This window comes from Sphingomonas sp. PL20 (assembly GCF_017875905.1).
Classification (GTDB): Bacteria; Pseudomonadota; Alphaproteobacteria; order Sphingomonadales; family Sphingomonadaceae; genus Sphingomonas; species Sphingomonas echinoides.
Map to the genome: position 1 here is coordinate 4,304,150 of NZ_JAGINH010000002.1, position 56,850 is coordinate 4,360,999.

At 63.8% G+C, this 56,850-nt stretch carries 50 protein-coding genes and 1 tRNA gene (2 of these 51 only partly in view); 23 read left to right on the forward strand and 28 right to left on the reverse strand.

The window, feature by feature from the left end; all coding sequences use genetic code 11:
* From H4W01_RS20360 to H4W01_RS20370, 3 genes are all read left to right on the forward strand, one after another.
* Positions 1 to 365, forward strand: partial view of a hypothetical protein gene (locus tag H4W01_RS20360; protein ID WP_334685381.1) — the 3' end only. 1,843 nt of this gene lie to the left of the window's left edge; 365 of the gene's 2,208 nt are visible here — the last part of the coding sequence; the start codon falls outside the window, past its left edge; it ends in the stop codon at positions 363 to 365.
* A 428-nt stretch (positions 366 to 793) separates the two neighbouring features.
* Positions 794 to 1,699: a tyrosine-type recombinase/integrase gene (locus H4W01_RS20365; RefSeq protein ID WP_209609416.1), complete on the forward strand. Its 906-nt coding sequence runs from the start codon at positions 794 to 796 to the stop codon at positions 1,697 to 1,699.
* Positions 1,700 to 1,703: 4 nt separating this feature from the next.
* Positions 1,704 to 2,897, forward strand: coding sequence for an IS91 family transposase (locus tag H4W01_RS20370; RefSeq protein WP_209609414.1), 1,194 nt, complete (start codon positions 1,704 to 1,706; stop codon positions 2,895 to 2,897).
* Positions 2,898 to 3,575: 678 nt separating this feature from the next.
* Here H4W01_RS20370 and H4W01_RS20375 read toward each other — a convergent pair.
* Complete coding sequence (locus H4W01_RS20375; RefSeq protein WP_209612942.1) at positions 3,576 to 4,631, reverse strand: LacI family DNA-binding transcriptional regulator; 1,056 nt, start codon at positions 4,629 to 4,631, stop codon at positions 3,576 to 3,578.
* A 349-nt stretch (positions 4,632 to 4,980) separates the two neighbouring features.
* Here H4W01_RS20375 and H4W01_RS20380 point away from each other — a divergent pair, with 349 nt between their 5' ends.
* Positions 4,981 to 6,123, forward strand: coding sequence for an endo-1,4-beta-xylanase (locus H4W01_RS20380; protein ID WP_209612943.1), 1,143 nt, complete (start codon positions 4,981 to 4,983; stop codon positions 6,121 to 6,123).
* Between the two features lie 94 nt (positions 6,124 to 6,217).
* Here the strand turns inward: H4W01_RS20380 and H4W01_RS20385 are convergent, their stop codons facing one another.
* Positions 6,218 to 9,616 carry a TonB-dependent receptor gene (locus H4W01_RS20385; RefSeq protein ID WP_209612944.1) on the reverse strand — a complete coding sequence of 1,133 codons (3,399 nt, stop codon included), beginning with the start codon at positions 9,614 to 9,616 and terminating at the stop codon, positions 6,218 to 6,220.
* A gap of 255 nt (positions 9,617 to 9,871) precedes the next feature.
* Here H4W01_RS20385 and H4W01_RS20390 point away from each other — a divergent pair, with 255 nt between their 5' ends.
* Genes H4W01_RS20390 through H4W01_RS20405 form a run of 4 tightly spaced genes read left to right on the forward strand, consistent with a single transcriptional unit; the run spans position 9,872 to position 15,478 of the window.
* Positions 9,872 to 11,368 carry a tryptophan halogenase family protein gene (locus H4W01_RS20390; protein WP_209612945.1) on the forward strand — a complete coding sequence of 499 codons (1,497 nt, stop codon included), beginning with the start codon at positions 9,872 to 9,874 and terminating at the stop codon, positions 11,366 to 11,368.
* Entirely contained in the window at positions 11,365 to 12,843 is a 1,479-nt protein-coding gene (locus tag H4W01_RS20395) for a tryptophan halogenase family protein (RefSeq protein ID WP_209612946.1), read from the forward strand. The genes H4W01_RS20390 and H4W01_RS20395 overlap by 4 nt, the downstream gene beginning before the upstream one ends.
* Positions 12,840 to 14,468, forward strand: a complete 1,629-nt coding sequence (locus H4W01_RS20400; RefSeq protein WP_209612947.1) for a tryptophan halogenase family protein — start codon at positions 12,840 to 12,842, stop codon at positions 14,466 to 14,468. Before H4W01_RS20395 ends, H4W01_RS20400 begins: the two co-directional genes overlap by 4 nt.
* A complete protein-coding gene (locus tag H4W01_RS20405) occupies positions 14,465 to 15,478 on the forward strand; it encodes a cupin-like domain-containing protein (protein WP_334685382.1) in 1,014 nt (337 codons plus the stop codon). Before H4W01_RS20400 ends, H4W01_RS20405 begins: the two co-directional genes overlap by 4 nt.
* Here H4W01_RS20405 and H4W01_RS20410 read toward each other — a convergent pair.
* Entirely contained in the window at positions 15,475 to 16,560 is a 1,086-nt protein-coding gene (locus H4W01_RS20410; protein WP_334685383.1) for a cupin-like domain-containing protein, read from the reverse strand. The genes H4W01_RS20405 and H4W01_RS20410 overlap by 4 nt on opposite strands.
* 83 nt (positions 16,561 to 16,643) lie before the next feature.
* On the opposite strand from H4W01_RS20410, the gene H4W01_RS20415 reads away from it, so the two are divergent.
* The 6 genes from H4W01_RS20415 to H4W01_RS20440 all read left to right on the forward strand — a co-directional run bounded on the left by H4W01_RS20415 (position 16,644) and on the right by H4W01_RS20440 (position 25,700).
* Entirely contained in the window at positions 16,644 to 17,543 is a 900-nt protein-coding gene (locus tag H4W01_RS20415) for a polysaccharide deacetylase family protein (protein WP_334685384.1), read from the forward strand.
* 25 nt (positions 17,544 to 17,568) lie between these two features.
* On the forward strand, positions 17,569 to 18,573 hold the full coding sequence (locus H4W01_RS20420) for a glycoside hydrolase family 5 protein (protein WP_209612949.1): 1,005 nt from the start codon (positions 17,569 to 17,571) through the stop codon (positions 18,571 to 18,573).
* Between the two features lie 815 nt (positions 18,574 to 19,388).
* The gene (locus H4W01_RS20425; RefSeq protein WP_209612950.1) at positions 19,389 to 19,868 is read left to right on the forward strand and encodes an RNA polymerase sigma factor; all 480 of its coding nucleotides are present in this window, start codon (positions 19,389 to 19,391) and stop codon (positions 19,866 to 19,868) included.
* Complete coding sequence (locus H4W01_RS20430; RefSeq protein ID WP_334685385.1) at positions 19,861 to 20,904, forward strand: FecR family protein; 1,044 nt, start codon at positions 19,861 to 19,863, stop codon at positions 20,902 to 20,904. The genes H4W01_RS20425 and H4W01_RS20430 overlap by 8 nt, the downstream gene beginning before the upstream one ends.
* A gap of 76 nt (positions 20,905 to 20,980) precedes the next feature.
* Positions 20,981 to 23,515: a TonB-dependent receptor gene (locus tag H4W01_RS20435; RefSeq protein ID WP_334685386.1), complete on the forward strand. Its 2,535-nt coding sequence runs from the start codon at positions 20,981 to 20,983 to the stop codon at positions 23,513 to 23,515.
* Between the two features lies 1 nt (position 23,516).
* Positions 23,517 to 25,700 (forward strand): prolyl oligopeptidase family serine peptidase, encoded by a 2,184-nt coding sequence (locus tag H4W01_RS20440; protein ID WP_209612952.1) that lies wholly within the window; start codon positions 23,517 to 23,519, stop codon positions 25,698 to 25,700.
* Here the strand turns inward: H4W01_RS20440 and H4W01_RS20445 are convergent.
* The 18 genes from H4W01_RS20445 to H4W01_RS20530 all read right to left on the reverse strand — a co-directional run bounded on the left by H4W01_RS20445 (position 25,689) and on the right by H4W01_RS20530 (position 40,874).
* Positions 25,689 to 27,422, reverse strand: a complete 1,734-nt coding sequence (locus H4W01_RS20445) for an asparagine synthase-related protein (protein ID WP_209612953.1) — start codon at positions 27,420 to 27,422, stop codon at positions 25,689 to 25,691. The two genes, H4W01_RS20440 and H4W01_RS20445, sit on opposite strands and share 12 nt — an antisense overlap.
* The gene (locus H4W01_RS20450; RefSeq protein ID WP_209612954.1) at positions 27,419 to 27,868 is read right to left on the reverse strand and encodes a lasso peptide biosynthesis B2 protein; all 450 of its coding nucleotides are present in this window, start codon (positions 27,866 to 27,868) and stop codon (positions 27,419 to 27,421) included. The genes H4W01_RS20445 and H4W01_RS20450 overlap by 4 nt, the downstream gene beginning before the upstream one ends.
* A 254-nt stretch (positions 27,869 to 28,122) precedes the next feature.
* A complete protein-coding gene (locus tag H4W01_RS20455; RefSeq protein ID WP_140851516.1) occupies positions 28,123 to 28,263 on the reverse strand; it encodes a benenodin family lasso peptide in 141 nt (46 codons plus the stop codon).
* A 312-nt stretch (positions 28,264 to 28,575) separates the two neighbouring features.
* Complete coding sequence (locus tag H4W01_RS20460; protein WP_209612955.1) at positions 28,576 to 28,803, reverse strand: DUF2274 domain-containing protein; 228 nt, start codon at positions 28,801 to 28,803, stop codon at positions 28,576 to 28,578.
* Positions 28,800 to 30,053, reverse strand: coding sequence for a TrbI/VirB10 family protein (locus H4W01_RS20465; RefSeq protein WP_209612956.1), 1,254 nt, complete (start codon positions 30,051 to 30,053; stop codon positions 28,800 to 28,802). The genes H4W01_RS20460 and H4W01_RS20465 overlap by 4 nt, the downstream gene beginning before the upstream one ends.
* Positions 30,050 to 31,045: a P-type conjugative transfer protein TrbG gene (trbG, locus tag H4W01_RS20470; protein WP_209612957.1), complete on the reverse strand. Its 996-nt coding sequence runs from the start codon at positions 31,043 to 31,045 to the stop codon at positions 30,050 to 30,052. Before trbG ends, H4W01_RS20465 begins: the two co-directional genes overlap by 4 nt.
* Positions 31,042 to 31,725: a conjugal transfer protein TrbF gene (gene trbF / locus H4W01_RS20475; protein ID WP_209612958.1), complete on the reverse strand. Its 684-nt coding sequence runs from the start codon at positions 31,723 to 31,725 to the stop codon at positions 31,042 to 31,044. The genes trbG and trbF overlap by 4 nt, the downstream gene beginning before the upstream one ends.
* A gap of 4 nt (positions 31,726 to 31,729) precedes the next feature.
* Positions 31,730 to 33,007, reverse strand: coding sequence for a P-type conjugative transfer protein TrbL (gene trbL, locus H4W01_RS20480; RefSeq protein WP_209612959.1), 1,278 nt, complete (start codon positions 33,005 to 33,007; stop codon positions 31,730 to 31,732).
* The gene (gene trbK-alt / locus H4W01_RS23005; RefSeq protein ID WP_443024806.1) at positions 33,004 to 33,306 is read right to left on the reverse strand and encodes a putative entry exclusion protein TrbK-alt; all 303 of its coding nucleotides are present in this window, start codon (positions 33,304 to 33,306) and stop codon (positions 33,004 to 33,006) included. Before trbK-alt ends, trbL begins: the two co-directional genes overlap by 4 nt.
* Complete coding sequence (trbJ, locus tag H4W01_RS20490) at positions 33,251 to 33,967, reverse strand: P-type conjugative transfer protein TrbJ (protein ID WP_209612961.1); 717 nt, start codon at positions 33,965 to 33,967, stop codon at positions 33,251 to 33,253. The genes trbK-alt and trbJ overlap by 56 nt, the downstream gene beginning before the upstream one ends.
* Positions 33,964 to 36,441, reverse strand: coding sequence for a conjugal transfer protein TrbE (gene trbE, locus H4W01_RS20495; RefSeq protein ID WP_209612962.1), 2,478 nt, complete (start codon positions 36,439 to 36,441; stop codon positions 33,964 to 33,966). The genes trbJ and trbE overlap by 4 nt, the downstream gene beginning before the upstream one ends.
* Entirely contained in the window at positions 36,438 to 36,710 is a 273-nt protein-coding gene (locus tag H4W01_RS20500; RefSeq protein ID WP_209612963.1) for a VirB3 family type IV secretion system protein, read from the reverse strand. The genes trbE and H4W01_RS20500 overlap by 4 nt, the downstream gene beginning before the upstream one ends.
* A complete protein-coding gene (locus H4W01_RS20505) occupies positions 36,710 to 37,045 on the reverse strand; it encodes a TrbC/VirB2 family protein (RefSeq protein ID WP_209612964.1) in 336 nt (111 codons plus the stop codon). Before H4W01_RS20505 ends, H4W01_RS20500 begins: the two co-directional genes overlap by 1 nt.
* A complete protein-coding gene (gene trbB / locus H4W01_RS20510; protein WP_209612965.1) occupies positions 37,042 to 38,028 on the reverse strand; it encodes a P-type conjugative transfer ATPase TrbB in 987 nt (328 codons plus the stop codon). Before trbB ends, H4W01_RS20505 begins: the two co-directional genes overlap by 4 nt.
* A gap of 241 nt (positions 38,029 to 38,269) precedes the next feature.
* Entirely contained in the window at positions 38,270 to 38,578 is a 309-nt protein-coding gene (locus H4W01_RS20515; protein WP_209612966.1) for a hypothetical protein, read from the reverse strand.
* Between the two features lie 621 nt (positions 38,579 to 39,199).
* The gene (locus H4W01_RS20520; protein ID WP_209612967.1) at positions 39,200 to 39,550 is read right to left on the reverse strand and encodes a DUF3147 family protein; all 351 of its coding nucleotides are present in this window, start codon (positions 39,548 to 39,550) and stop codon (positions 39,200 to 39,202) included.
* A complete protein-coding gene (locus tag H4W01_RS20525; RefSeq protein WP_209612968.1) occupies positions 39,550 to 39,741 on the reverse strand; it encodes a DUF1289 domain-containing protein in 192 nt (63 codons plus the stop codon). The genes H4W01_RS20520 and H4W01_RS20525 overlap by 1 nt, the downstream gene beginning before the upstream one ends.
* Positions 39,741 to 40,874: a nickel/cobalt efflux transporter gene (locus tag H4W01_RS20530; RefSeq protein ID WP_209612969.1), complete on the reverse strand. Its 1,134-nt coding sequence runs from the start codon at positions 40,872 to 40,874 to the stop codon at positions 39,741 to 39,743. Before H4W01_RS20530 ends, H4W01_RS20525 begins: the two co-directional genes overlap by 1 nt.
* A 143-nt stretch (positions 40,875 to 41,017) precedes the next feature.
* Between H4W01_RS20530 and H4W01_RS20535 the strand changes: the two genes are divergently transcribed.
* Positions 41,018 to 41,287 (forward strand): metal-sensing transcriptional repressor, encoded by a 270-nt coding sequence (locus tag H4W01_RS20535; RefSeq protein ID WP_334685388.1) that lies wholly within the window; start codon positions 41,018 to 41,020, stop codon positions 41,285 to 41,287.
* 126 nt (positions 41,288 to 41,413) lie between these two features.
* Here the strand turns inward: H4W01_RS20535 and H4W01_RS20540 are convergent, their stop codons facing one another.
* Genes H4W01_RS20540 through H4W01_RS20550 form a run of 3 tightly spaced genes read right to left on the reverse strand, consistent with a single transcriptional unit; the run spans position 41,414 to position 45,433 of the window.
* Positions 41,414 to 41,755 (reverse strand): DUF3088 domain-containing protein, encoded by a 342-nt coding sequence (locus H4W01_RS20540; protein ID WP_209612970.1) that lies wholly within the window; start codon positions 41,753 to 41,755, stop codon positions 41,414 to 41,416.
* Between the two features lie 14 nt (positions 41,756 to 41,769).
* Positions 41,770 to 43,230: a PepSY domain-containing protein gene (locus H4W01_RS20545; protein WP_334685389.1), complete on the reverse strand. Its 1,461-nt coding sequence runs from the start codon at positions 43,228 to 43,230 to the stop codon at positions 41,770 to 41,772.
* Positions 43,217 to 45,433: a TonB-dependent receptor gene (locus H4W01_RS20550; protein WP_209612972.1), complete on the reverse strand. Its 2,217-nt coding sequence runs from the start codon at positions 45,431 to 45,433 to the stop codon at positions 43,217 to 43,219. The genes H4W01_RS20545 and H4W01_RS20550 overlap by 14 nt, the downstream gene beginning before the upstream one ends.
* A gap of 213 nt (positions 45,434 to 45,646) precedes the next feature.
* Here H4W01_RS20550 and H4W01_RS20555 point away from each other — a divergent pair, with 213 nt between their 5' ends.
* Entirely contained in the window at positions 45,647 to 46,426 is a 780-nt protein-coding gene (locus H4W01_RS20555) for a UTRA domain-containing protein (RefSeq protein ID WP_209612973.1), read from the forward strand.
* Between the two features lies 1 nt (position 46,427).
* Here the strand turns inward: H4W01_RS20555 and H4W01_RS20560 are convergent, their stop codons facing one another.
* Entirely contained in the window at positions 46,428 to 47,456 is a 1,029-nt protein-coding gene (locus H4W01_RS20560) for a YeiH family protein (protein ID WP_209612974.1), read from the reverse strand.
* Complete coding sequence (locus H4W01_RS20565) at positions 47,453 to 47,713, reverse strand: DUF6356 family protein (RefSeq protein ID WP_209612975.1); 261 nt, start codon at positions 47,711 to 47,713, stop codon at positions 47,453 to 47,455. Before H4W01_RS20565 ends, H4W01_RS20560 begins: the two co-directional genes overlap by 4 nt.
* Positions 47,714 to 47,829: 116 nt before the next feature.
* On the opposite strand from H4W01_RS20565, the gene H4W01_RS20570 reads away from it, so the two are divergent.
* Positions 47,830 to 48,300: an Lrp/AsnC family transcriptional regulator gene (locus H4W01_RS20570; RefSeq protein ID WP_209612976.1), complete on the forward strand. Its 471-nt coding sequence runs from the start codon at positions 47,830 to 47,832 to the stop codon at positions 48,298 to 48,300.
* Here the strand turns inward: H4W01_RS20570 and H4W01_RS20575 are convergent.
* The gene (locus tag H4W01_RS20575; protein ID WP_209612977.1) at positions 48,297 to 49,634 is read right to left on the reverse strand and encodes a formimidoylglutamate deiminase; all 1,338 of its coding nucleotides are present in this window, start codon (positions 49,632 to 49,634) and stop codon (positions 48,297 to 48,299) included. The two genes, H4W01_RS20570 and H4W01_RS20575, sit on opposite strands and share 4 nt — an antisense overlap.
* A gap of 73 nt (positions 49,635 to 49,707) precedes the next feature.
* On the opposite strand from H4W01_RS20575, the gene hutI reads away from it, so the two are divergent.
* Genes hutI through H4W01_RS20600 form a run of 5 tightly spaced genes read left to right on the forward strand, consistent with a single transcriptional unit; the run spans position 49,708 to position 55,436 of the window.
* A complete protein-coding gene (gene hutI / locus H4W01_RS20580; protein ID WP_209612978.1) occupies positions 49,708 to 50,904 on the forward strand; it encodes an imidazolonepropionase in 1,197 nt (398 codons plus the stop codon).
* On the forward strand, positions 50,901 to 52,421 hold the full coding sequence (gene hutH / locus H4W01_RS20585; RefSeq protein ID WP_209612979.1) for a histidine ammonia-lyase: 1,521 nt from the start codon (positions 50,901 to 50,903) through the stop codon (positions 52,419 to 52,421). The genes hutI and hutH overlap by 4 nt, the downstream gene beginning before the upstream one ends.
* The gene (hutG, locus tag H4W01_RS20590) at positions 52,421 to 53,227 is read left to right on the forward strand and encodes an N-formylglutamate deformylase (protein ID WP_443024812.1); all 807 of its coding nucleotides are present in this window, start codon (positions 52,421 to 52,423) and stop codon (positions 53,225 to 53,227) included. The genes hutH and hutG overlap by 1 nt, the downstream gene beginning before the upstream one ends.
* Positions 53,224 to 54,879, forward strand: coding sequence for a urocanate hydratase (gene hutU, locus H4W01_RS20595; RefSeq protein ID WP_209612981.1), 1,656 nt, complete (start codon positions 53,224 to 53,226; stop codon positions 54,877 to 54,879). Before hutG ends, hutU begins: the two co-directional genes overlap by 4 nt.
* The gene (locus tag H4W01_RS20600) at positions 54,879 to 55,436 is read left to right on the forward strand and encodes a HutD/Ves family protein (protein WP_209612982.1); all 558 of its coding nucleotides are present in this window, start codon (positions 54,879 to 54,881) and stop codon (positions 55,434 to 55,436) included. Before hutU ends, H4W01_RS20600 begins: the two co-directional genes overlap by 1 nt.
* Positions 55,437 to 56,182: 746 nt before the next feature.
* Here the strand turns inward: H4W01_RS20600 and H4W01_RS20605 are convergent.
* Positions 56,183 to 56,257, reverse strand: a tRNA-Gly gene (locus H4W01_RS20605).
* A gap of 200 nt (positions 56,258 to 56,457) precedes the next feature.
* Between H4W01_RS20605 and H4W01_RS20610 the strand changes: the two genes are divergently transcribed.
* A protein-coding gene (locus H4W01_RS20610; protein ID WP_010405919.1) for a tetratricopeptide repeat protein crosses the window boundary here: on the forward strand, positions 56,458 to 56,850 show its start. It continues 504 nt past the right edge of the window; only the first 393 of its 897 coding nucleotides appear in the window; its start codon is at positions 56,458 to 56,460; the stop codon falls past the right edge of the window.

Genomic DNA, 56,850 nt, shown 5'->3' on the forward strand with positions numbered 1-56,850 from the left:
CCGCGACCATGGCGCGTACGCTGGATGCGACTGCTGCCGACTGGGACTGGCGCCAGGTCTGGGGCTGGGACTTCCCCATGATCGCGATGACTGCTGCCCGGCTAGGCGACCCGGACGCTGCGGTCGACTGGCTTTTGCGCGACGCGCCGAACAACCGCTGGGGGGCAACGGGAATGACCCCGCGCTTCGATCTGGCATCGGATGGAAGCCTCGTCCGCCGCGCTGACACGTATTTCCCCTCGGACGGCGCGCTGTTGCTTGCGACCGGGATGATGGCGGGTGGCTGGGCCGGAACGCACGGGCATACCCCTGGTTTTCCCCGAACATGGCAGGTGAAGGCAGAAGGGTTTCGACCTATTGAGTGACGACCCGAACGAGTCCTTGAGGCCACAATCAGCCGAAAGTGGTAGGAGTGACTTAGCCCGCCTTAGGCGCTCATAACGGCTCTGTCAGACCACTGCGGCTTTCGCTACCAAACGTCGATGCTCCGCAATAGGGAGCTTTCTCATAGGGTCAGGACCGATAAACGGGATTTTCTTAGCGGCACCGATGTGATTCAAGCTCTGCGCAAGCAGAATGGCGGGTTCGAGCAAAAGCTGTCAGTCACATCAACAACGCCGAATGGCGTAAGTTGGGTCGACACCCGCCGATGACTTCGTAGCCGTGAAGACCCAATGCACGAAGCCGCTGCGCGGCAGTGGTGTTGGCGGTGAGGTAGCGCGCCGGCGCTGAGGTTTGGCCGCGCGGGAGCGGTGGCGGACGATGGAGTTCCTTCAACAAGAGGAACTTCGCTATGACGCCTCAACCGACCAAGCGACCCTTCACCCCGCTGCGTCAGCGCATGCTCGACGATATGGCGATGCGTGCCATGCGCGCGCGGACCCAGCACGACTATGTCCGTCACGTCCGCGCCTTCGCGGCCTTCCTCGGACGTTCGCCCGACACCGCGACCGCCGAGGATGTACGCCGCTTCCAGCTTCACCAGCGCGAGCATGGTGTCGGGGAAGGCTCGATCAACGGCTCGGTGTCGGCGCTGCGCTTCCTGTTCGAGGTGACACTCGAGCGACCTGATCTGTCGCGGCGGCTGGTGCTGGCGCGTCGTCCCAGGAAGCTCCCCGACGTGCTGAGCGTTGATGAGGTGGCCAAGCTGCTCGAGGCGGCACCGGGCATCAAGTACCGCGCGGCGCTGGGCGTTGCCTATGGCGCCGGCCTGCGCGTGTCGGAAGTCGCGCATCTCAAGGCCGACGATATCGACAGCAAGCGGATGCTGATCCGGATCGAGGAGGGCAAGGGGCGCAAGGACCGCAACGCGATGCTGTCGCCGCAACTGCTCGAGCTGCTGCGGCTGTGGTGGCGCGAGGGCAAGCGGCGCAGCGTCCTGCTGCCGCACGGCTGGCTGTTCCCCGGGCGCAGCTACACCGATCCGATCTCGACGCGGCAGCTCCACCGCGCCGTCTGCGAGGCAGCTGAGGCGGCCGGGATCCGCAAGCGCGTGAGCCCGCACACGCTGAGGCACAGCTTCGCCACCCACCTGCTCGAACAGGATGTCGATATCCGCGTGATCCAGGTGTTGCTCGGGCACAGCAAGCTCGAGACGACCGCGCTCTACACCAAGGTCGCCACCCGCACGATCCGCGCGGTCACCAGTCCGCTCGATCGGCTGATGGCGCTGATGGAGGGCAAGACACCGGCCGGTTGAACCGGTGCGCGCCTCGCTCGAGGTCGCCGACATCTTCCGTGCTGCCGGGCCTGCGTACCGGGCAACCCATGCCGGGCATCTGAGCCTGCACCAGCTCAAGGTCATGTCGGCGATCGAGCATTGTCGCACCGCCGTCATGGGCGGGCACGTCGAGGCCTGCACCGACTGCGGGCATTGGCGGGTTGCCTATAACAGTTGTCGTAACCGGCATTGTCCCAGGTGCCAGGGTGCCGCCGCGCGCGCCTGGCTCGCAGAGCGCGAGGCCGACCTGCTGCCGGTCGGATACTTCCATGTCGTGTTCACGCTGCCCGCCGAGGTCGCTGACATCGCGTTCCACAACAAGGCGCTGGTCTACGACCTGCTGTTCAAGGCCGCGTCCGAGACGATGCTGACGATCGCCGCCGACCCGAAGCATCTCGGCGCCCGCATCGGCATCACCGCGGTGCTGCACACCTGGGGGTCCGCGATGACCCACCATCCGCATGTCCACATGATCGTGCCCGGCGGCGGCATCGCGCGGGACGGCACGCGCTGGATATCCTCACGGCCGGCGTTCCTGCTGCCGGTCAAGGTGTTGGGCAAGCTGTTCCGCCGCCTGTTCCTGACCCGGCTGATGGCGCTGCACGCGGCGGGGCGGCTCGCGTTCTACGGCACCCTCGCGCAGCTGGCCGATAGGCGTGCGTTCCTTCGCCACCTGTCTCCGATCCGCAAAAAGAACTGGGTGGTCTACGCCAAGCCGCCGTTCGCTGGGCCGCAAGCAGTGCTCGCCTATCTGTCGCGCTACACCCACCGGGTCGCGATCTCGAACAGTCGGCTGCTCGCCTTCGACGGGGCCGGCGTCACCATGCGCTACAAAGACTATCGCCGCGACGGTGCCGATCGGCAGCAGGTGATGACGCTGGCGACGGACGAGTTCATCCGCCGCTTCCTGCTCCATGTCCTGCCGCGCGGGTTCCACCGCATCCGCCATTACGGCCTGCTCGCCGGCGCCACCCGCAAGGCGCATCTCGAACACGCCCGCCAGTTGCTCGGCGTCGCGCCGCCGCTCGATAACGAGACGCCCGACGAGCCGACCGATGTCCGCCCACCATGCCCCTGCTGTGGCGGGCACATGGTCATCATCGAGACCTTCGAGCGCTGGCGCCAGCCGCGCGCACCGCCACACTCCACCGCATCGACCGGGACCACCGCGCCATGACCCGGCATGGCTCAGCCCAACCGTGCTCCGAAAGTCCCGTGCTTCCGGCGGCGATGTCGCTCGCGCTGGCAACAACGCCAGCCGAGCCGGCGCCGATCTCAAGCCCCAACCCTGGTTACCAGCTACGCGGTACATCGCCCCTGCACCCTACGTTCCGACCGCCGATGCGAGTCCCGCACGCCGATGCGACCACCGCACGACAGGGCGAAAACCGAAATCCCCATAGGTAAGCGCTCGTGGTCCGCGGCTTCCTGCTTTGGAGGATATCGTTCGCCTGCCGGCATCCGATATCCTTCACATAAGTCGTCATTTAGGCGGTCCTCGCCACTCCCCTAAACCCGACGTTCGTTCACCATCTGATTCCGGCTTAGACCGACCGAGTTTGACCGGCAGCCTTTTCAAGACAGCTGACGCCTGAGTTGTCGCGTCACCTCCTATTTGCGCATGCGCTTAACGCTGTGCGTCAGCGGCGAAAACCGAACATGGACATGCCCGACAGGATCTGTCTCCCGCCTCCACATCCGATTTACGATCTTTTGCTCAGGGAGCACTGCTTGTTGCCATCGGCTCGGGGGCTTATCAGTGCGGTGGATGCCACTGCCGCCTAAACATGCCGGTTCAAATTAAACGGAAATGCGTCTCGCGAACTGTCGTGCCAAGTCCGGCGTCAAAAGCCTTTCAACAAGCAAAGGTTGCTTTTGGGGCGCCATCAGAATCGCGCTTAACTAAAAAGACATCCAGCGTAATATGCGGATTGGTGCTGGGACTGCCGGCCCGCCGCGACCGTATCTCCCGCGCCAGTAGGGTAAGGCCAGCACGCGCCATCTCAGCGATCGGCTGATGAATGGTCGTGAGCTCTGGCCAAATCGCGGTCGCAAGCGTGGTGTTGTCGAAGCCGCAGACGGTCAGCTCGGCTGGTACGACCAAGCCGCGGCGGTGGGCGGCGGTTATGACGCCTGCAGCCATGTCGTCATTGCTCGCAAAGATCGCCGTCGGGGGATCGGTGGCGTCGAGCAGTCGATCGCCGGCATCGAGACCAGAGCGAAAGGTGAACTGCCCCGGAGCGATTAGCGCCACGTCCGCCGCAATGGCGGCCGAGGCCAGTGCGGCACGATATCCCGCCAGCCGCAACACACTCTCGCTTTGCGTCGCATCGCCCGTGACGAAACCGATTCGACGATGCCCAAGGCCGATGATGTGCCGCGTCATCGTCTCGGCCGCGGCGAACTCGTCGATGCTCACCGCCAGCGGATTAGGCGACGGGATGCCGCTGCCGAGCGCGACCGCGGGAACGTTCGCGGCAGCAATTGTGCGGATGAGCGCCGCCGAATCGCACAGGGGCGACGACAGCACCAGTCCATCGATCCCGTTTTGGAGCAGGCGCGTAGCGACCGCCGCTTCCTCGCCGAGGGGGCACCGTTCGACGACTAACTGAACATCGGCATGGCTGGCTGAATCGAGCGTACCGACGAGCAATTCGCTCAAATAGTTTGCGCTCGGATTAGCGTAGAGCAGCCCGATCCGGATCACCTGCGCGCCAGCCAGGCTGCGCGCCGCAAGATTGGGTGAATAGTTGAGCCGGCGGATCGCCGCATCGACCAAAGCGCGTGTCGCCACACTGACCCGCGTATCGTTGTTGACGACGCGCGACACAGTCATTGCCGACACGGCCGCCTCGCGCGCGACGTCGGCAATCGTTGTCGCTCTCGGCCCGCGTTTGACCGGCGTGCTCATCGCGAGAACGCGGCCGCGGGTGCGATAGTAAAGCCTCCCGGCGCGAGCGAATCGGGTATCATGCTCCGGCGCTTATACACCACGGGAGGCCGTAACGAACCGGCTCGGTAACAAAGTCCAGTCGCCGATGTCACTGCCATTGCAACATTTCCTATGCTCGCCGCCGAAACTTGCGTCGTTGCGACGCTAAGCGCGCTACCTTTCGCAATGATCTGTTTCCCCGTGCATCGGTGAATGCCAATTTTCTTTAGTGCAAGCCTGCGCCCTTCCGGACTGCCGACTAATGCTTGACCCTGCAAGTCACACGCGGAATGTTAACGATAACAAACCGCTGAGTGAGGAGTGAAATATGAGCGCAACGACGCGACGCGATATGATGATCGGGGCGACAGGGGTATTTGCCGCGCCACTGCTCCTTGGCACCGCCGCCGCCCCGGCGCGCTCGCTTAATGCGATAGCAGAGCGCAACGGTTTGCGCTTCGGCGCCGCGATCGCCTGGAGCAGGCGCGACGCCGATCGCGGATCGTTTGGCAACCCGGCCTATGCGCGACTGGTCGAAGTGGAATGCGGTCTGATCGTCCCCGAAAACGAAATGAAGTGGCAGTGGCTGCGGCCGACCTCGACCAGCTTTGCGTTCGAGCGAATTGACGCGATCATCGATTGGGCCGAGCGGAATGGCCTAGCCGTGCGCGGACACAATCTGCTCTGGCATCAGCCCAAATGGTTCCCAAAATGGCTGAACGAATATCGGTTCGGCGCTGCCCCTCACGGCGAGGCAGAACGCCTGTTGACCACCCATATCCGCACCGTGCTGAACCATTTCGGCGCGCGAATCGGAAGCTATGATGTCGTGAACGAAGCCGTCCGCCCCGTCGATGGGATGCTGTACGAAACGGTCCTGTCACGCGCGCTCGGCGGTGCCGAGCCAACGCTGGATCTCGCCTTCCACACTGCGCGGGCCGCCGCGCCGCACGCCCAATTGGTGTATAACGATTATATGAGCTGGGAGCCGGGTAATGGCGCGCACCGCAGCGGCGTGCTCGCGCTGCTTGAGGGGTTCCGTCGACGAGGCACGCCGGTCGATGCGCTCGGCATCCAGTCGCATCTCGTCACTCAGAGCACGAATGTTGGCGCCGATGTCTCGCGGTTGCAGGGCGAGTGGCGTCACTTTCTGGATGCCGTGACGCAGATGGGCTATCGCTTGCTCGTCACCGAACTCGACGTGCGCGATAATAGCCTGCCGGCCGATATCACGCTTCGCGACCGAGCAGTGGCGGACTATGCGCGTGGCTATCTCGACGTGACCCTCAGCTATCGTGAAGTGCGCGACGTGCTGAGCTGGGGCCTGGTCGATCGGTACAATTGGATCGAGGGGTTCGAGCCGCGCAAGGACGGCGTCAAGCGGCGTCCGAGCCTGTACGACGAACAGTTCCGCGCCAAGCCGCTCCGCACCGCGCTCGCGGCGGCCTTCGCCGCAGCGCCCCGACGCTGATCGGGGCGGGCGGATCCGTCAAAAGAGGGCGTGCCGCTAGGCACGCCCTCCTGTCTAACCCGTCCAACGGGACCGAGAGACTTACAATTCGGCGTTAGAAGTTACCGCGCAGGATGAACGAAAAGCGCCGGTCATTGACGAAATACGAACGTGGCGCGAGCTTGCTCGGGTCACCGGTATAGGCCTGCAGTGTTTTGGTCACCGAGTTGTTCAAGTTCACGCCTTGCACGCCGATCTTGACGTATTTGTTGATGCTGAGGAACGCCGATGCATCGAGCTGGCCGGCCGCATCCTGGAAGATCGACGTGTACGGATAGATCACGTCCGCCGCGGTCAGCAGATATTTCGACCGCCAGTTATACGCTGCTCGGATCGATACCGGCCCCTTTTCGTAGAACAGCGTCGCGTTGACGTTGTGCTTGGACAATCCCTCGAGGGGCAGACTGCCGGTCTGGGTCTGCGCCGCGACATTCGTGACCGGCGCGCCCGCATTCAGGAACGAGTTCGGCAAACCGCTGCTCTGGATGAAGGTATAGTTGCCGGTGAAGCCGAACCCGCTCAGCAGGCCGGGGAGGAAGGTGAAGGTCTGCTGATAGGCGATTTCCGCCCCCTTGACCTTGCCGTGGCCCTGATAGTTCGCGGGTCCGCGCGTCAACAGGTCGAACGTTTGCCCGTTATTCGTCAGCGGGAGGCTGACAAGCGACTGGTAGAAGAAGCCGGTAATGTCCTTGTAGAACACGTCCGCCGTCAATGAACCGACACGCGAGAAATACCATTCGACCGTAGCGTCGAACTGCCAAGCCCGTGCAGGCTTCAGATACGGGTTGCCGACTTGGCTTTGGAAGTTGCCGTTTCCATCGATCGAGATCTGCTGGAAATTGCGGACGAGATTCGTGTCAGGACGCGTCAGCACCTTGGATCCGGCGAGGCGGAACAGCAACTGCGGGGTCAACCCAACCTTGAGATTGAAGCTCGGCAACCAGTAGGTGTAGTCATTGTGCGCTTGGCCGAGCACGATTGTTGGATCCGGCGCCGCAAATTGTTGCAACCGCGCATAGCCCCCCGCGCCAAGCAGACAGACGCCGCCCGGTGCGGCCGGCGTATAACCCGCTGGCAAATTGGTGGGCGTCGCTGGAACGCAGCGGCTCTGATAGGTGTCAGCGATGCCGAGCGTGGCGCGGCTCGGAATGATGCTGCCACCGAAATTGTCCATCCCGGTATGGACGTAGCGGACACCAACGTTTCCGGCGATGTCGAGACCGTCGATCAGCGTCTTCGTCTTGAAGGTCGCCATCACATAAGCGGAGCTGTCGCGCTCATGCACCCGCGTTACTTCGTTGGGCAGATACGGCGAGTTCGCACCCACGCCTGCTCGCAGCGCCGCAGGAGTCCAGCGCGTCGAGGGCGTTCCACCGTTCGCCGTTTGGGTCGCCGCAGCGGCGGTTTCGACCTGGTTGATGAAGCCGACCGCCTTGTTATAGCCGTCGATCATGTTGCCGTTATAATAATAGGCGCCGCTGGGGCCAGGCGTGGCGCCCCGGAAGAAGTTGTTGAAATCGTAGAAGCTGGCATTGCCGCCGTTCACTTGCGCGACCGAGACCGGATAGCCGGCCCAGACTTCGCTCAGCATCCCCCAATTGTACGCGGAATATTTGACCGTCTGGTCGCGGTCGGCATAGCGCGCGCCAAAACGGATCTTGTCGAGAAAACCGCCGTCGACGTCATAGGTGGTGTCGGCCTTGAACTGGAATTCCTTGCCACGGCTGTCTTCGAAATGATCCATCGCCGCGCGGTAGAATTCGACGTTCGGGTCGGCGAAATATTGCGCATCGGTCTCGCCCGCAAGGACCGGATTGGCGGGGCCGGCCCAACCCGCGGCGAGCGTCGCCGGCTTATGCGCGACGACGGTGGGCAAGTTGCCGGTGAGATTGAGTTCCTGGTCCGCAAAGGTCTCGCCATAGATATTGAGCTGGCTGACCTGATGGCGCGACTCGGTGTAATCGGCATCGAGCGCGATGTGCAGCCGTTCGATCGGGTGGATCAGGGCGTTGAGGCCATAATCGCTGACAGTCGTCTGTTCATAGACCTGACCACGCGACAGCGAGATCGGCGCACCACCCGTGGGGATGAAGGTCTGGCTCGGCGTGCCGCTGAGGTTGCTGCGATAGCCGGTGCCGGGGGTGGTGATGTAACCGCTCTGAAACAGCCCGTTCTGATCGTATTTGTAGTTGGTGAACTGGCCCACCGGGCATTGCGCGCGCACCGTGCCCGAATTGGGATCAGCTGGGTTGGTCAGCGGGCCCGCATTGTTCTGCTGGCATCCGATCGGATAGGTGCTGTATTCGGACAGATCAGGCGCCGCCTCGAACGTATGCTCGTCGGACAGATTGGTGGTGTGCGAGCGGATATACTGGCCGGTCAGCAGGAACGAGTGATCCTTCGATTCGAACTGCGCCGCGACGGCGATGCCGTTGCGCTTGCGGTCGAACTCCTGCGTCCGGTATTGGCCGCCGAGCGGCGCGTAATAGCCCGTGGTCGGATCGGCAAAACCGTCAGCGCCCGCGCTCGATGCCGCGCCGCACGGCGCGTTCGAGGCCGGAAGCGTGGTGGTATCACTATTGCCGGGCAACGGGTTGCGACAGATCGTCGTTCCGCCCTGGCTTTGATAGGTGACCAGCGTGTTGTCGCGCTGCTGGAAGTTGGTGATCTGGAGCCCATCGGCGCGGCTGCGAACGCGCGAATAGGACACGTCGCCGAGCAGCCCGAACGTGCCAAGGCCGGTTTCCCACGTATCGCTGATCAGGATCGAGCCGGTCGGCGCCCATTTCTTCTGCAGGTCACCATAGCTGCCCTCGAGATCGACGCCGGCGTGGAGCCCCTTATTGTCGAACGGCTTGCGCGTGTTGAGGTTGACCGTACCGGCCAGACCGCCTTCGATCGCGGCGGCGGTGACGTTTTTGAATACCTCGACCGAGCCGAGCAATTCGGCGGGAACGTCAGAGAAGTTGAGCGCCTGGCCACCGATACCCGCCGAAAAGGCATCGCGACCGTTGAACTCCGAGCGCACGAAATTGAGGCCACGGATCACCACGCCCGAGCCTTCGACCGAGAAGTGGTCGGGATCGTTCGACGCGGCGAAGCGGCTGATCGACACGCCGGGCACGCGCTGCAGCGCCTCGGTGACCGACCGATCGGGGAGTGCGCCGATATCCTGCGCGGTAATTGCATCGACCACGGTGTCGGAATTGCGCTTGATGTTCTGCGCGTTGGCCAAGCTCGCGCGGATGCCGGTGACGACGATATCGTCGGGGCCGCCATTGGCGCTATCGGGCGTGGCGCTGGCTTGCGCATCAGCGGTCGGCGTCGATTGCGCCGCGGCGGTCTGCGCATGCGCGGCCCCGGCCATCGCCACGCACAAGGCGCTCGCCGATGCGCCCTGCAAGAAACGTACGAAATGACTGACCATAACGGTCGACGGCGCTGCTGGGCGCATCTCAATCCTCCCCATTATCGGCGCTGTGATCGCGCCTGAACCTGAAACCGACCATCCCACACGGCCGATCCGGCAGTATGTTTGCGCTAACATTTTCGTCAAATCAATCCATCGGAATCAGAATTGTGTGACACTCCTGCAACGCTCGCCAAGGAGATTGACGCGACAATCGGAATGCGCGACGTCACGAATGTGAGCGCAACCATAAGGCGCGAAACGGGAGAGTTGGCGGTGCGCGCCACGGGTGAGCCAAGGATGCGGATAGTGGTGGTCGGCGGCGGTACCGCCGGCTGGATGACCGCGGCAGCGTTTGCGCGACTGCTGCCGGAGACGTGCTCGGTGCGACTGATCGAATCCGAGGCGATCGGCGTCGTCGGCGTCGGCGAAGCCACTTTGCCGCATATTCGCGCCTTCAACGTCCGGCTCGGTATCAACGAAGCCGAGTTCATGGCGCGCACGCGGGCGACGTTCAAGCTCGGCATCGAATTTCGCGATTGGGGCAAGATTGGCGACAGCTACATTCATCCGTTCGGTACGTTCGGCCGCGGCAGCGGCGCGATCGACTTCCATCACTATTGGACAAGGTTGCTCCGCAAAGGTGCCGAACTGCCATCGCTCGACACCGTCTCCTACGCCTGCGCGCTGGCGCGCGCCGGTCGCTTCGCACACCCCGACCCGGACGGGCGGCAACTCGCCGGGACCTTCGGCTATGCGTATCAATTCGACGCCTTGCTGTTTGCGCCGTACCTGCGCGGCATCGCCGAGGAAATGGGGGCACGGCGCACCGAGGGAAAGGTAACGCGGGTCGAACGCGATGGCGAAAGCGGGGACATCGCCGCGATCGTGCTCGACGATGACGAGCGGATCGAAGGCGACCTGTTCATCGATTGCTCGGGGTTCCGCGCGCTGCTGCTTGGCAGAGCGCTCGAAGAACCGTTCGAGGATTGGTCGCGCTGGCTGCCGACCGACCGTGCGGTGGCAATGCCGTGCCGCACCCGCACGGCGATGACGCCCTATACCAGCGCGATCGCGATGCCCGCCGGGTGGCGTTGGCGGATCCCGCTGCAGCACCGCACCGGCAACGGCTATGTCTATGCCAGCAGCTTCGTCTCGGACGATCAGGCGCAGGCTGCGCTCGAGGCGGCGGTCGAGGGCGAGGCGATCGCCTCGCCACGCCTGCTGCACTTCAAGGCCGGACGGCGGCGGCGCAGCTGGGTCGGCAATTGCGTCGCGATCGGCCTTGCCAGCGGATTCCTCGAGCCGCTCGAGTCGACCAGCATCTATCTCGTCCAGCAGGCGATCACGACGCTGATCGAGCTGTTCCCCGAGCGCCACATCGCGGAATCAGACCGCGACGAATTTAACCGTATCATCGATCTGGAATATGACCGGATCCGCGATTTTCTGATTCTGCACTACCATGCCACCACACGCAGCGATTCCGCCTTCTGGGACTATGTCCGCACGATGCCGATCCCCGATAGCTTGGCCGAGAAGCTGGCGCTGTGGCGTGAACGCGCGCGCGTGGTTAAATATCGCGAGGGCGTGTTCCTCGAGGCGAGCTGGATCGCGGTCTATCTCGGACAAGGCATCGTGCCGAACGGATGGGATCCGCGCGCTGACACGGCCTCGGCCGAAACGCTCGCGCACAGCCTCGAGATATTGCGCGCCGCGATCGCCAGCGACGTCGCGGGACGGCCAGACCACCGCGCTTTCATCGAGCGCTATTGCGCGATCGCGCAGGCCGCATGACGGGGTCGGCGCCGCTCCGCCGCGTGCTCGTCGCCGGAGGCGGTATAACCGCCTGGTGCGCTGCTGCCGCGCTCAAGCGTCGTGCGCCGTTTCTCGAGGTGACGCTGCTGGCCGTCGCCCCGTCGCCCGACGCGCTGGCTGACCGAATTGCGTGCACCCTGCCATCGCTGCTCGGCTTCCATGGCGATCTCGGCATCGGGGCGGAGGACGGCATCGTCCGCACCGGGGCGGGTTATCGGCTTGGCACGCTGTTCTCCGGCTGGGCAACCGGGCTGCCCGATTACGTCCATGCCTATGGCGGTTATGGGCGTGCGTTCGGAGCGACCGCTTTCCATCTGCACTGGCTGCGTGCGCTGCGAGACGGTCAAAGCGACGCGTTCGACCGCTATTCCCCGGCGGCGATGCTCGCGCGCGCCGGCCGATTCATGCCGGCGACGCCCGAAACGCCGTTCGCCAACCACGAATATGGCCTGACGCTCGACATGCGGCGCCACGCGACGATGCTGCGCGCCTTCGCGCTGCATGTCGGCGTGCGGGAGATGTGCGGCGATATCGCGCGCGTCGACGTGGATTCGCGCGGGATCGTCGAGCGGGTGAGCTGTACCGACGGCACCGCCTTGACCGCCGATCTGTACATCGACGCGACCGGTCCGGAAGCACGGCTGCGCGGCGCGATCGACGCCGCGCGAGACGCGTGGAGCGCCTGGCTTCCGTGCGACCGCGTTCTGCTGGCGGAATCCGTGATGCCGGTCGAACCGACAGTGCTCACCACGGTCACCGCGCATACGGCCGGGTGGCGCTGGACCAGCGGCGTGCAAAGCGGCCTGACCTATGCTGCGAGCCATCTTAGCGATGCCAAGGCCGAGCGCATCCTGCGGAACGCGAGCGGCGCGACCCCTGAGGCACCGATTCGAGTGCGCCCGGGAACGCGCCGCACACCGTGGCGCGGCAATTGCGTCGCGATCGGCGACGCCGCGACCGAGGTCGAACCCCTCGAATGGTGCAATCTGCATCTCGCGCTGAGCGCGATCGACCGGCTGGTCGCGATGCTCCCCGGCGCCGCCCCGACCCCGGTAGAAACCGCCGACTATAATCGCCAGGCGCTCGCCGAGGCCGAGCGCGTGCGCGACTTCCTCGCGGCGCATTATCGCACCGCGAAACGCGACGATCCGCTGTGGCGCGCCGTCGCCGCCAGTGACCCACCGACGAGCCTGGCACACACGCTTGCCCAGTTCGCCGAGCGAGGCCGGCTCCCGTTCTACGAAGAAGAGACCTTTGCCCGCGACAGCTGGGCGGCGGTGCTGCTCGGCCAGGGTTTCCTGCCGCGACGGATCGACCCGCTGGTCGCCGCCGTTCCCGCAGCCGCCGCCCAGGCTGCGATGGCGCGCCATCATGCCGAAATCGCCGCGGCCGTGCCGCGCGCGCCGACTCACGCCGCGTTTCGCGCGGCCCAGACAAGACAGATTTGCACATGAACGAGCATTCGATCCGCCGTGTCGTTATCGTCGGGGGTGGTACGGCCGGCTGGATGGCCGCTGCCGCCTTCGCGCGGCTGCTCAACAATGGCTATACCGAAGTCACATTGGTCGAATCCGAGGAGATCGGCACCGTCGGCGTCGGCGAGGCGACGATCCCGCCCCTGATCAATTTCAACCAGATGCTCGGGCTCGACGAGAACGCCTTCCTCGCGGCGACCGCCGGGACCTATAAGCTCGGCATCGAATTCGTCGACTGGGGCGCGCGCGGCGAACGCTATTTCCACCCGTTCGGTACCTATGGACACGATCTGCAGGGGGTGCACTTCCACCAACTGTGGTTGCGCGAGAAAGCGCGGCGGTCGATTCCCGACATCGCGGCCTGGTCGATGAGCTCGGTTGCCGCCGCGCACGGCAAGTTCGGTCGACCCAAGGACGATGCCCGATCGCCGATTCGCGAGCTGTTCTACGCCTTCCATTTCGACGCCTCGCTCTACGCGCGGCACCTGCGCGACTATGCCGAGCAGCGTGGGGTGACGCGGACCGAGGGCAAGATCGCCACCGTCGACCTGAGACCTACCGACGGCTTTGTCGAAGCGGTAACCCTTGACGACGGTCGGCGCGTCGCCGGCGACCTGTTCATCGATTGCTCGGGATTCCGGGGGTTGTTGATCGAGGAAGCGCTCGAGACCGGATACGAAAGCTACCAGCACTGGCTGCCGTGCGACCGCGCGGTCGCGGTGCCGTGCTCCCTGCCCAATCAGGCCGAGCCCGACCCGTTCACGCGCTCGACCGCCCGCGCCGCCGGATGGCAATGGCGCATCCCGCTGCAGCATCGCATGGGCAACGGGCTTGTCTATTGCAGCGATTTCTTGAGCGATGACGAAGCCGAAGCGCAGCTGCTCGCCAACCTCGAGGGCGAGGCGCTCGCGCCGGTGCGGCGGTTGCGTTTCACCGCCGGGCGGCGGCGCGAAAGCTGGAACCGCAACGTGGTCGCGCTCGGGCTGGCGGGCGGCTTTATCGAACCGCTCGAATCGACCAGCATCCATCTCGTCCAGGCGGCGCTCCAACGGCTGATCGCCTTGTTTCCTGACAAGCGCTTCGATCCCGTCGAATGCAGCGAGTTCAACCGCCAGATGCGCGATCTCTACGAGGACATTCGCGACTTTATCATCCTCCATTACAAGGCGACGCGTCGCGACGACTCACCATTCTGGGACCGGGTGCGGACGATGCCGATCCCCGACAGCCTGCAGCGCAAGATCGACCTGTTCGCCGGCAAGGGTCGCCTGTTCCGCGAAGGGTACGACCTGTTCAGCAACCCGAGCTGGGTCGCGGTCTGTCTGGGACAGGGGGTGGTGCCGCAGTCGTGGGAGCCCGCAGCCGATGCGCTCGACGAGAACAAGGTCGCCGCCGCGCTCGAGCAGATGCGCCGTGGCTATCTCGACACGGCGCAGCGCATGCCGACACATGGCGATTTCCTGCGCATGACCGCGCCGTCGCCGTTGGCGGCGCGCGTAGCGGCACCACCGCCGCCCGCGCCTGCCACGGACGTACCGTATTTCTCCTTTACCGCTGACTCCCCGTTCGATGTCGGGGGCAGCGGCGGAGGCTCGCCGCTGTGACACCCGCCCCGATTGCCGAACGACACGGCATCGACCGCGCACGCTTTGACGCCGAGATCCGCCCGGCGGCGCAACCGGTGGTCCTGCGCGGACTCGCCGCCGACTGGCCCGCAGTGCGGGCAGCGCGCGAGTCGGACGAAGCACTGGTCGGCTATCTGAAGCGTTTCAGCCACGACGAAGCGGTCGGCGCGATCGTCGGCACGCCCGAGATTGCGGGGCGGTTCTTCTATACCGACGACCTGACCGCGCTCAATTTCACCCGCGGGCGCTCGCCGCTCGCGCCGTTTCTCGACCGGCTGCTGCGCGACCGCGCGGCATCCGCGCCCTATGCGATGGCGGTACAGTCGATTCCCGCACCCGACTTGCTGCCGGGATTCGCCGCGGACAACGCGATTGACCTGGTTGATCGCGCCGTCGTGCCGCGGCTGTGGCTCGGCAATGCGATCCGCGTCGCGACGCATTACGATCTGATGGAGAATATCGGCGTGGTCGTTGCCGGGCGGCGGCGCTTCACGCTGTTCCCGCCCGACCAGGTCGCAAACCTCTACATGGGCCCATACGAGCTGACCCCGGCCGGCACACCGATCAGCATGGTCGATCCCGACGCGCCCGATCTTGCGCGCTATCCCCGCTTCGCCGACGCGCTGGCGCATGCGCAAAGCGCAACGCTCGAGCCTGGGGACGCGCTCTACATCCCGTTTCATTGGTGGCACGCGGTCGCCTCGCTCGCGCCGGTCAACGTGCTTTGCAATTACTGGTGGAATCCCGCGCCCGCGCTGGCGAGCCCGTACGACGCACTTCTGCTCTCGCTTTACGCGCTGCGCGCGCTGCCCGACGACCAGCGCGCGGCATGGCGGACGATGTTCGATCATTTCGTCTTCCAGACGCAGGGCGATCCGGTGGCGCATCTCCCGCCCGAGATCCGCGGCGTATTGGGCGAGGCGGATCCCGCGGGGTTTGAGCGGATGCGCGCGACGTTGCTGCAAAGTCTGGGACGGCCCGGCGGCTAGGCGCGCGTTAGCATGCCGATCAGGAACTGCCGGATCTTTCCGGTGCGCGCGCCGCTGGGCGCGCCGAGGATGCCGCGCGCCGCCTCGGGCAGATGGTCGCCCGCGCGCGCCGCGTCGGGCGCGAAGACGAGATGCTCGTACCAGCTCCGCCACGCCGTCTTCTCCGCCGGCGGGAGATCGCGCACCGCGCCGATTGCGTGGACCAAGGCGAGGAACGCCGCGCTGGAGCGATGCTCCCACCAATAATTGACCAGCACATTGAGCCGATCGAACGCCCGAACATGATGCCACCACAAAGGCGGGATGAAGATCGCGTCGCCCGGCTCCAGATCGGCGACACTCGCGTGCGCCAGCGCTTCGGCGAAGCGCGGATAGCGCTGCAGATCCGGCGCGTCGGGATCGACCAGGCTCGACGGCGGACCGGCCAGCGTATGATCAAGCGGGCCGACATAGAGATTCTCGAATTGCTCGGGCGGGAACAGCGTGAAGCGCCGACGTCCGGCCACGACGCAGGCGATGTTGATCGACGCGTCGTAATGCGTCGCGATCCGCGTCGCATTGCCGATCCACAGGCGCGCCGGGGCGTCGATACCGAGGCCGAGCGGATTGTCGGTTTCCCACCCCGGCAGATGCTCGGGCGCGGTCGCGGCATTGGCATAGAGCGCGTGCGGCCGGGGCGTTTCCGCTTCCGAAAAGCGCAGCAATTCCGCGACGAGCGCGCCGATCGGCACCTGTTGCCGATGGAAGTTGAAGCCGGTCAGCGTGTCGTCGGCGTAGAAGAAGCGGCCCTCAATCTCGGGCGCGCCGATCAGCACTTCGAGCGGTTTGGCAGCCGCGCCCGCGCTCTGGCCAAACGCGGCGAGATATTCTGCCATTGCGCGGTCGCCGCCGCGCCCCGCAGCCACCGCGCGCCACCGCGCGACCTGCCCGCGCAGGATCACCGGGCGGTAGTCGGTCGCGATCTCGCGTCCGAATGTCTCGGCATCGACCGCCGGACGTTCGACGACGCGGCGCGCGGTAGCGGCGGGGGGAAGCGCTGGCCTCATCGCGCCACGATAGCGGGCATCGACGGATTTCGACACCCCGCGGTTGCTTGACACCGAGGACCAAAACTATTGATACCGCTATCAAAGACAGAGCAGAGGATGCCATGCGGATGTGGAGGATGGCGACGGCCGGCGTTTTGGCGCTTGCCCTGACAGGCACGTCGGGCGGCGCCGCGGCACCGCGCCCGCAAATCGCGCTGACATTCGACGATCTGCGGGCGCACGGGCCGCTTCCCGCTGGCGGTGACCGGGCGGCGATCGCCGCCGAGATCATCGCCGCGCTTGCGACGCATCACGCACCAGCCTTCGGTTTCCTGAACGGCGGGTTCGGCGCGGGCGACCCTGCCTCGCCCAAGGTCCTGGCGGCATGGCATGCCGCGCGCCTGCCGATCGGCAACCACACCTTCAGCCATCTTAACCTCGAGACGGTCGGCGCCGCCGCTTTCCTTGCGGACGCTAAGCGCAATGAAGGGCCGCTCGCCGCCGCGGCTGGCGCGCAGGATTGGCGCTGGTTCCGCTACCCCTTCCTATCCGAGGGCAGCGATCCGGCGGCGCGCGATACTGTGCGCGCCGCGCTGCGCCGCGAGGGCTACCGCATCGCCGCGGTGACGATGAGCTTTGGCGACTATGCGTGGAACGACGCTTATGCGCGCTGTGTCGGCAAGCGCGACGAAGCCGCGATCGGCGCGCTCGAGACCAGCTATCTCGCCGCGGCGCGCGCGCAGGCGCTTCGGTCGCGCGCGTTGGCGCAGCGCGCACTCGGGCGGGACATCCCGTACGTGCTGTTGATGCATCTTGGCGCCTTCGACGCGCGAATGCTGCCGCGCCTGCTGACGCTGTACGAGACGATGGGGTTCGGCTTCACCGCCCTGCCCTCGGCCGAAACCGACCCCTTCTATGCCGCCGCGCGCGATCTGTCGCTACCCGGACCAAGCCCGACGCTCGAGGCCGCGGCGCGCGCCAAAGGCCTGCCGATCCCGGTCAACGCCGCGCTGCCCGCAGCGACAATCTGCGCGTGACGATCGTAGTGGAGAGGAGTGTCGAATGAGGCATTTTTGGAGATCAGCGCTGGCCGCGTGTTGCGCGCTGTTCCCGGCGGCAGCAGGCGCGGCGCCGGCGCACGACGCGTTCGGCGCCGCCGCGCACCTGCATCGCGGCGTGAATGTGCTCGGCTATGATCCGGTATGGAAGGACCCGTCGCATGCCCGTTTTCAACCACGCCACTTCGCAATCATCCGCAAAGGCGGGTTCGACTTCATCCGCCTCGTGTTGCAAGCCTTCAGCCATATGGACGCCGAAAACCGGCTCGATCCGCAATGGCTCGCGACGCTCGACCGCGTCGTGCGCCAAGCGCACGCCGCTGGGCTTTCGGTGATCATCGACGAACATGATTTCAACGCTTGTTCGGACGATCCCGCCGCCTGTCTGCCCAAGCTCACGGCCTTTTGGCAGCAGATCGGCACACGCTTCAAGGATGCGCCGGACAGCGTGCTGTTCGAGCTGCTCAACGAACCCCACGGCAAGCTCGACGCGGCGCAGTGGAACCTGCTGCTCACCCAAATCATCCCGGTGGTGCGCGCCACCAATCCCAGGCGCACACTGGTGGTCGGCCCGACCAACTGGAACAGTCTGGCCAAACTCGGCGAGCTCAGGCTCCCTGCCGACGATCGCAACATTCTCGTGACGTTCCATTATTACGAGCCGTTCCGATTCACGCATCAGGGCGCATCCTGGACCGACAACCGCACGCTCCACGACATTCCGCTGACGGCTGCCGACGAAACGCGGATCGGGACCGATCTCGACAGCGTCGCAGCGTGGAGCAAGGCCAATGCGCGGCCGGTACTGCTCGGCGAATTCGGCGCGTTCGACAAAAGCGGCACACCGATCGCCGACCGTTCGCGCTACACCGCGACCGTCCGCCGCGACGCCGAGGCGCATGGCTTTCCTTGGGCCTATTGGCAGTTCGACAGTGATTTCATCGTCTATGACATCGATCATGATCGCTGGGTCGAGCCGATCCGCCAGGCGCTGACCGGCGCGCTTTGAGCATCGGGGCCGTGATGGCCGGCTCATCAATCCCCGGCCACATAGGATCCTTCGGCATGACTTTGAAGCTGCCGAGCCTCGCCCGATCCTCACCCCGGGCTTCACTCTTATGACGTGGAGCGACGTTCGCTCGGCAACCGAGCAATGATTGGATTCGCTCAACTTCCGCCGCAACAATCCAATAAAAGACACAGGTGGTCGCGTTAAACGAGCGGCTCTTTTAAAGACCGACGGCGCAGGCTTGCAAGCCAGGAATCGGCGCGCAGCGAACGTTTCAGAAGCACCCCACGAACGTCCGCTTTCCCTAATCGCCGCGCCAAAGCGGCCATTCCGGTTTCCACCCATATTACCAAAGTGCAGCTGGGCCGCATTCGCCGATTTCACATATGCGAGCCCGCTTGGCAGTCGCGCCACGGCGGACGCTTTCAAGAAGACGCTCATTCCGAATATGCGGCATTGTCCAACCGAGAAACGTACGCGCCGACGTTGACACTATCTCTGCACCAGGTTTTGCGTTTCGCAAGTCCACTTGCTACCCAGCGAATGTATCGGCATCATAGTTCTGCGTTGCGGAATTTTGGCCGTCGCAACGTGGAGATATCCGCCAAGCATTATGAACGCCGGTCCGCAAAGGACGGGCGGCCGCACCGGTCAAGGGCGCCTTTCGGCGGCTGGACGACGGCACAGCGATGGAGCCAACGAGGCTGGTTTATTCCGGCCGACTTGGTGTCGCCTGCTCGAGACCGCCGGTGCCGTCTACTGCCCGCAATATGCTTCGCGCCCAGCCGCCGGACGCGTGCGCGTCAGACGCGACAATGGAAGAACTGTACGTGGCGGAAGGGCCGCGACTATTACGATATTTTCAGCGCAGGACCGGCAATAGTCATAGTGCCCCCGATCTCGTGCAAGACGCCTTCGTGCGGTTCGCCAGCGCGGAACAGGTGCCACATCTCGTCAATCCGGCAGCGTATCTACAACGGATCGCGCGGAACCTGCTGATTGATCGCGCGCGCAGGGCACACGAACGTGAGGTCTTCGTCCCGCTGGAGGAGTGGGATGCCGGGACGCCCCCGGATCAAGAAGACCCCCTCGTCGTCCGCGATGCGTTGCGCCGCTACGAGGAAGCGATCGCCGCCTTGCCAGAACGGACGCGCATGGTCTTTCTGCTAAAGCGGGCCGACGATCTGACCTATCCGCAGATTGCCAAACGGTTGGGCATCACGCTGTGGACAGTTCAATATCATATGAAGCGCGCCCTCACGCATCTCGACCGAATGCTCAACCATGATGACTGATCAAACCACACCAGACCCCGAGACAGAACGCATTCGCGCAACCGCGGCGGCTTGGATTGTGCGGCTGGAACATCGCCAATCGCCGCGCCTAGAACGGAACCTAGAGCGCTGGCTTGCGGCTGACCCGCGACATACGCTCGCATATCGACGCATGACGCAGCGTTTTGAAGGGGCCCGGGTGCTTCGCGGATCACAGCGGTATGCGGCACGGCCTCCGGCGGCGCGGCGGCGCTCTGTTTCTACCATGGCGGCAGCAGCGGCCCTCACCGTTGTCGCGCTTGCGTTGATCCTGCTCCTGCCCAGATTTCAGCAATCGTTGCCGAGCGCGGGGATCGACCGATCACGGACAGCTGTAGCCGTCGGCGCAAGCCGCTTCGTCGCGCAAGGGCGGCGGATAGCTGCACCCGCTACCTCCATCAACGCGGTCGGGCTCGAGGACGGATCGGTCGTCACTCTCGACAGCGCCAGCGCCGTCCAAGTGGCATTCGCGCATGACGCTCGGCACGTTACTCTGCTGCGTGGCCGCGCGCGGTTCGAAGTCGCGCATGATGGCCGGCCTTTCACCGTGTTCGCTGGCGGCGGCTCGGTGACGGCACGCGGCACGATCTTTGATGTAGCGCTCAGTCCGCAGGGTCGCGTCGCCGTCATTCTGATACGAGGCTCAGTCGATGTCGTCCCGTCGGCCGCCTCCACTTCCCCCCGACGCGACGACGTGCTCGTCCGCCGGCTCGCACCCGGAGAGACGACCGATTATGTCAGTGGCACGCTGCTTGGTGCATCTGCAGCGACCCCCACGGCCGATCCGCAGTGGAGCGATCATGCAGTCGATTTTGACAATGTTTCACTTCGTTACCTTCTCGAGCGCGGCAATCAGGGCGCCGGTCCACCGATCACAGTGAGCGATCCGGCGCTGCAGCAACTGCGTGTGTCAGGTCGCTTCGATCTTGCAGACCGCAAACGTCTGGCGCGAAACCTTGCGACCCTGTTCGATCTCCACGTCGATATGCGGAGGAACGCGATCGAGATCCGGCGCTGATTCGAAATATTTCTTAGTCAACTACTCGGACAATCATGCGCCACGTCGTGCCCCCAAATACAATGGGGGATGAAGCATGAATTCCAGAACTTATGTGGCCACGCTGGCGAGTACCGCGCTCCTTGCCATTGCCACCCCAGCCATGGCGCGGGCCCCGGTCATCGCACATTATGATCTGCCAGCGCAGGATCTCGGCAGCTCCCTGCGGGATATCGGCCGAATCGCCCATGTTGAGATCATGTTCTCCCCAACCGACGTTGCCGGGCTAAGCGCCCCAGCGATCCGAGGCGATCTAACCATCGCTGAAGCGATCAACCGGCTGCTCGGCGCCACCGGCCTGGTAGCGACCTATGCCAATGGATCGGTCATCATCAGGGGGCGTTTGGCCGCGGCAGGTACCGAAGCGACGGACATCATCGTAACGGGTAGTCGCATTCGCGGTGCACCACCGACGGCACCCGTCACGACAATGACATCGCAGGATATCCGCCGCGCCGGTCAAGCCGACCTAGGCGAAGCGTTACGAAGCTCGCCCCTGAATTTCGCGGGCGGCCAAAGTCCAGGGATCGGTACAAATCAGGGGGCGGCGAACGTCAACGCCAATGGCGCGTCTTCGGTCAATCTGCTCGGCCTGGGGCCGAATGCGACGCTAACTTTGCTGAACGGAAGCAGGCTTAGCTACACCGGCATCAACGCCGGGGTCGATATCAGCGCTATCCCTGCCGTTGCGGTCGACCGTGTCGAGATCGTCACCGATGGTGCCTCTGCGATCTACGGAGCAGACGCCGTGGCTGGCGTCGTCAACGTCTTCCTCCGCCGCAACTACCAGGGGCTGTCGGTTCAAGGCACTCTGGGAGGCGCGACCGACGGTGGCGATTTCCAGCAGCATTATAGCGCGGTCGGTGGCCGCACGTGGAAGGGTGGCGGCGTGCTGGCGGTCTACGACTATCTCGCAAATTCCGCGATCGCAGCCGGCGAACGGTCGTACGCCACCAAGATGGCAACGGATTCGACCCTTTACCCGAGGATCGGGAGAAACAGCGGCCTGGTCAGCCTGTTTCAGGAGGTTGGCGCGCTGACCGCCAATGTCGACCTCCTCTACAAGAATGGTCGTCAGGACATCGTTCAGGGCTATGTTACCGGCCAGCCGCATACCGTCAGCGGCGCCGACGCCCGCGCGAATACGTACAATTTTGTCGTGGCACCGACCGTTACCGCCCGACTTGGCGCAGGGTGGACCGCGCGCTTTGTGTCGTCCTATGGCTTCGACAAGTCGCGCATCAATTCCAACAACTTCGCGGCCAACCGGCTCAGTTCGACCAGCGGTCGTCGTTACGACAACGATGCCCTTTCGGTCGAAATTAATGCTGAGGGACCGCTCTTTGAACTGCCGGCCGGTGCCGTCAGGGCCGCCGTCGGAGGAGGCTATCGCCAAACCGGTATTGAACTCGTCAGCGTCACAGGCGGCGTAACCGGCAGTGCCTTCAATCGCCATCGCGACAACCGCTTTGGCTATGCCGAAGTGTATGTCCCGCTCGTGGCCCCCGCCTCGGAATCGCGTTTCGGCCAGTCGCTCTCGCTGACAGGCGCCTTCCGCTATGAAGCCAATTCGGGAGTGGGGTCAGTCGCGCTTCCCAAGGCCGGTTTCGTCTATACGCCGATTGCCGGGATCACCTTGAAGGGAAGCTGGGGCCGATCGTTCCGGCTGCCCACGCTCTATCAGCAGTATTCCGGCTATTCGTCCGTCCTTTTGCCGGTCGCGGCGTACGCGCGCGGCTTCCCGACGGGGTCGAACTTCATCGTGCTGGTAGGCGCTGGGCCGAACATGAAGCCCGAGCGCTCGGAAAACTGGACTCTGTCGGCCGAGTTCAAGCCATCCTCCTTCCCACGCTTCTCCGGGACGATCAGCTATTTCAATTTCGACTATACGGATCGCGTGGCGACGCCGGTCACCTCGACGGTGGGCGGACTCAACAATCCCCTTTACGCCAATCTGGTAACACTCAATCCGTCACCGGCCCTGCAGCAGGGTCTGAACACAGGCGCTACGATCGGCCTGCAGAACGGCACAAGTCTCCCGTATAATCCCAGCACGGTGGTGGCGATCTTCGATGAGCGCGACCGCAATGTCGCCCGGCAAAATTACCATGGATTGACCGCGTCCGCGCGCTACACGCTCGGGAACAAGGATCGTCAGAAGCTCGATCTCAGTCTTGATGGAACCTGGATCGAGAGCAAGCAGCAGTTGGTAGCGGGCCTACCGTACACGCCGCTTGCCGGGACGATCTTCAATCCTCCCCATCTCAAGGGGCGCCTCGGCGCCACGTATTCGACACCACGGTTTTCGCTTTCGGGCTTTGCCAACGTGTCGTCGGATTTGACCGATCGGCGCACGGCCAAAGTCTACACTACCAACGGGCCTATAACCTTCGATCTTACCAGCATCGTGCAAGCCGGTGGCGGCTTCGAATTGGGTGCGACCATCAACAATCTGTTCAACGCCAAGCCGCCGATCATCGTCACCGGTTCGCCGTACGAGACGACGTTCGACAGCACCAATTTCTCGCCAATCGGTCGGTTCATCTCCATTTCTCTACGCAAGGCCTGGTAAGATGATGCGCCATATCATCTTCGCGACAGCCATCGTCGTTGCGGCGATGCCGCCCAGTCTCGCGCGTGCGGAGGATGTCGAACAACCATCCCGCTGGACGATCGAGCGCATTCTTTCGATTCCAGAGATCAAGGATGTGGCAGTGTCGCCGGCCGACGAATCGGTTGCTTACGTCGCGCGCCGGTCGAATCTCACGCTCGACCGTCCGGATTACGAGCTTCATCTTGTCTCTGCTGACGGCCGGACGGACCGGATCTTCGCTCGCTCGACATGGCTCGATCGGCTTCGATCGATTCCGAACAGCCCGGACTGGAGCGTACTCGCCGATTTTGGCCATGGCGTGCAACTCTACCAAGTCAGCAATAACGGCACTCACCGCCCACTTGTCGTCAGCAGCGTGACCGCACTGGTTGGCAGCGCCGATGGCGCAAGTTACGGATTCACCAACACCGTGCCGCTCCGCTTCGGCGTGGTATCGTATGACTGGTCTCCCGATGGCAGGCACCTCCTCTATGCAACGCTGGAGACCAAACGGGCCGCACGAAAGGTGTCGACGAACGAGCTGGTGACCGCGGCCAGTGCCCTCCGCAGATGGGCCCCCGAGCAGATCGTACGATATTTCCTAAGGACCGGTTCGAATCCCGCATTGCCGGTCGTGACACGGTCAAGCGACGACAAGATCGCGCGCTATCTGGGCGCGCTTCCCGACTGGGGGGTGGATTATCTCGACTACGGTATTCAGGGGGACGATCGAAACGATCCACAGGTCCAGCGTCTTCGCTTCGATTTCCGCAGCGGGCGCTCCTCTCCCGCTCCGATCGGTTCGGCAGCAAATTATCGCGAAACCGTCGTCGGGCCGCATGGCGGCACGCTTGGCGTTGCGAGGGTCGATGGCGTTCGACGGCTGTCGGAACATCTGCCCGATGGTCAGTCTATCGATTACGGCCCGACGACCGCTTCGTTGTCGGATCTACGCTCTCCAGGGAACTGGCGCTCGCCCGACGGCGCTTTCGCAATTGTCGCGGTTCGTCTGAACGAACAACCACGATACGCTCTGCTGCGAATCGACCGTGGCGGCGCCACGAAGCTCATCCAGGTTCCAGAAAGCCTCACCCATTGTGCCTTCACCCCTAGCGCGACCGATGGAGTCTGCGTTCGTGAGGGCGTCGTTATGCCCCCGCAATTGGTTCGGGTGTCCAGTTCGACCGGCGCAATTTCGCCCCTCCACGCGCTTTCCGGCCCCTTCGCGAGTGTAGAGCCGCTACGCGCGGAAGCCCGGACCTGGACGAATGACCTTGGATACAAAGCGACGGGCTTCATACTTTACCCCAGGCACTATCAGCCGGGGTCGCGCTACCCGGCCATCCTCGTGACGCATGGGTCGGACGCCGATCAGCGCTTCGGATCGGAAGATTTGCAATGGAGCTACCCTGTGCAGCTGTTTGCCGAAAAGGGGTATGTCGTCCTGTTGGTGAATGCCCCTTACCCCACACAAAGCCCGGTGCTCGAGGAAGCCATTGCCGACTGGAATGCGTGCGGGGACCGCCTTCCACCACGCGAGCTTCAGCGAAGGATTTGGCTGAACACTCTCGAGGCGTTCAAGTCGGTCGTACAGCAAACCAGTCGCGAAGGGTTGGTCGATGCGGCACGCGTCGGGATCGCCGGCTACAGCGCGGGCTCCCAAGCTGCGAATGTTGCGGTCACACAAGCCGACCTTTTCAAAGCCGCATCGAGCGGCGATGGCGGATTTCTCGAGCCCGCCTCCTATCGCTACACGTCCTGCAGCTACCGCGCCGTCTACGGCGGCCCCCCGGGTGATCCCGCAGCCGCTGCGAACTATGCGGCGCTCACGCCATCGTACAGGGCGAGGTTCGCAAACGCCGCGATCCTGCAGCAGGTCGCCGAACCGCGTCCCGGCGCGATCGACTTTTTCCAGGCACTGCGCGCGGCTGGCAAACCGGCAGAAATCACGCTCTATCCCGGCGAAACGCCCGCGTCGGATGAGACGCATCTCTTTCATGTCCCTTCGAATCGACGCTTGGCGATGGAGGAAAACCTGGAATGGTTCGACTTCTGGTTGCGGGACATGCCGCCGCCCGGCCACCAGAGCGAGCGACGCAAACGATGGGAGGGAATGCGTCAGAAGCCAACCGCGGGGCCTCTCTCGTCGACGTCACACCCATGAACGGGCCCAATGTTCTGCCGCGACCAGTGACAGGAGCCGCCGAGGGGCGACGGGATCGCTCTCGTCGCTGATCGAAGGCGCAGTGCTTGGCCACGCAGGATCGAGAATTCCGAGTTCACGAAGCGCGCCAGCCTCCAGACTCGCACGGACGTAGCGTTCATGATGTCGGTAGATCTGATCCATGAATCCGCTCGGCCCGCCTTTCGAGCGGCGGTCCAGCACCGCGTTGGGCAACGTTCCCCGGAATGCTCGACGCGCGACCGACCGATCTACGCCGCCGCTGATCCAGGCCCAGGATGGTATGCAAAGACAGAGCTCGACTATGGGCTGGGCCAGCAGCGGCGCGATCGAGGGCGGGTGCGTCCTGCGACTGTGAAAGCCGTCATTGCCCTGCGCGCGCGCGATCATCCGAACGTGAGACAGCTTTCCCGGCCGCACTGCGCCAGGTGGCTCCAGCCAAGGGTGCGTAGGCAGGGCGTCCAGCGCACGTTTCAAGCCCCGCGGATCAAGGAACGTCGCATCTCCTGAGCCATGAACACTCCCGCCCGATTTGCTGAGCCGCGAGAGTGTCAATCGTAGGATCGTGCCGATATCCGCACCGGTCAGATGCGCGATGTCGAACGTCGTACGGATGATCGCACTCGGCGAAGACCACGTGACCAATCGATCAACCAATGGCGTCGCCGAACGCATCAGGCAGAAGACATTGTCGCCACCATTACCGGAAAAGAATGCGTCGATCGGTCGCACGCCCTTCGCCCTGTCCCGCGCCGCGGCGATCGCCTGCGCGTAATGCGCGGTGAAAGGCACCGGGACGTGCGATACGACAGGGGCGGCGATGTCGATATCTTCCAAGCTGAAATGATCAATCTGCCACGCCATTCCGAACGCTGACACAACGCGCTCGGCGTACGCGCGCTCGTCGCTATCCGCATCTTCCCCGACCATCGTGTGACCGCAGATCCGCGCGGAGGAGCTAGCTAGTCCGGCGCCAACAACGCTCGAATCTAGGCCGCCAGACGCCCCGATCAAAACAGAGTGGAAACAACTGCCCAGCGCGCTAATCGTGTCGAGCACGGTCGATCGAAAGCGCTCGGGATCATAATCACGCGGATTCGCATCCTTTGTCGCATGGTCCCATGGGGACCACAGCACATGGGTCGACGGCGCCCCAGCGCGCAGGCGCATTGCATGTCCCGGAATCAGGACGCGAACGCCCGCGATGCATGTCTCGGGACCGCCGTGCCGCGGCTGAAACAAATGCGCGGTCAGCAGGTCCGCATCGACGCGAAGGCCGTCTTCCCTCGAGAAGGGGGCCCTTTCCATCTCGGTTGCGAGATAAACGCGCCTTCCATCGCTTCGCCAGTACACCGGGATCGCGCCAGACGGATCCCGGATGATCTCCAGCTGCCCGTCCGTCGCCTCCACGACGGCCACATAGCCGCCCCAAAAGTCCCGAACGAGGCTACTCCCCGAAGATCCGTGGATCCGAAAAATCTCGTCGGGCGTGAGTTTGAAAACCCGCCGGCTCGGCTGCGAGCGCGTGAAGAGATGGCCGATCACCACGCCATAATCCCCGATGTCGACGACATGGTCGGTTGCCCAAACCTTTGTTCCGCTCCGCGAGAACACCAGCGACATCCCCTCGGCCGCGTCCAGCGAAGAGCCGGGGTAAGCCGAATCCTCGACGCCGCACACGATCAGGAAATTCGGCGCCGTCATAAGGCGAAGATCGGCTGAAACGCGCGCGCGCGATCGAGGGGATCGCTGACCACGCGATTTTCGCACTGGACCCAGCAATGCGCTGCAAAAGGCAGCCGGACGCCAATGATCAGTGTCGCGTCGTGGCCGTATCGCCCGAGAATCGAGACAATCGCGATGCTTCTCGCCACGCATTGATCCAGCGACGGCAGCAGCAGTCGGGTTCGTACGAATGCCGAGGATACGTCGGCCTCTGTTACGTGTGTGGCGAATCGGATCACTCGAGATGGGGCGTCGCTGCGAGCGCGCAGCGTCTTCAGAACGCCGGGCAGTCTCTGCCGACGGAGCGCCCGTCTGGCTACGATTTGCGCGTGGATCGCCCCAAGGGTCAGCCTGCGCGAAGGGAAAGGTTGCAAGCCATCTTCATAGCTCACCTCCGCGCTTTGGGGGCCGGGTTCGAACTTCACCGTACTCGCATCATGCACGAGACCTGCTTTGATAAGCGGAGCTACCCCGCCCGAAGTCGATTCATTATCCCACAAAGTTCGAAAATTCTCGGCTGCCGGACCTCGCAGTAAGAGATAGCGCCCTCTTGCGACGTCGAATAGTATCGGCGCTTCTCCTACAACTGTTCCATAAATATGATCGGCCAGCCTAAGCATGATTGTTCCTGCGCAAGCGAAGGGGCGCGCAGAGCTACCGCCCCGCGCGCCCGATCCGGTCAATCTTCGTCGCTGATGGCGGCGAACTGCCGAAGCGTGCCGTCCACGTCGTCTTGCCCGATCGGCGACACGCCGCGGGTCAGGGCGGTTGCATCGCCGATGTCGACGATGTCATCATTGCGGATGTCGGAACGTTCCATTTCACTTCTCCTGCTTGAATACGACTCATTCAGTCGCAAGCAGAGAATTTCATAACGAGCCGACCTCATCCATTTTATAATTGGATTATAATCGTGCCGACTTGCCCAATCTGTCGGATCATCTTTGGAGAGAGTGACCGAGCGGGGAAACGCGCGCGCGGAGCGCGCACTGACGCCTTTAGCTAAAGCCTGGACATACGCGTCAGAAGCCCGGTCACACGCTGCCCTTGCAGGCAGCGATCTCGATCATATTGTTGGATTACAATGCGATGACAAGAGGTTTGAGCCACGCGTCAAGCCAGAATGTCGGCATTAGACCGCAGATGGGGAACGCCGACGGGCGAACGCCCGATCGCTCGCCATGAACCGCTCGAGCATGGGCGGTATCAACCGCTCGACCGGCAGTGGGCGCTCGATGCCCGTTTCGCGCGCGTGCGCATCGGCATAGCGGGCGAGATCGCGGTGCACCGCGCCCGGTAGTTCGATCGTCACCTTCACGGGCTTTTCGTCTTCGATCCGACCGAGTCGCAATTTGGTCATGGCCTGGCACCTTGCGGTTCGAGGATCAGATCGCGTGTCACGATCACGCGCAGCGGGAAGCCCGGGCGGATCGTCAATGTCGGCGGCACATTCATCTCGCGCTGCACCAATTGGCGGCCCGACTGATTGATCGTGTCCTGGGTTCCGTAGCGCAGCGCCCGCGTGAGTGCGTCATCGCTGTCGGTAGCAAGCTCGGTCCCGACGCCGAGCAGCGTCGAAACCAAAGCGGCCTTCAGCATATTGCCCCAGTGGTAGTTGGTCCGATCCTGCAACCCCGCCATGCCGGCAGCATCCGCGCCAGGCTGGCGGTCGAGCAGGATCGATCGTCCGCCAAGCAGGATGAGGCGATCCCATGCGAGCAGCACGCGGTTCTGTCCGACCGTGATCTCGCTGCTGTACGTGCCGATCAGTCGCGCGCCCTGTGGGATGAGCAGTATCTTGCCGGTCGGGCTGTCGAAGATATTCTGCGTAACCTGCGCCGTGATCTGGCCGGGAAGGTCGGAGCGGATGCCGGTGATGAGCGCTGCCGGGATAATGCTTCCCGCCTGGAGCACATAGGGCGATATCGGGATCGTCGCGCGCTCGATGCTTTCCGTCACCTTGTTCGCGCCGACCTGCAGGAAGGCGCGGTTCGATGCTTGGCCTACTGCTGGCGGTAAGATTGACGGCGCGGCTGCAGCGCCAGCATCGGCCGTCGGCGATGCGCTGGGAATGGGCACTGCAGACGTGCCGCCGCCGGGTGTGCCGACACTGGCGCCTGCGAGGAACAGGCTGCTGGTGCGAGCGGTGTCGCGCTCTTGGGCTGCTCGCTGGCGCGCCTGTTCTGCGCGCGCGCGCTGCGGGTCGGGCGGGGGTGCCGCGGACGCTCCCATCGGTGGAACAGGAACGATCTGGCCGTTTGCCTGCGCACTGAGGATCGGGCGTCCGAGGTCTCCGGGCAGTGGCGGACCCAATTTGGGTATCTTCGAATAGTCGGCAGGGGCCGCCGTCACGGCACTGGCCTTGGCGGCTCGATCCGCGCTGTAGAGATTCGGCGGCGGTGCCACAGGTCCATGCGGCTGCAGGGCATAGATCAGCGATCCGCCGATCCCCACGCCTGTGGCAACGCCGAGCACCGCAAGGGCCTTGCGCGACAGACGGGTCACGCGCGGCGGCGCACCTCGCAAGCGAAACGCTTCGCCGGTGTCGGCAGGTGCCGGATCTTCCCGCGCCGGTTGCTCGGGAAACGGTGCCTCGGCTGGATCGGTCATGACCGCCCCCCACGCCGCGGCTCGTCGCGTACGATCCGGATCGTCTGTGCGCGCTTCCTACCCCCGAGCCGAAGTTCGGCAGCCGTGAACAGCCGGTCGACCACCATGTAGCGGCCCTGTACGCGGTAGTTCACCAGTTCCGCACTGCCGTCCGCACCGAGCACGAAAATCGGCGGCATATCCGAGGTCGCGATCCCGTCCGGGAACTCGACATAGGCTTGGCGACCATCGTCGAACGCGCGCACCGGACGCCATACGGCCTTGTCACCCTCAATCCGGTAACGGAAATTGAGTGTCGCCGGGTCGATGCCCGTGGAGACTGGCGCGACGCGTTCGGCCTCGGCCTTGCTCGCCTTCAGCGCGATCAGCATGTCCTGCGGATAGCTCCACGAGATCGCGGCCATATAGGTCGCCAGCGTTGCCCTCAGCTCGAGATGATAGGTACGCCGGTCGGTGTTGATGACGAGGTTGGTCATGAGATCAGCGCGCGTCGGTTTTACGAGGATATGGACCTGCTTGTTTGCAGCCACACCGCTGGTGGTATCGCCGATGATCCAGCGGACGGTGTCGCCAGCCGCAACCGGTCCGCTGCCCACCAATTCCTCGCCGGTCTGCAGCGCGATGTCGGTGACGCGACCAGGCGCCGCATAGACCTGATACAGCGCGCCATCCGCATAGGGATATTGCTGGATCGCGTTCAGCCAGGACGCGCGATCGGGTTCGATCCTCGCGCTCGCATTCGCCTTCCCGACGCGTACCTTCGCGCTCGGCGGTATGGACGGCACCTCCGACTCTTTCCGTGCGCTGCGTGTCGGCAGCGAGAGAGAGTCAGCTACAGCCGACGTGCGCGCGTCCGTTGCGGAAGATCCCGTGCGCGGCGAGGACGGCAGGGTGCTTTGCGCTTCGCAGGGCACGGCGCCGCCGCACAGGATCGCGGCAATCAGACTGCCGATTGCGGGCAGAGGCATTCCCGCCTTTTTGGGGGTCGTCATTGGCTGAGTTCCTTCGACCAATTGAGGGCATCGACGAAGATACCCAGGGGGTTCTTGCGCAGGCCGTCGGGCGTGCGCGGCGTCTGGATTGCGATCGTGAGGATCGCCGACCAGCGCGCGGTCTCGGCCATCGCGCCATCCTGATACCGCCGCTCGGTCCAGGCGACGCGGAAGCTGTCCGGGGACGCGCGGATCACGCTCGACACATCGACCGCCACCTGAAGCTTGCCGGCTTGGGCAAATGGGTCGTTGCCGCGTGCATAGTCGTTGAGGACGAGCGCGCCCTTGTCGGTCGTGAAGTCGTACGCGCGCAACCAATCCTGCCGCAGCACGACCGGGTCGGCGGGGATGGTGCGCACATTCTCGATGAACCGCGCGAGGTGGAATGCGATCTGCGGGTCGCTTGGCTGATAGCCGGCTTGCGCCGGCGCGACTGCCTGCGCCTCGCCGAGCTTGTCGATTTGCACCACCCAGGGGACGACAGTGCCGCGCGCCGACTGCCACACCAGGCCGCCGGCGAGGCCGCCGGACAAAGCCAGGCAGCCGAAGAAGGCCAGACGCCAGTTCTTCGCCTGGACCCGCGCAGAACCGATCCGATCGTCCCAGACCTGACTTGCCCGCTGGTAGGGCGTCACGGGTTCGGGCGTCTGTCCGTAGCGTGTGGAGGATCGTCGAAACATCGAGTCAGTCCTTTTGCGTGATGTCGGGGCCGGCTCCGCCGCCATGGCTATCGCCGGATTTGAGCGTGTGGCTGAGCACGGTGGCGCCGTGGGTCGCCGTCTGCCGCCGCTTCATGGCTGCTGCCCATGCCGGTTGGCCGCCCGGGTTGGCCGATGCGGTCGGGCCGGCGGAGGTGCCGCGCCCTTCCGCAAAGCTTTCCCGGATCGAGCTGGCAGCCTTTTGGAGGGGGGACATCGTGGCGGAGCCTGCGCTCCGCGCGGCATTGGCAAGCCCGCCTCCGACTGCCGCGCCGCCGCTTTTGCCGGCGCTGCCGGCCTGATACGCAGCCGATGCGGCACCCGCCGCTCGCGCGCCGCCCGACGCCGCGGCGCCGATGGCGCCGGCTGCAGCACCACCGGCGATGCCCGCCACCGCGGCCCCGCCCGCAATCGTCGCGCCGGCTGCGAGCGCGGTCCCGGCTGCGGCGCCCGCGCCGAGTTGCGGACCTCCGGTGACGATGCCGTTGGCGATGCCGGGGCCGAACACGCCGAGCCCGAGCAGGGTCAGCGCCGCCAGCGCAATGGCCATGACCTGTTTCAGGTCAGGCTCGACCACCGTCGGCGCGTCTGTAAACTGCTTGAACAACGTCGTGCCGATGCCGGTGATCACCGCGAGCGTCATCAGCTTGATGCCCGACGAGATGATGTGACCAAGCACGCGCTCGGCCATAAAGGCGGTTCGACCAAAGAACGCGAACGGCAGCAGGATGAAACCAGCGAGCGTCACCAGCTTGAACTCGATGATCGTGACGAACACCTGAATCGCGAGCACGAAGAAGGCGAGCACCACGATCACCCAGGCCAGCAGCAGGATCACGATCTCGGAGAAATTGGTGAAGAGCCCGACCGGGCCCAACAGGCCCGCCGTCGCGTCGAGCAAGGGCTTTGCTGCCTGGAGCCCGGTCGCCGCGACCGTGCCGGGTTTGAGGAACTCGCCGACCGCCATGCCGCTGCCCGACGCCTTCAGCCCGATCCCAGCGAAGCTCTGGAACAGGATATTGGCAAGGTTGGAGAAGTTGCCGATGATGTAGGCGAACACGCCGATGTAGAGCGTCTTCTTGACCAGCCGCTGGAGCACGTCCTCGTCGGTGCCCCAGGCCCAGAACAGAGCGGCGATCGTTACGTCGATCGCGATCAGCGTCGAGGACAGGAACCCGACCTCGCCGCCGAGCAGGCCGAAGCCGCTCTCGATATAGCGGGTGAACACCGACAGGAAATTGTCGATCACGCCGGTGTCGTTCATTGAACTGCCTCCTCACCAAAGAAGTGGCGCCGACGGGCTTCCCAAGCGGACGCGCATTCACTCTCCGACTGGGTGACCGTCCGGCAGCGCGGAGGCGTCGCATCAACCGACCCGGCGATGCTCGGACGCGTTTCCGGCAGCGCAGCGGGCCGAGGCGGTGCGCGCATTGCCGATGCGATGGCAACGGCCAGCATCAGCCCGCCCAAGCCCGCACCGACCGCAATCTTGCCAACCGGGCCCATCTCAATTGCCGCGAAACCGCGCAAAGCGCTCGCGCGCTTCGGCTTCGGTCGCCGCATTGCGGGCCGCCTCCAACGCCTGCGCCCGGCCTTGCGCGGCAACCGTCGCGGTCAGATCCGCAAGCTGCTGGGCCTGCAGAGCAAGCAACTGATTGCCGGCTTGAGACGCCTGCAGCGCGCCGCTCGCCGACTGGCTTGCGGTCACCAGCGTGCTGATCGAACTGCGCGTGCCATCGAGGTTGCCGACGACACCGGCCTGGACCTTCAGGGCATCCTCGAGCGCGCCGACGCTGTCCTGCCAGCGGTCATTGGCGTTCGTCACCATTTGCGCTTGCGGCGCGGTCAGATTGGCGCCGTTGTAGCGCGTCGTGAACGCCTGCTGGACGTCGGCCACGCTGTACGCGATGCGTTGTGCCTGGGCGAGAAGCTGCTGGGTGCGTTGCACCTGTTGTTGCAGCGTGGAGAGCGTCGACACTGGCAGGCTGGCGAGATTCTTCGCCTGATTGATCAGCGCAGTTGCCTGATTCTGGATCTGCTGAATCTGGTTGTTGATCTGCTGAAGGCTGCGTGCGGCGGTGAGCACGTTCTGCGCATAATTGCTCGGGTCGTAGACGATGCCGCCGAACTGGGCCTGCGCCGGAGCGCAGAGCGCCAAACCCGACACGGTCGTCAGAGCGAGCGCGACGGCCGCAAGCCGCCGCCGAATGGGGAACACGCTCATGGAACAACCTCCTCTGGGGTGACGTCGTGGGAATCGCCGGCTGCCTGCGCCGGGGCGGGATCGGGAAGAAGGTTCGCTGCCCAGTCCAGGCCGCGGTGCCGGAGCCACGCACGTGCGAAGTCTGCGCGGCCGTGTTCGGCCAGCAACTCGGCAATCAAGCGCTGGTCGGTCTTCGACGACGCGGCTGCGAACGCCAGCGCCACATCGCCTAGACCTAAGTCGAACAGGCGGTTGCCGCGGCGCGACTGGCAGTAATAATCGCGCTTCGGCGTCGCGCGCGCGAGAATGTCGATCTGCCGAGCGTTTAGTCCGAACCGCTCGTAGATGCGCGCGATCTGCGGCTCGGTGGCGCGCTCGTTCGGCAGAAAGATTCGCGTCGGGCAGCTTTCGATGATCGCCGGCGCGATCGCGCTTGTCTCGATATCGGCCAGGCTCTGCGTCGCGAAGATCACACTCGCGTTCTTCTTGCGCAGCGTCTTCAGCCATTCGCGCAACTGGGCTGCAAACGCCGGACTGTCGAGCACCAGCCAGCCCTCATCGATGATGATCATCGTCGGTCGCCCGTCGAGGTGACCTTCGATCCGGTGGAAGAGGTAGGAGAGGACGGCCGCAGCGGAGGCGGCGCCCACCAGTCCCTCGGTCTCGAACGCCTGGACCGACGCCTGCCCGAGAAATTCGGACTCCGCATCCAGCAGACGACCCCACGGTCCACCCACGAGATACGGCGCCAGGGCCTGTTTGAGTTTCTGCGACTGCAGCAGGACCGCGAGTCCCGTGAGCGTGCGTTCCGCGACCGGGGCCGTCGCCAGCGAGTTTAGCGCCGACCAGACGTGCTCCTTCACCTGCGGTTCGATACCCACGCCTTCACCGGCGATAATCGCCGACAGCCATTCCGCGGCCCAGGCGCGTTCCCTGGCGTCATCGATACGCGCGAACGGTTGCAAGGTGACGGCCGAGCCATGCTCGTCATTGTGCAACGCATGCCCGAGATCCTGCCAGTCCCCGCCCATTGCCAGCGTGGCAGCACGAATCGACCCGCCGAAATCGAACGCGAAAATCTGGTTGTCCGGATAGCGCCGAAACTGCAACGCCATGATGCCGAGCAGGACCGACTTGCCCGCTCCCGTCGGCCCGACGATCAGGCTGTGCCCGACATCTCCGACATGAAGCGAAAGACGGAACGGGGTAGAGCCTTCGGTCCTTGCATGCAGCAAGGGGGGGAGACCGAAATGCTCGTCCCGTTCCGCCCCCGCCCACACCGCGGATAGCGGCATCAGGTGGGCGAGATTGAGCGTGGAAATGGGGGGCTGGCGGACATTGGCATAGACTTGGCCCGGAAGGCTGCCGAGCCAGGCCTCGACCGCGTTCAGGCCTTCCACCATGCAGGTGAAGTCGCGGCCCTGGATGACCTTCTCGACCAATCGCAGCTTTTCGGACGCGGAAACCGGATCACGGTCCCAGACCGTGACGGTCGCGGTGACATAAGCGATACCGGCGTGATCGGCGCCGAGCTCCTGCAGTGCAATGTCGGCGTCGGTCGCCTTGTTCGCGGCGTCGCTGTCGGTCAGCACCGACGCTTCGTTGGTCATCACCTCCTTGAGGATGGCAGCGACCGATTTGCGCTTGGCGAACCATTGCCGGCGGATCTTGCCGAGCAGCTTGGTCGCATCGGTCTTGTCTAGCATGATCGCACGGGTCGACCAGCGATAGGGAAAGGCCATGCGGTTCAGCTCGTCGAGCAAACCCGGGAACGTCTCGGTCGGGAAACCGGTGATGGTCAGCGTCCGCAGATAATATGCCCCAAGCTTCGGCTCGAGGCCGCCGGTCAGCGGCTCGTCGCTCAGTAGCGCGTCGAGATAGACCGGCGTCTCTGGCACGCGGACGCGCTGGCGTTTCGTCGACACGGTGCTGTGCAGGAAGGTCAGCGTCTCGGCATCGTCGAGCCAGCCGACCTCGGGCATGAACCCCTCGACCAGATGCAGCACGCGATCTGCGCGGTCGATGAAGCCGCTGAGCAGCGCGTTGGGATCGACACCGCTTGAGGAGCGCCCCTCATATAGCCAGCCTTCGGCCCGCGCGGCATCTTCAGGTGGCGGCATCCACAGCAGGGTCAGATAATAGCGGCTTTCGAAGTGCGCACCTTCCTCGCGGAATTGCTCGCGGCGCTCGAGATCGACCAGTTCGGACGCCGCGTCAGGGAACGTCGATTGCGGATAGTCCAGCGTGGGCGAGCGCTGCGCTTCGACGAACACCGCCCAGCCGGTGCCGAGCCGCCGCAGCGCATTGTTGAGCCGGTAGGTCACGGCAACGAGCTCCGACGGCGTGGCGCTGTCGAGATCGGGCCCTCGAAAATGCGCGGTGCGCTGGAAGCTGCCGTCCTTGTTGAGCACCACGCCGGGTGCCGCAAGCGCGACCCAGGGCAGGAAGTCCGCTAGGCACGACGCGTGCCCGCGATATTCGCGCAAGCTCATCATGGCCGCATCCACGTCGGGTAGCGCAAATGACGACGGGCGACGTCGACGAACCGAGCGTCGCGCCGCGCCGCCCATACGCCGAGCGCATGGCCGATCGCCCAGATCGCCAGTCCTGCAAACCAGAGCCGCAGGCCCAGCCCGACCGCACCGGCAAGCGTGCCGTTGAGAATCGCAACCGAGCGGGGCGCGCCGCCGAGCAGGATCGGTTCGCTCAGCGCACGATGGACCGGTGCATGAAAGCCCGGCACACTTTCGTCATTGGCACGCATCAGATGAGCGCCCCGCCGCTGAACGAGAAGAACGACAGGAAGAACGAGCTGGCGGCAAAGGCGATCGACAGGCCGAACACGATCTGGATGAGCCGCCGAAAGCCGCCCGACGTTTCACCGAAGGCAAGGCTCAGCCCAGTCACGATGATGATAATAACCGCGACGATCTTGGCGACGGGGCCCTGGATCGATTCGAGGATCGAATTGAGCGGCGTCTCCCACGGCATGGAAGAACCGGAGGCATATGCCGGGCTCGCCAGCAGCGGCAGGCTTGCCCACAGCCATAGGCCCGTGTGAGGCAGGCGCCGAAGAGCACGCCGGGGAACAGCGATCATTGCAAATCTCCATGGTTGGGGGAGGGTAGGAAGGTCAGGCGGTAGTCGCCGGTCGCGGGATCGAGCCCGTCGACGCGCGCGAGTTCGGACAGTCGTCGTCCGGCGCCGTCGCGCACGAGCACGGCAATGAGGTTGATGGTCTCGCCGATGAGCGCGCGCGGCACCGTGATGACCGCTTCCTGGATGAGTTGCTCCATGCGCCGGAGCGCGCCGATCGCGCTGCCAGCGTGGATCGTGCCCACCCCGCCCGGATGCCCCGTGGCCCACGCTTTGAGCAGATCGAGCGCTTCACTGCCGCGCACCTCGCCGATCGGGATACGATCCGGGCGCAGACGCAGGCTCGAGCGGACCAGATCGGAGAGCGTCGCAACGCCGTCCTTGGTGCGCATCGCGACCAGATTGGGCGAATCGCACTGGAGTTCGCGCGTGTCCTCGATCAGCACGACGCGGTCGGTGGTCTTGGCGACCTCGGCGAGCAACGCGTTGGTCAACGTCGTCTTGCCCGTGCCGGTGCCGCCGGCGACGAGAATGTTGGCGCGCGTCGCGACGCCATTGCGCAAGACCGCGGCCTGCAAGCGCGACATGATCCCTGCCTGCGCGTAGGCGTCGAGCGTGAAGATCGCGACGGCGGGTTTGCGGATCGCAAAGGCCGGCGCGGCGACCACCGGCGGCAGCAGACCTTCGAACCGCTCGCCGGTCTCGGGCAGTTCTGCCGAGACCCGCGGCGATTGATCGTGGACTTCTGCACCGACATGGTGCGCGACAAGACGAATGATGCGCTCGCCATCGGTTGGTGCCAGCCGCTCACCGCTGTCGGTGATTCCCTCGCCCAATCGATCGATCCAGAGCCGGCCGTCCGGGTTGAGCATCACCTCGATCACCGACGCGTCGGCCAGCCAGGTCGCGATCGAAGCGCCCATCGCGGTGCGGAGCATCCGGGCGCCCCGGACGATGGCCTCGGATCTGATCGGCTGCGCGCTCATCTACATTCCCAGATTGGCGCTGGTTCGAAGCAACCGACGCCTACCGGGCAATTAAGAGACGCAGAAAAAGACGAGATTCAACAAGGATTTATTGTAGTAGCAGGGTGGCGCAGTAATACAGGCGATAGCGTAGGCGGCTATCGAACGTGTGGCTGTCTGATTGCTGAATCTGATCGTCGATTCGAAGCATCGTCGGGGGGCAGGAGTCTCTCGTTCTACGCCGAGCCCGGCCGGAAGATTTTCAGTTTGCGTTGATAACGGGGAACGGATGTCGGCCCGTCCTGTCGAACTCCTGCCGGAGATGCTCAATCCCGAGTCGTAGTCGCTTTTCGAACATTTCCGTAATCGCACGAATGTCCTTGCGGGGCTTGATGTGCGGACTGCTTTCGATGATTGCGGCCAACAGGTGCTCCATCGCGTCGACCGCCAAAGTCGAATTGATGTAAGCGTGCCGCTCGCCATCGACTTCAGTTTCAGAAGCCAGCAGCGCGACCTGAAAGAACCCGCCGATCATCTCCATCCGCTTTGCGTGATACAGATTTTCATCCATCGCGCGGCTCCTGTCACCGGCTGTCGCCATTGAAGTTGAGCGTAGATTATGAAAATCGCGGTGGATTGTAACCGAAAAATGTGTCCGATCGTGCGCGTTGCACAAAGTCATTTTCGTCACCCGATTATGGTTGCTTTTCGCCCAGGTCGTCGATCCCGTAAGCTGCCTTCCTTTCGGAATGTTGGCACCCCCGGCGAGAGGCGAAGGCTGGGACTAGGGCGTCGTCCCGGCACGGTCCGCTGAACGACAGCTACTGCCGAATCTGGCCGCTCGTGGTGCGATGTTCGTTTTACCACTTACGGCGCAAATTTGGTGGAGTGCGGTCGGGTAAGTTTCAGGAGGAGTAGGAGGATGGCGATCGCTGCCGTCTCGAAAAGGATGCTATTTCGAGAATGACCGGGTTGGGTGGCAAGCGGTCCGGGCTGTTGAAAAAGGGCGTCAGAACGACCGAATGTGGTCAGCGCTCCATCCGGTTTTCCTGCGCGCGGTATAGCTGGCGTAAGCAAGCTAGCCAAACGCCCTTTATTGCGCTTTCTCATTTCACCGGGGATCAGCGGGGTCGCCATCAAAACCGGGCGGACCCGCTCCATCGCGCCATCGGCAATGGCATGGTCTTCGTCCTCAAAGCCGCAGTCCGAACCGCGGCGCCAGCAAGGTCATCGCCGAGTAAAGCACGATCGTCAGTATACATCCAAGTGTCAGCGCAAGCCAGAAGGGGAGGCCGGAGCGCAACAGCGCGGGGATAAGGAGGAACATCGGCAACGACGGGATGACGTACCAGAACGTCGCGCCAGCGTGCGCCGCCATGTTCTCGGCGTCGGGCTTGTCACGCCATAGCCAAATCATGCCAAGGACAGAGACAAGCGGAAGCGAGGCGATCAGCGCGCCGAAACCGGGAAAACGCTTCGCTACCTCCGACGCCGCGGCGATCAAGATGCCGGAGATGAGGGCTTTGACGGCAAGGTAGAACATCAGCGCGCTCCGTCCTTGGCAAGGCGGGTACTCAGTTTCGCCAGGCGGTGCGGCAGGTCGCTCGCGACGCGCCGTGCGTCGCCCGGCCGGAGGTTACGCCAGCGGCGGACTTCCTCGCGCGTGCGGCCGCAGCCCTGACACCAACCGGTTCGGGCGTCGAAACCGCAGAGTTCAACACATGGCGAACGCATCAGATCGCGCCGATGCGGCTGAGTCCGCTCAAGCCGGAATAGGCCATGTAGCCAGCGATCACGAGCATTAGGCCGGCCGAGGCATAGGGTGCCTTGCGCGCGAAATCGCCGAAGCCGGACCACCGCTTCTGAATCTGGTTGACGCTGAGGGCAGCAATGACGCCCGCGCTGACCATCGTTACCGCCAAGCCGACGCTGAACGCGCTGACCAACACAACACCCAGCGAGAGGCGTTTGAGCTGGAGGCAGAGCAGGAGAACGGTGACGGCTGCGGGGCAAGGGATAAGCCCACCCGTGAGGCCAAAAAGCGCGATCTGGCCGGTCGTCACCTTCCGATCGGCGAAACGGCGGCTGATATCGGAGGCATGGGCGCGCTCGTGCGCGTCCATATAGGCATCGTCGCCCGTCACCTTGAGGCCGTCTGTCGGCGCCCCATGTTCGTGCCCGTGATCATGTTCGGCGAATGTCAGATCGTAGTCGTGGCTGTGACCGCCATGTCCGAGCGACACCCGCGCCGCGAAGGCGTGCGGCTCGGGGATCTCTTCAACGCTCTCGATGAAGTCGCCGCGGTCGACGAATCGGAAGCTCTGTGAGCGACCCTCGCCGCGATCGGTAGTGAGGGTCACGTCCTCCGCCGTCCAGCTCCCCTTACTGAAGCTCGCCCGCCAGCGGGGTGGGACGCCATCCTCGAAGATCTCGAGCCGCATCGTGCCGTGTCCGGTGTCGATGTGGCGGACTTCATCCTCGCCGTGATCATGATGATGATGGTCATGCGCCGCCTCTGCCTTCTGATCCGCGCGCGTACGCCAGACCATCCAGAAGCCGATGCAAAGTACGATAAGCGCGGAGCCGAGCAATAGGTAAGGCTCGGTCGTCTCGGTGTTGATGCCACGGCCTAGATATTGTCCGCCGAGCGCGATCCCCCAGACGATCGCGGTGTGCGACAATGCCGCGCACATGCCGAGCAGCACGGCTTGGCCGACCGTACCGCGCACCGCAATAATAAACGCGGCCATCATCGTCTTGGAGTGGCCCGGCTCCAGGCCGTGCAACGCACCGAGCAGAAGCGCGCTCGGGATGAACAGCCACAAGTTGGTGCTGCCCTGTTGAATTAAGTCGGAAAAAGAGGTCATCACGCGTCCCGATGTTCTCTAGGCGTCCGTGCCAGTAGGCTTGCACGAGTGCCAAGGTCGCGTTGCCTGTATCCCCCCACGGGGATAGAGTCTATCCCCCTAGGGGGTTGCTCGACAATCTTTCAATGTCCTACATGGGCGACATGGCCCACAACGATCATTCCAGTCATCCCGCGATCATCAAGCGGCTGAACCGTGCGACCGGTCACCTCCGGAGCATCGTCGCGATGATCGAGGAGGAGCGGCCTTGCGTCGATATCGCGCAGCAGCTCCAGGCAGTCGAAAACGCGATCGCCAGCGCCAAGCGCGCGCTGATCAACGACCATATCGATCATTGCCTCGTACATGCCGAAGAGGGCGAGGGAACCAAGGTAGCGGTCGAGCAATTCCGGGCGATCTCGAAATACTGGTAGAGGCGCCACTCCCCGCAGGGCGGGTGAGGGGCGCACAATTCTAAGTTCTATCTACGCTTTAAGCTGCCGCGCCTCCCTCGCCGGGTGACACTTTATCGCGCGACGGGGGATTTGTCGCGCCATGGGTCATCCGGCGATGGGCAGGTCGTGGCGTGCTGACAGATATTGCCGAATTTGCTTTTCGTCGTCGATGTAGCGCCTGCCGCCTGTAGTCTTGGCATTCACCGGCCTCGCGGCGCTCGCGTCGTCTGCGAGGACCAGCACCGGCACGGATTGATGTTCTTCACCGATAAGGTCGACGATCGCCTGCCGCGGTCTCGGGAATTCGATGTAGGTGACATCGACGCGGTCGCGCAGCTCGGGGAAGAAGCCAAGCAGACCTTCGACTGACACCGAATCGCCGCAGTAGAACGGCCCTAGTCCGGCGTTGGTGAAGCCGGGACTCATCAGGAACAGCTTGTCCTTCACGTTACTCTCCATCGTTATCGAAGGGTTTTGCGCAAGCGCTGGTAGCCAAGCACGACACCAGTGATGCTGAAAAGGAAGCCGAACAGCAACGGGATCAGCACCAGGATTTGGCGCAGAGCCTTATGGTTCGTCAGGCCGGGAAAATTAAAGGTGTGGAGGGCGTAATAGATCCACGCATAAGCTTTGCGACTATTGTCAAGGACGGTGAGCGGCTGACCGTCGGCACTATTGACGACGATATCGGGGCGCACGCCTGGCACTCCTGCAAAGAGCAGCGCGGTCGTTGGCCACCCCTCGGCGAGGGCATACAGATCGGTTGCTAGGACAGGATGGGGTTGCGGAACCGGGGCTCCCGGCCAAGCGGCGCCGATACCTTTGGCGGCGAGCGTCGCGACCCTCTTCAAATCCATCGGCGTTCCGTCGGCTGCGTAGCGCTGCGGCTCGCCGCTTGCCGGCCAGGCCGTGATAAGCGTGCTGCCCCCGACCATCGTAACCTCCAGCTCGCGGGCGCCGTTGAAACGGGGAAGGATCGCTGGGTCGACCGAGCCCAGCCCCGAGGCGAGCGGCTGACCGGCGTAGCGCGCGAGGTTCACTTCCGAAGCGTGGCCCCGCGAAAAGAGACGACCATGGTCCATCGAGAGCCAACCGCTCAAGATCCACGCAAGGACGAAGACGCTGGCGAACAGGCCGAGCAGATGATGCCACCGCATCCACTTCAGGCGAAAGAAGGTCAACGATGGCTTGCGCTGACGTTGCGCCGCCAAGGTCCGGATGACCCCGAGGATCGTTCCCGCGACTGCGACCAGCAGCGCGACGAGGGACACCCACCAGACGGTCTGATCCCAAACCGTGAAGCTCGACCGCAGAGGGGTGAAATAAGCCCAATGCAGCACGGCCCCAACCCAGTTCCAACCCCGATCCCAGCTCGTCGTGCGCTGGACCAACTCGCCGGTCTTGGCCGAGAGGTAGAGCCGGGTGCCGGCGCTATCCGGCACGTCCAGTCTGTAGAACGGGCGCAGGGGATCGAAGCGATTGTGGACGACCCACTGATCGTAATCGAAGGCGGGGGACACCTGAATGGCTGGACCCTGCGATCGAGCGGCTTCGGCCGCCTCGGCACGTCCGAGCAGGGGCAGGCGAGCACCTGTCCGGGCATCGACCGCTACCAATCCTTGCGCTGTCCCCACCATGTACGCCGGCGTCGAGCCACGCTGGACGAGACGGAGCCCATCGCCGCCACCTGCGGCCGCCAGCGCCTGACGGGGCGCAACGCGCACTGACGAGACGTCGATTGGCCGCTCAAGCCGGAGCTGTTCAGGATGGGATAATGAGGGAAACGGCTTGAAGAGCAGGACAGCGCCGCTTGCGAACCACAGCGCGAACACGAGGCAGGTAGCGATACCCAACCAACGGTGGAACCAGGCGAGTTGTTTGGTCGCCTGGTTCTTCCATCGGCTTAGCTTAGAAACGGACAAGCGCGCTGACTTCGATACGACGTGGCTCACCGAGCTGGATTTGCGCAGGGTAGTAGATGTCTGCCCACTGCGCATACTTCTTGTCCCACAGATTGTTAACGCGCCCCGTGACCGAGACGTTTCGGTTCACCTCATATGTGACGTAGACGATGCCGGTCGCGTACGGCTTCAGCACCAGATCGTTGGCGGTGTTGCCGTACCGCTTGCCGATGTAGTTGATGCCGCCACCGGCTTCGAGCGGCAGCCCAGCGATGTGCTGCACCGTCGTCCAGAATTTGGCGGTAAACATCGGAACGTTTGCAGGACGATTGCCCGATGCGTTGACGCCATAATTCGGATCGACGAAGTTTTCATACTTAGCATCGACATAGGTGGCGCTGCCGATCAGCGTCCATCCGCGTGTGACCTTGATCTCGCTTGAGAACTCGACGCCGCGCGATGTTTGAGCGCCGACGTTGCTGACCGTGTCGATCGCGACCTGGGTCAGGATGTTTTCCCGTTTGATGTCGTATGCGGCCAAGGTGATCGAACCTCGACCGTTCATCAAATCGGCCTTGAGCCCCGCTTCGAATTGACGGGAACTGCTCAAGCCGAAATTCTGGTTGGCGTTGACGAGGAAGATGTTGGACCCGACGGGGTCCTTGCCGGTGGTGTAGGACGCATATGCGGTAATATTCTTCGTCAGGTCATAGACCAGACCGACCCGGTAATTCATCGGTTTGTAAGTCCGCTTGAAGCTCGATCCGGCGTTGAAACTCCCATCAACGTTGAAGTTCTCGCGGGTGAGATACAGCCATTCGCCCCGCAGGCCGGTGACGATCTTGAGTTTCGGCGTGATGCTCAGCACATCCTCGCCGAACAGGGCGATCTGGTCCCAGCGGGTCGGGCTGACGCGCGGGACGATCGGGCCGAACAGGCCCGGCACGGGATTCACGGGATCAACACTGTCGCCATCGGGGAAGCCGCGGCTGCGAATGAAGTCGAGGTGGCTGTAATCGACACCGACGACGAGCTTATTTTCCAGCCCGAAGATCTGGTTCTTGAACGCGGCCGAAAATTGATCGCCAAAGAGATCCTGGTTGTGGAAGACGAAGAAGCGATCACGATCGATGAGCTTCGTCGTTGGGTTAAAGACGTAGTTTTCGGCGTTGATCCACTGTCGCTCTGCGTGGAAGGCGTAGGCCGTGTTCGTTAGCGTCACGGAATCCGACGGCGACCATATGACGACCAGTCGAGGCCAGACCTGCCAGCTATGCGCGCGATTGTCGCTGACATTGTAGTTGGTGAAGCGCAGCCGATTATCGATCACGTAGCCGTTCGCCGCCGAGATGATCCCCTTGATCGGGTCGGTAGCAAACGACGCCGGCACGAGCGGCGTGCCGTAGTAGGTCGTGAGATTGTCGCGGAGATAGTCGACATTCAGTTCGACCGAAAAAGTGTCGGTGGGCTTGTAGATCACGTCGCCGGTTACATTGAACGAATTGGAGCCTGCGCGATCGACGAACCCGCTGGTGCGGTGATAGCTGACGTCCAGACGTCCCGCGAGATTGTCGTTGATGACCTTGTTGCCACCAATGCCGAGGCTGACGGTCTCGAAACTCGCATACGAAGCCAGCGCCTGCGCGCTGTCCGTCTTGAAGTCGGCGCTCTTGTTGACGGTATTCACCGCCCCACCAACCGCACCCTGACCGTAGAGAACGGAGGCTGGCCCCTTCAGCACGTCGATGCTCGCGATGTTGAAGGTATTGCCCGGCCGATTGATCATGTTCGCCGGCCCGAGATAGAGGCCGTTATGCAGGAGCGTGATCTGCTCGCCGGTAAAGCCCCGCATCGAGAACAGGGAGGGATCGCCGGGCGAACCGCCCGAGATCACGCCCGGAAGGCTGACCGTCGCTTCTTCGACCGTTCGGAAGCCCCGAGTCAGAATTTCGTCGGCACCGATCTGATCGATGGTCGCTGGCGTCTCACGGATCGAGAGGCCGAGCCGGCTTGCGGTGGACGTCTGCTTGTCGAGCTCACGCAGCCGCCAACCCGTGACCGTGATGTCCTGCCCCTCATCGGTCGAAGCAGTCTGGTCAGTCGGCACATTGGCGGAGGTCGTCGGCTTGGGTGGACTCTCCTGAGCGAGGACAGGACTTGCAATGCAGACAGCGAGCGCGAACGATGATGTCCGAAACCCCAGCGAGAAAAGCGCTTTGCGCATAGAGAGACCCCCCTTTCGTGGTTGAAAATATTCCTTCCTGGCGGTTTTTTTATTTGTATAGTCAAATGAGACTGTCGCCCCTAGAGACGTCCGTCAAGGGGGGAAACGTCATCCTCCTGAAATAAAGTGGCGGACAGGTTTGCCGTGGCAACGGGTTTGCTGCAGCATCACTGTCTGTCCAAATCATCGGGCGGAATAAGAATGGGAGCATGGATGCTCACGGATACGCAGGAGCGTGAAGCGGCCGATCATGTGCCGCCCGAGGTACATATTCCGCCGCTCGATGGCGAGGGTCCGCTTTGGCTCCAGATTCGTCGTTCGATGGCTATGGCGATCCTGACCGGCGAATGGCCTGCGGGGACGCGCGTGCCGACCGAGCTCGTTCTGACCAGCTATTACGCAACCGCGCGGATGACGGTGAACAAGGCGCTGCAAAGCCTCGCCGGCGAAGGGCTGGTGGAGCGTCGGCCAAAGGTCGGTACGGTCGTGACGGGCCGGGCGCGCGAGCGGCCCGTGTTCGAAATCTGGGATGCCGCTGATGCCGTGCATCGGGTCGGAGGTCGTTATAGCTATCAGCTGCTGGAGTGCGGTATGGTTCCTGCTGCGTCTCCGCTACGCGCGGAGCTTGCCTTGGACACAGGGACACCGGTGATCCGGATGATGTGCCTGCACCTGTCGGACGGCAAGCCCTTCCAGCTCGAAGAACGGCTCATCAACGTCGACGCGGCTCCGAAGATTACCTGCCAGCCGCTCGAGGATGTGAGCCCCGGCCAATGGCTGCTCGCCAACGTGCCGTGGACCGAAGCGAAGCACGCTATCTCTGCGCGTGGCGCAATGCCGATGATCGCAGAGCATCTCGCACTCGACGAAGGGGACGCGTGTCTCGTGGTCGAGCGCCGAACGTGGAACGGCCTTGTCCCCGTTACACTCGGCAGGTTCTGGTATCCCGGTGACAATCACAGCCTGGAGGGGCAGTTCCGCCCCTCGTGGTAAGCTAGCGAACCACGGTCAGCGCTACGAGCAACGCTAGCGCGAACGCCGCGATCGTCGCTGCGGCAAGGACCATCAAGGGTCGTGGACCAGCTTCGAGCAGCTTGGGCAAGGGTGATTTGATCGCGGTCGCGGTCACTGCGGCGGCAAGGAGGGCGGTAGCGATTTTTGCCGACCCTGTTGCCGCAAAAGCAGGAATCCATCCGATCGAATTGATCCCGGCAAGAACGAAGAAACCGACGATGAACCAGGGCAGGGCAATACCCTTTGCCTTGCTACCCTGGCCGGGCAGGAAAAATGCAATGATCGCCAATACAGGTGCGAGCAGCGCGACGCGGGTGAGCTTCACGATCGCGGCGATCTGCCCCGCAGCATCCGAATAGGCATAGCCAGCACCGAGCGCCTGGGCGACGTCGTGGATCGAGGCGCCGAGCACGAAACCTGCGCTGAGATTGGACATCGACAAAGCGTGGGCGGCAATGGGGTAGAGAACCATCGCCGCGGCACTCATCGCGGATATTCCGACCAGCACGAGCGTAAGCTGCGCTTCACTGACGCGCCGGCTGCCAAGCGTCGTGGCGAGCGCCATGGCGGCTGATGCGCCGCAGATCGCGACCGAGCCGCCCGCGAGAATGCCGAAACTGGTGTCAAACCCGAATTTGCGTGCCGCGATGATCCCGACGCCAATCGTTGCTGCCACGATGGCGAGGACGGAGAGCAACGCCACTGGACCAAGGCCGATAATTTGCGTCACGGTCACGCGTGCCCCGACCAGCACGATACCCCATCGCAGCAGCGAGCGTGAAGCGAAGCCGAGGCCGGCCGCCAGTCGCCGGTCGCTAGACAGGAAATTCAGGGCGAGGCCGAGGAGCAGCGCCATCAGCGTGAGCGGCGCACCATAGTGATCGGAGATGAAGCCGGCAGCGAGGGTGCCGAGCCCGACGATGACGAGGCCGGGAATGGACTCGCGCCATGTCTCTCGTCTCAATGGCGGCACATCACCGTACAGATCAGCCGCCATCGACGCAGTCATGCAGCCTCGCTGACCGTCGAGACTGCGCCCGGTTGGTCGATCGTCGATGCGCGGCGCCGATTGCGGATCATGCGGCCGTGCAAATGCTCGATCGTCTTGCTCCCGGTGCGCTCGAACAGGCAAGGCACGATCGCGTGCACCAGGCAGGCGAGGCCGGCGCCGATCATCGACACACCGAAACTGCCCGCCACCTGAAGATGTTCACCGTAGCTCTCACCAACGGAACGGGGATGCTCAAAAAGCACGCGATCGATCATACGGTCCTCCACCGGATTGGAACGCCCGCATTCTAGCCCAGCAACGTGAAACGGCTTTTCTTATTTGCATAGACAAATGCATCATGAGAGAATGAGCGTGCTGCTAAGGAAGCCGTATGGAGAAGATTGTTCTCGATTTTACAGATCGGCGTATTCTGGCCGTGCTCCAGCAGGACGCAACGGTGCCGATCGCGGAGATCGCAGACCGGGTCGGTTTGTCGCAGACGCCGTGCTGGAAGCGGATCAAGCGACTGGAGCGCGAAGGAGTGATCGAAAGCCGGGTCGCCATCCTGAATCGGGACCGGCTAGGCCTTGGCGTGACCGTGATCGTTGCAATCCGGACGGCGCAGCATACCGACGATTGGTTGCAGGCTTTTGCGGAAGGGGTCGCTCGCATCCCCGAAGTGGTCGAGTTCTACCGGATGAGCGGCGAAATCGACTATCTGCTCAAGATCGTGGCACGCGATATCGCCGATTATGATCGCATCTACCGCAAGCTGACCAAGGTTGCGCCGCTTCACGACGTCAGTTCGTCGTTCGCCATGCAGGAGATCAAATCGACCACCGCGCTGCCGCTATTCGACTAGGAAAGGAGGCGCCGGGCGACCGCCTCGAAGCGCGCAGCAATAGCGGCATGGGCGTAGTGCCGCCCCCCGGTAACGACCTTTGCGCCGGCACGCCAGACGTTCTCGACGCGCCCGGTTGCGAAGATCCAGTGATCGAGCGCACGGTCGCCCGCATCGATCGCAATCGGTGCAAGCTCGACCAAGTCGGCCTGTTGTCCGGTGCCAAGGACGGCACCGCCGGCGAGCGCGGTGCTGCCGCCCGATAGCGCGCCATCGAAAAGGACCCGGCCGTTAGACCGATCGGGGGCGGCGAGAACGGTACGCTGGCGCAGAGTCAGGCGCTGGCCGTATTCGAGAAGCCGCAGTTCTTCGGCGAGATCGATCCGGACATTCGAATCGCTGCCAACCCCAAAGACCCCGCCCTCTGCGATAAAGTCCGCAGCGGGGAACACTCCGTCGCCAAGATTGGCCTCGGTGATGGGACATAGGCCGACCACTGCCCCGCGCTTCGCCAGCGCTCGACATTCGGCTTGGGTCACGTGCGTGGCGTGTACGAGGCACCAGCGCTGGTCGACCGGGAACCGGTCGAGTAACCACTCGACGGGGCGCTGTCCGCTCCAGGCAAGGCAGTCGTCCACCTCTTTGATCTGCTCAGCGATGTGAAGATGGATCGGCCGATCGCCGGCCATCGCGATGAGCGCCGCCAGTTCGTCGGGAGTCACGGCACGCAACGAGTGCGGCGCGATACCAACGACGGCGTCGGGAAGCGACGATACCGCACGGACGCTTGCGGCGTGGAGGTGCGAGAAGGAATCGATATCGGTGACGAAACGGCGTTGCCCGGCATTGGGCGGCAAACCGCCGAAGCCGGCATGGGCGTAGAACACGGGGAGTAGTGTCAGGCCGATCCCGGTCTGCTCGGCCGCAGCAGCTAGAGCGGCGGCCATCTCGCCAGGATCGTCATACGGCTGCCCGTCGGGCTGTTGGTGGAGATAATGAAATTCACCGACCCGCGTGAAACCACTCTCCAGCATCTCGGCGAACGCCATCGCCGCTATCACGGTCAGATCGTCCGGTGAGATTGCCCCGACCAGTCGATACATCAGCTCGCGCCAGCTCCAGAAGTCGTCGCCTGCGGGGCCTGAACGCACCTCCGCAAATCCCGCCATGAGCCGCTGGAATGCATGACTGTGTAGGTTGGGAGTCCCAGGCACCGCAACGTGGTGGCGCTCGTCACCTGCGGCCATGGCAACGCCGGTCTCGATGGTCACGAACCGCCCTGCGTCGATGTGGAAACGGACTGACGAGCGCCAACCGTCGGGAAGCAACGCCTGCTCGAACCACAATGTTCTCATCTGCGCCTCCACCGCTCTTGGGGGTGGACAGTAACCCTTGGTCGTGGTTTTGTATAGACAATTGGAGGGAGCAATGGCGAACCGTGTTTGGCGCAACGCACGACTGGCGACAATGGTGGGGGAGGGGATCGGCATGGTTGCCGACGGGCTCATCGCCGCGGCCGAAGGGAAGATCCTTTATGCCGGTGCAGCTTACGCTGCGCCCACATTCCACGATGCCCAGACAGTCGACTGTGAAGGGCGCTGGATCACGCCGGGGTTGATCGATTGCCATACCCACTTGGTCCACGGCGGCGATCGTGCCGGCGAGTTCGCCTTGCGACTCGAAGGTGCAACGTATGAACAGATTGCGCGCGCGGGTGGCGGGATCGTCTCGACGATGCGCGCTACTCGCGCGGCGAGCGAGGACGAGTTAATAGCCCAGACGCTCCCGCGTCTGGACGCACTGTTGCGTGAAGGCGTGACGACGGTAGAAGTGAAGTCGGGCTATGGCCTGTCGCTTGGCGACGAGTTGAAGATGCTCCGGGCAGGCCGCGCTCTCGGGCGTGAGCGGGATGTGCGTGTCGTCACCACGTTCCTCGGCGCCCACGCCCTACCGCCTGAATTTGCCGACGATGCTGATGGGTATGTCGGGGTCGTTATCGAAGAGATGCTCCCCGCCGTGGCTGAAAGCGGCCTCGCCGATGCGGTCGATGCCTTTTGCGAGGGCATCGGCTTCTCACCTGAGCAGACCGAACGCGTGTTCGTGGCGGCTGCGGCACACGGGTTGCCGGTGAAGCTTCATGCCGAACAACTGTCGGCGCTCGGGGGGGCGAGCCTCGCCGCGCGCTTTCGGGCGCTCTCGGCGGACCATTTGGAATATGCGACCGTTGATGATGTCGCCGCCATGCGCGACGCAGGCACGACCGCGGTTCTGCTGCCGGGTGCCTATTATTTCATGCGCGAGACGAAGCTGCCGCCCATTTCCGCGCTGCGCGCGGCGGGTGTGCGAATCGCGCTTGCGACCGATTGCAATCCTGGCACCTCACCGCTCACTTCGCCCCTCCTCGTGCTCAATATGGCGGCCACGCTGTTCCGCATGACCGTGGTTGAGGCGCTGCGCGGCGTGACGATCAACGCCGCGCATGCGCTCGGCCTGGCCGGCGACATCGGCTCACTGGAAGTCGGCAAGTCCTGTGACCTCGCAATCTGGTCGATCGAGGACCCCGCCGAGCTGGTCTACCGGATCGGCTTCAACCCCCTTCACACCCGTATCAGGAATGGCCGATGATCCTTCGCCCGGGCAACGTACCCTATGCCGATTGGCGCGCCATTTATCATGGCGCCGCCCCTCTACTCGACGATGGCTGTCGCGCGGCAATCGCCGCCAGCGCCGCTTCCGTGGAGCGGATCGTGGCACGCGGCGAGCCGGTCTATGGCATCAATACCGGTTTTGGTAAGCTCGCCAGCGTTCGTATCGATACCGCAGACCTCGTGACGCTTCAGCGCAACATCGTGTTGAGCCACGCGGCCGGGGTGGGCGAGGCGATGCCAGGCCCGATCGTGCGGTTGATGATGGCGCTCAAGCTCGCCAGCCTCGCCCAGGGGGCGTCGGGCGTTCGCCCGTCGACCGTCGCCATGCTTGAGCAAATGCTTGTCAAGGGTCTCATCCCTGTCGTGCCGGCGCAGGGCTCGGTTGGCGCAAGCGGTGATTTGGCGCCCCTCGCGCACATGACAGCCGCCATGATCGGCGTCGGGGAGATCATCGTGGATGGGCTGTTCAAGCCCGCTGCGGCTGCGTTGGCCGAGGCAGGACTTGACCCACTCGAACTAGGACCCAAGGAGGGGCTGGCGCTTCTCAACGGCACGCAGTTCAGCACGGCCTACGCTCTTGCCGCCCTGTTCGAGGCAGAGCGCATCTTTCGTGCAGCGCTCGTGACCGGGATAATCTCGACCGAAGCCGCAAAGGGCTCCGATGCCCCCTTCGATCCACGCATCCATGCGCTTCGCGGCCATCGCGGCCAGATCGACACCGCCAATGCGCTACGCGCGATGATGTCGGGTTCGGCGATCCGCGCCAGCCACCGCGACAACGACGTGCGTGTTCAAGATCCCTACTGCCTGCGCTGCCAGCCCCAAGTCATGGGTGCGGTGCTCGACCTGCTACGTCAGGCCGCCACCACCCTCATCGTCGAGGCGAACGGGGTCAGCGACAATCCGCTCGTCTTTCCCGAAACCGACGAAGCGTTGTCGGGCGGAAATTTCCATGCCGAGCCGGTCGCTTTTGCGGCCGACATGCTGGCCATGGCGCTGTGCGAAATTGGCAGCATCACCGAACGCAGGATCGCCATGCTAGTCGATCCGGCCCTCTCCGGATTGCCGGCGTTCCTGACCCCCAAGCCAGGCCTCAATTCGGGATTCATGATTCCGCAGGTCACGGCCGCGGCGTTGGTTAGCGAGAACAAGCAGCGCGCCTATCCGGCATCGGTCGACTCCATTCCGACATCGGCCAATCAGGAAGATCACGTCTCGATGGCGGCGCATGGTGCACGCCGCCTTCTTGCAATGGCGGCAAACGTCGATGCCATCATCGGCATCGAGCTTTTGGTCGCCTGCCAGGGATGCGATTTCCACGCACCACTGGCATCGAGCGACGCTGTCGAGGCAGTCCGCATGCGCCTGCGTCAGGACGTCCCGACCCTTGCCGATGACCGGTATATGGCGCCTGACATTGCGGCCGCCATGAAACTTGTGGCCAATAACGTTCTCGCTGAGATGGTCGGCGAGCTGCCGGGCATCGCGGCATGATCCCGTCCTGGCTGACGGTGCGGCGCGCCGACACGCCGTTGATCCTGGCGATGCCGCATGGCGGGATCGAGCTTCCCGATGGTCTGGCCGATGCGTTTCGTTCGCCATGGCTCGCGCAACGAGACGCCGATTGGCATATTCAGGCGATTTACGCTGGGCTGGTCGATGCCACGGTCATCGCCACCAGCGTTTCGCGCAGCATCATCGACGTCAATCGTGATCCGTCGGGGGCATCGCTGTATCCCGGACAGGCCACGACCGATCTCTGTCCGACGACAACCTTCGACGGTGAGCCGCTTTATCGCAACGAAGCCTCAGTACCGGACGACGCCGGCATCGCCGATCGACGCGCGACGTGGTTCGATCCGTACCACGCAGCGCTCGCCGGCGAGATCGCCCGCCTTCGCGCGTTGCACGCAACCGTCGTCGTATATGATTGCCACTCGATCCGCAGTCGCATCCCAAGACTGTTCGACGGCGAATTGCCCGTGTTCAACATCGGGACCAATGGCGGCGCGACCTGCAATCCCGCGCTTCGCGAAGGCGTGATCAGGGCGTGCGCCGCCTCCGACCAGAGCTACGTCGGCGATGGTCGGTTTCGAGGTGGTTGGACGACGCGCAACTATGGCCGGCCAGACGACGGCGTCCACGCGATCCAGATGGAATTGGCCATCCGCGGATACCTCACCGAGCCTGAAACGCCGTCGTCGCACAACTGGCCGCCGCCTTTCGATGCCGCGGTTGCCGCGCCCATGCGAGTGACCCTCTCGACCATTCTGACCGCCTGCCTGGAGTTCGCCCGATGAACCGCCTCGATACCTCCCGCACCATACGACCCGCGACCGGCGCGGCGATTACCGCGAGGAGTTGGCAGACCGAAGCCGCCATGCGCATGCTGATGAACAACCTCCATCCTGATGTCGCCGAGAACCCGCACGAGTTGGTGGTCTACGGGGGCATCGGTAGGGCCGCGCGCGATTGGCCGAGCTACGACAAGATCGTCGAAACGCTGCTCCGGCTGCAAGACGATGAAACTCTGCTGGTGCAGTCGGGTAAACCTGTCGGGGTCTTCCGCACCCACCCGGACGCCCCGCGTGTGCTCATCGCCAACTCAAATCTGGTGCCGAAGTGGGCGACCTGGGAGCATTTCGATGCGCTCGATCGTAAGGGCCTTGCGATGTACGGGCAGATGACAGCCGGCTCGTGGATCTACATCGGCACGCAAGGCATCGTCCAAGGCACCTACGAGACCTTCGTCGAGATGGGCCGCCAACACTACGACGGCGATTTATCGGGCAAATGGCTGCTAACGGCCGGCTTGGGCGGGATGGGCGGCGCGCAGCCGCTGGCGGCCGTCATGGCGGGTGCCTCCTGCCTCGCGATCGAATGCCAGCAAAGCCGCATCGATATGCGGCTGCGGACCGGCTATCTTGATCGCGCGACCGACAATCTCGATGAGGCCTTGGCGATCGTCACCGGCGCGACGTCGCCGGTCTCGGTCGGGCTGCTCGGCAACGCGGCCGAACTCCTGCCCGAGATGCTCAAGCGCGGCGTGCGTCCGGACCTTCTTACCGATCAGACCAGCGCTCACGATCCGGTCAATGGCTACCTGCCTTCGGGCTGGAGCGTCGAGCGTTGGCACGCGACGCGCGAGCAAAACCCGGGTGCGGTGGCCGATGCGGCTAAAGCCTCCATGGCGCGCCATGTCGAAGCGATGCTCGCTTTCCAGCAGGCAGGAGTCCCGACTGTCGACTACGGCAATAACATCCGCCAGGTCGCCAAGGACGAAGGTGTCGAGAACGCGTTCGACTTTCCCGGGTTCGTGCCGGCCTATATTCGACCGCTCTTCTGTCGTGGTGTAGGGCCGTTCCGCTGGGTGGCGCTTTCAGGTGATCCCGAGGACATCTACAAGACTGACGCCAAGGTCAAAGAGCTGCTCCCCGACGACACGCATCTGCATCGTTGGCTCGACATGGCGCGCGAGCGGATCCAGTTCCAGGGCCTGCCGGCCCGCATCTGTTGGGTGGGCCTGGGGGATCGCCATAGGCTCGGCCTCGCGTTCAATGAAATGGTGGCACGGGGTGAATTGTCGGCGCCGGTGGTCATCGGACGCGACCATCTCGATTCAGGGTCCGTCGCGAGCCCGAACCGCGAGACCGAGGCGATGCACGACGGATCGGACGCCGTATCCGACTGGCCATTGCTCAATGCGCTGCTGAACACCGCGTCGGGCGCGACCTGGGTTTCGCTCCACCATGGCGGAGGCGTGGGAATGGGCTACTCACAGCACGCTGGCATGGTGATCGTGGCCGATGGCACCCCCGAAGCAGCGGCGCGGCTCGAACGCGTGTTATGGAACGACCCGGCCACGGGAGTCATGCGGCATGCGGACGCCGGCTATCCGATCGCGCTCGAATTCGCTCGCGAGAAGGGCCTCGACCTGCCGGCGATCCTTTAATGGGCGCGCCGGTCGTGTTGAGGGCGGCTGCACGCGAGCTTCGGCCATGGAAGAACGGCAGTGGTCGTACCAGCGAGGTCGCAGCCTGCCCGCTCGGGAGCGGCATGGACGACTTTGGGTGGCGGATCAGCATCGCCGATGTCGATGCAGACGGTCCGTTCTCGCTCTTTCCAATGGTGCAACGCCACATCGTGATCTTGTCTGGAACGCTCTGCCTTCGCTTCGATGATCAAGACCGCATGCTCTCGGTCGGGGAAGAGCCGTTTTCGTTCTCGGGAAGTTCGTCTGTCGTCGGCAATCTCGTTGATGGTCCGGTCCGCGATCTAAATTTCATGGTGCGGAGCGACCGATACGATGGACACCTACGAATCGTCGGCCCGGGCTCCTCGCGAGCGGCGTCGCCCTGCACGGTCATCGTCACCCTTCAGGCCGCGACGATTATGATCGACGAGGCGAAGCTCGAGCTGCACGCCGAAGATGCTCTAATGGTGACGGGGCCAGCCAATATCGAGAGTGCGTCATCGCTGATCCTCGCGGAGATCCGGCCGCTCCCCTGAGTTCACCGGCACGCCCATCGTACGCCCCGACCGGGTTCAGCTTTTCGCACTTGCTGTTACCGGCTTGGCACGATGAGGGGGCAACGCTTTCCCGAATGGGAAGGCTCGATGGGAAGCCTGGGGCCGGATCAGCCTTTTAGGCGCGTCGTCGAGGCGCTTTCCCAAAACGTGTTCCCGAATGTATTTTTCCGAAACTGCCAGTTGGAGATGGAGGAACGGGACTGCAGCGAGTGCTTGAAGTGACCGGTTTCAGGAGGCTGTCGCGATCGGCGGGACGGCCGACATTGGGGCGACTGCAGGCAGCTTCATGACGGTCGGTCGGCGGCTCCTGTCAGATCCGGACGTTCGCGCCGTCACGCAGGAACGGCGATATCTGGTCGACACCCGCCGGTCCATTCAGGTCCGCTGAACGAAAGCGTCATTACCGTCCGCTCGTCCTGCCTGTCGCGTAACGGCCAAATACTGCTGTTGGAAAAATTCGAATCCGGCAAAGGGCGGACCGGCGAGCCCTGATGCTCGGGGAATTCGACGCCTGCTCCATCGCCTGCCAAGGGCGAGGGTTCCGCGGATGCCCGTCGATTCGGGATGGGAGCGCTTCACCGGACAAGATTAGATTACCGCCAACGCCGGTCTTGGCACAAATGGAGCGCCCGGCCTCGGTGCGGACCAAGTGCGGACCATCGCCCCGTCACTGCTTTCGTGGTTGGGCGACTTACGCTGTAAGTCGCTGTTTCTTCTAAAGAAACTGGAGCGGGCGAAGGGATTCGAACCCTCGACCCCAACCTTGGCAAGGTTGTGCTCTACCCCTGAGCTACGCCCGCTCTGGCGTTACGGCCCAATCCGTCGCTGACTGGGCAGGTAAGGCGGCGGGCTCTAACAGCGACATTCACGCTCGGCAACCCCCTTATCGCAGCAAAGTGCATTCGCTGCCCCGATCGTGCGAAAAGGGTTGGCTTCGCGGCCCGAGCAACCACATAAGGCCGGGCACACTGGATTGGAGCGACACTTGGCTACCCTTGGTATGAGCAGCGCCGAACGCGACGCCGTGGAGAGCTTCCGCCGCGACGTCGTCGAACCGTCGATGACCAAATTGGTGATCATCGATTTCTGGGCGGAATGGTGCGGGCCGTGCAAGGCGCTGACCCCGCTGCTCGAAAAGGTCGCCGCCGCTTATGCCGACAAGGGCGTGGTGCTGGCCAAGATCGACACCGACAAGAACCAGTTCATCGCCGCGCAATTCCAGATCAAGTCGATCCCGACCGTCTATGCCATGTTCCAGGGGCAATTGGTCGCCGATCTGACGCCGGCGCGCAGCGAAACGCAGTTGCGCACGATGCTCGACCAGATTCTGAAGCAGCTGCCGATCGAAAGCCCCGAGGCGAGCCTGGAAGCCGAGCTCGAACCGCTGATCGCG

What these genes read in the sequence shown, in the direction of transcription:
- H4W01_RS20365 (WP_209609416.1), top strand. Translation starts at nt 794, where the DNA reads ATGACGCCTCAACCGACCAAGCGACCCTTCACCCCGCTGCGTCAGCGC.
- H4W01_RS20375 (WP_209612942.1), bottom strand. Translation starts at nt 4,631, where the DNA reads ATGAGCACGCCGGTCAAACGCGGGCCGAGAGCGACAACGATTGCCGAC.
- H4W01_RS20380 (WP_209612943.1), top strand. Translation starts at nt 4,981, where the DNA reads ATGAGCGCAACGACGCGACGCGATATGATGATCGGGGCGACAGGGGTA.
- H4W01_RS20385 (WP_209612944.1), bottom strand. Translation starts at nt 9,616, where the DNA reads ATGCGCCCAGCAGCGCCGTCGACCGTTATGGTCAGTCATTTCGTACGT.
- H4W01_RS20390 (WP_209612945.1), top strand. Translation starts at nt 9,872, where the DNA reads ATGCGGATAGTGGTGGTCGGCGGCGGTACCGCCGGCTGGATGACCGCG.
- H4W01_RS20395 (WP_209612946.1), top strand. Translation starts at nt 11,365, where the DNA reads ATGACGGGGTCGGCGCCGCTCCGCCGCGTGCTCGTCGCCGGAGGCGGT.
- H4W01_RS20400 (WP_209612947.1), top strand. Translation starts at nt 12,840, where the DNA reads ATGAACGAGCATTCGATCCGCCGTGTCGTTATCGTCGGGGGTGGTACG.
- H4W01_RS20415 (WP_334685384.1), top strand. Translation starts at nt 16,644, where the DNA reads ATGGCGACGGCCGGCGTTTTGGCGCTTGCCCTGACAGGCACGTCGGGC.
- H4W01_RS20420 (WP_209612949.1), top strand. Translation starts at nt 17,569, where the DNA reads ATGAGGCATTTTTGGAGATCAGCGCTGGCCGCGTGTTGCGCGCTGTTC.
- H4W01_RS20425 (WP_209612950.1), top strand. Translation starts at nt 19,389, where the DNA reads ATGGAAGAACTGTACGTGGCGGAAGGGCCGCGACTATTACGATATTTT.
- H4W01_RS20430 (WP_334685385.1), top strand. Translation starts at nt 19,861, where the DNA reads ATGACTGATCAAACCACACCAGACCCCGAGACAGAACGCATTCGCGCA.
- H4W01_RS20435 (WP_334685386.1), top strand. Translation starts at nt 20,981, where the DNA reads ATGAATTCCAGAACTTATGTGGCCACGCTGGCGAGTACCGCGCTCCTT.
- H4W01_RS20440 (WP_209612952.1), top strand. Translation starts at nt 23,517, where the DNA reads ATGATGCGCCATATCATCTTCGCGACAGCCATCGTCGTTGCGGCGATG.
- H4W01_RS20445 (WP_209612953.1), bottom strand. Translation starts at nt 27,422, where the DNA reads ATGACGGCGCCGAATTTCCTGATCGTGTGCGGCGTCGAGGATTCGGCT.
- H4W01_RS20455 (WP_140851516.1), bottom strand. Translation starts at nt 28,263, where the DNA reads ATGGAACGTTCCGACATCCGCAATGATGACATCGTCGACATCGGCGAT.
- H4W01_RS20460 (WP_209612955.1), bottom strand. Translation starts at nt 28,803, where the DNA reads ATGACCAAATTGCGACTCGGTCGGATCGAAGACGAAAAGCCCGTGAAG.
- H4W01_RS20465 (WP_209612956.1), bottom strand. Translation starts at nt 30,053, where the DNA reads ATGACCGATCCAGCCGAGGCACCGTTTCCCGAGCAACCGGCGCGGGAA.
- trbG (WP_209612957.1), bottom strand. Translation starts at nt 31,045, where the DNA reads ATGACGACCCCCAAAAAGGCGGGAATGCCTCTGCCCGCAATCGGCAGT.
- trbF (WP_209612958.1), bottom strand. Translation starts at nt 31,725, where the DNA reads ATGTTTCGACGATCCTCCACACGCTACGGACAGACGCCCGAACCCGTG.
- trbL (WP_209612959.1), bottom strand. Translation starts at nt 33,007, where the DNA reads ATGAACGACACCGGCGTGATCGACAATTTCCTGTCGGTGTTCACCCGC.
- trbK-alt (WP_443024806.1), bottom strand. Translation starts at nt 33,306, where the DNA reads ATGCGGCGACCGAAGCCGAAGCGCGCGAGCGCTTTGCGCGGTTTCGCG.
- trbJ (WP_209612961.1), bottom strand. Translation starts at nt 33,967, where the DNA reads ATGAGCGTGTTCCCCATTCGGCGGCGGCTTGCGGCCGTCGCGCTCGCT.
- trbE (WP_209612962.1), bottom strand. Translation starts at nt 36,441, where the DNA reads ATGATGAGCTTGCGCGAATATCGCGGGCACGCGTCGTGCCTAGCGGAC.
- H4W01_RS20500 (WP_209612963.1), bottom strand. Translation starts at nt 36,710, where the DNA reads ATGCGTGCCAATGACGAAAGTGTGCCGGGCTTTCATGCACCGGTCCAT.
- H4W01_RS20505 (WP_209612964.1), bottom strand. Translation starts at nt 37,045, where the DNA reads ATGATCGCTGTTCCCCGGCGTGCTCTTCGGCGCCTGCCTCACACGGGC.
- trbB (WP_209612965.1), bottom strand. Translation starts at nt 38,028, where the DNA reads ATGAGCGCGCAGCCGATCAGATCCGAGGCCATCGTCCGGGGCGCCCGG.
- H4W01_RS20515 (WP_209612966.1), bottom strand. Translation starts at nt 38,578, where the DNA reads ATGGATGAAAATCTGTATCACGCAAAGCGGATGGAGATGATCGGCGGG.
- H4W01_RS20520 (WP_209612967.1), bottom strand. Translation starts at nt 39,550, where the DNA reads ATGTTCTACCTTGCCGTCAAAGCCCTCATCTCCGGCATCTTGATCGCC.
- H4W01_RS20525 (WP_209612968.1), bottom strand. Translation starts at nt 39,741, where the DNA reads ATGCGTTCGCCATGTGTTGAACTCTGCGGTTTCGACGCCCGAACCGGT.
- H4W01_RS20530 (WP_209612969.1), bottom strand. Translation starts at nt 40,874, where the DNA reads ATGACCTCTTTTTCCGACTTAATTCAACAGGGCAGCACCAACTTGTGG.
- H4W01_RS20535 (WP_334685388.1), top strand. Translation starts at nt 41,018, where the DNA reads ATGGCCCACAACGATCATTCCAGTCATCCCGCGATCATCAAGCGGCTG.
- H4W01_RS20550 (WP_209612972.1), bottom strand. Translation starts at nt 45,433, where the DNA reads ATGCGCAAAGCGCTTTTCTCGCTGGGGTTTCGGACATCATCGTTCGCG.
- H4W01_RS20555 (WP_209612973.1), top strand. Translation starts at nt 45,647, where the DNA reads ATGCTCACGGATACGCAGGAGCGTGAAGCGGCCGATCATGTGCCGCCC.
- H4W01_RS20560 (WP_209612974.1), bottom strand. Translation starts at nt 47,456, where the DNA reads ATGACTGCGTCGATGGCGGCTGATCTGTACGGTGATGTGCCGCCATTG.
- H4W01_RS20565 (WP_209612975.1), bottom strand. Translation starts at nt 47,713, where the DNA reads ATGATCGATCGCGTGCTTTTTGAGCATCCCCGTTCCGTTGGTGAGAGC.
- H4W01_RS20570 (WP_209612976.1), top strand. Translation starts at nt 47,830, where the DNA reads ATGGAGAAGATTGTTCTCGATTTTACAGATCGGCGTATTCTGGCCGTG.
- H4W01_RS20575 (WP_209612977.1), bottom strand. Translation starts at nt 49,634, where the DNA reads ATGAGAACATTGTGGTTCGAGCAGGCGTTGCTTCCCGACGGTTGGCGC.
- hutI (WP_209612978.1), top strand. Translation starts at nt 49,708, where the DNA reads ATGGCGAACCGTGTTTGGCGCAACGCACGACTGGCGACAATGGTGGGG.
- hutH (WP_209612979.1), top strand. Translation starts at nt 50,901, where the DNA reads ATGATCCTTCGCCCGGGCAACGTACCCTATGCCGATTGGCGCGCCATT.
- hutU (WP_209612981.1), top strand. Translation starts at nt 53,224, where the DNA reads ATGAACCGCCTCGATACCTCCCGCACCATACGACCCGCGACCGGCGCG.
- H4W01_RS20600 (WP_209612982.1), top strand. Translation starts at nt 54,879, where the DNA reads ATGGGCGCGCCGGTCGTGTTGAGGGCGGCTGCACGCGAGCTTCGGCCA.